Annotated in this window: 39 protein-coding genes, 1 rRNA gene, 1 pseudogene and 1 riboswitch; of the genes and pseudogenes, 21 read left to right on the forward strand and 20 right to left on the reverse strand. The window is 68.7% G+C overall.

Annotation, left to right across the window (positions count from 1 at the left end):
- The 5 genes from groEL to AB0J16_RS58605 all read right to left on the reverse strand — a co-directional run.
- A partial coding sequence (gene groEL, locus AB0J16_RS58585; protein ID WP_358557796.1) for a chaperonin GroEL occupies positions 1–983 on the reverse strand: 983 nt, incomplete at its 3' end.
- Positions 984–1,292: 309 nt separating this feature from the next.
- Entirely contained in the window at positions 1,293–1,493 is a 201-nt protein-coding gene (locus AB0J16_RS58590; RefSeq protein WP_068927743.1) for a cold-shock protein, read from the reverse strand.
- Positions 1,494–1,733: 240 nt separating this feature from the next.
- Entirely contained in the window at positions 1,734–2,009 is a 276-nt protein-coding gene (locus tag AB0J16_RS58595; RefSeq protein ID WP_358557799.1) for a MoaD/ThiS family protein, read from the reverse strand.
- A gap of 23 nt (positions 2,010–2,032) precedes the next feature.
- A complete protein-coding gene (gene thrC / locus AB0J16_RS58600; RefSeq protein WP_358557802.1) occupies positions 2,033–3,265 on the reverse strand; it encodes a threonine synthase in 1,233 nt (410 codons plus the stop codon).
- A gap of 13 nt (positions 3,266–3,278) precedes the next feature.
- A riboswitch (SAM riboswitch) is annotated at positions 3,279–3,419 on the reverse strand.
- 79 nt (positions 3,420–3,498) lie between these two features.
- Positions 3,499–4,053, reverse strand: coding sequence for an RNA polymerase sigma factor (locus tag AB0J16_RS58605; RefSeq protein ID WP_357961758.1), 555 nt, complete (start codon positions 4,051–4,053; stop codon positions 3,499–3,501).
- A 31-nt stretch (positions 4,054–4,084) separates the two neighbouring features.
- Here AB0J16_RS58605 and AB0J16_RS58610 point away from each other — a divergent pair, with 31 nt between their 5' ends.
- Positions 4,085–5,509, forward strand: coding sequence for a trehalose-6-phosphate synthase (locus AB0J16_RS58610; protein ID WP_358557805.1), 1,425 nt, complete (start codon positions 4,085–4,087; stop codon positions 5,507–5,509).
- A 1-nt stretch (position 5,510) separates the two neighbouring features.
- Entirely contained in the window at positions 5,511–6,674 is a 1,164-nt protein-coding gene (locus AB0J16_RS58615; RefSeq protein ID WP_358557808.1) for an MFS transporter, read from the forward strand.
- Between the two features lie 42 nt (positions 6,675–6,716).
- Here AB0J16_RS58615 and AB0J16_RS58620 read toward each other — a convergent pair whose 3' ends face one another.
- The 3 genes from AB0J16_RS58620 to AB0J16_RS58630 all read right to left on the reverse strand — a co-directional run bounded on the left by AB0J16_RS58620 (position 6,717) and on the right by AB0J16_RS58630 (position 8,507).
- Complete coding sequence (locus AB0J16_RS58620) at positions 6,717–7,298, reverse strand: hypothetical protein (RefSeq protein ID WP_358557810.1); 582 nt, start codon at positions 7,296–7,298, stop codon at positions 6,717–6,719.
- A 63-nt stretch (positions 7,299–7,361) separates the two neighbouring features.
- Positions 7,362–8,150 carry a trehalose-phosphatase gene (otsB, locus tag AB0J16_RS58625; protein ID WP_358557813.1) on the reverse strand — a complete coding sequence of 263 codons (789 nt, stop codon included), beginning with the start codon at positions 8,148–8,150 and terminating at the stop codon, positions 7,362–7,364.
- 54 nt (positions 8,151–8,204) lie between these two features.
- Positions 8,205–8,507, reverse strand: coding sequence for a DUF3263 domain-containing protein (locus AB0J16_RS58630; protein WP_358557884.1), 303 nt, complete (start codon positions 8,505–8,507; stop codon positions 8,205–8,207).
- A gap of 117 nt (positions 8,508–8,624) precedes the next feature.
- Here AB0J16_RS58630 and AB0J16_RS58635 point away from each other — a divergent pair, with 117 nt between their 5' ends.
- The 5 genes from AB0J16_RS58635 (at position 8,625) to AB0J16_RS58655 (ending at position 13,375) form a co-directional block, all read left to right on the forward strand.
- Positions 8,625–9,443 (forward strand): SAM-dependent chlorinase/fluorinase, encoded by an 819-nt coding sequence (locus AB0J16_RS58635; protein WP_358557816.1) that lies wholly within the window; start codon positions 8,625–8,627, stop codon positions 9,441–9,443.
- Positions 9,444–9,613: 170 nt separating this feature from the next.
- Positions 9,614–10,279, forward strand: coding sequence for a hypothetical protein (locus AB0J16_RS58640; RefSeq protein ID WP_358557819.1), 666 nt, complete (start codon positions 9,614–9,616; stop codon positions 10,277–10,279).
- Positions 10,276–11,763, forward strand: coding sequence for a S8 family serine peptidase (locus AB0J16_RS58645; RefSeq protein WP_358557821.1), 1,488 nt, complete (start codon positions 10,276–10,278; stop codon positions 11,761–11,763). The genes AB0J16_RS58640 and AB0J16_RS58645 overlap by 4 nt, the downstream gene beginning before the upstream one ends.
- A 26-nt stretch (positions 11,764–11,789) precedes the next feature.
- Positions 11,790–12,194 carry an OB-fold domain-containing protein gene (locus AB0J16_RS58650; RefSeq protein ID WP_358557824.1) on the forward strand — a complete coding sequence of 135 codons (405 nt, stop codon included), beginning with the start codon at positions 11,790–11,792 and terminating at the stop codon, positions 12,192–12,194.
- Positions 12,176–13,375: a lipid-transfer protein gene (locus tag AB0J16_RS58655; protein WP_358557827.1), complete on the forward strand. Its 1,200-nt coding sequence runs from the start codon at positions 12,176–12,178 to the stop codon at positions 13,373–13,375. The genes AB0J16_RS58650 and AB0J16_RS58655 overlap by 19 nt, the downstream gene beginning before the upstream one ends.
- A 128-nt stretch (positions 13,376–13,503) precedes the next feature.
- Here the strand turns inward: AB0J16_RS58655 and AB0J16_RS58660 are convergent, their stop codons facing one another.
- The 5 genes from AB0J16_RS58660 to AB0J16_RS58680 all read right to left on the reverse strand — a co-directional run bounded on the left by AB0J16_RS58660 (position 13,504) and on the right by AB0J16_RS58680 (position 19,193).
- A complete protein-coding gene (locus AB0J16_RS58660; protein WP_358557830.1) occupies positions 13,504–14,520 on the reverse strand; it encodes a dipeptide ABC transporter ATP-binding protein in 1,017 nt (338 codons plus the stop codon).
- Entirely contained in the window at positions 14,504–15,541 is a 1,038-nt protein-coding gene (locus AB0J16_RS58665) for an ABC transporter ATP-binding protein (protein WP_358557833.1), read from the reverse strand. The genes AB0J16_RS58660 and AB0J16_RS58665 overlap by 17 nt, the downstream gene beginning before the upstream one ends.
- Before the next feature lie 13 nt (positions 15,542–15,554).
- On the reverse strand, positions 15,555–16,493 hold the full coding sequence (locus AB0J16_RS58670; RefSeq protein ID WP_358557836.1) for an ABC transporter permease: 939 nt from the start codon (positions 16,491–16,493) through the stop codon (positions 15,555–15,557).
- Positions 16,486–17,430, reverse strand: a complete 945-nt coding sequence (locus AB0J16_RS58675; protein WP_358557839.1) for an ABC transporter permease — start codon at positions 17,428–17,430, stop codon at positions 16,486–16,488. The genes AB0J16_RS58670 and AB0J16_RS58675 overlap by 8 nt, the downstream gene beginning before the upstream one ends.
- Positions 17,431–17,555: 125 nt before the next feature.
- Complete coding sequence (locus tag AB0J16_RS58680) at positions 17,556–19,193, reverse strand: ABC transporter substrate-binding protein (protein ID WP_358557842.1); 1,638 nt, start codon at positions 19,191–19,193, stop codon at positions 17,556–17,558.
- A gap of 484 nt (positions 19,194–19,677) precedes the next feature.
- Here AB0J16_RS58680 and AB0J16_RS58685 point away from each other — a divergent pair, with 484 nt between their 5' ends.
- The 3 genes from AB0J16_RS58685 to AB0J16_RS58695 all read left to right on the forward strand — a co-directional run bounded on the left by AB0J16_RS58685 (position 19,678) and on the right by AB0J16_RS58695 (position 21,872).
- Entirely contained in the window at positions 19,678–20,610 is a 933-nt protein-coding gene (locus tag AB0J16_RS58685; protein ID WP_358557845.1) for an ABC transporter permease, read from the forward strand.
- The gene (locus AB0J16_RS58690; protein ID WP_358557848.1) at positions 20,603–21,499 is read left to right on the forward strand and encodes an ABC transporter ATP-binding protein; all 897 of its coding nucleotides are present in this window, start codon (positions 20,603–20,605) and stop codon (positions 21,497–21,499) included. Before AB0J16_RS58685 ends, AB0J16_RS58690 begins: the two co-directional genes overlap by 8 nt.
- Before the next feature lie 217 nt (positions 21,500–21,716).
- Positions 21,717–21,872, forward strand: coding sequence for a hypothetical protein (locus AB0J16_RS58695; RefSeq protein WP_225302514.1), 156 nt, complete (start codon positions 21,717–21,719; stop codon positions 21,870–21,872).
- Between the two features lie 599 nt (positions 21,873–22,471).
- On the opposite strand, the gene AB0J16_RS58700 is transcribed toward AB0J16_RS58695, so the two are convergent.
- Entirely contained in the window at positions 22,472–23,638 is a 1,167-nt protein-coding gene (locus AB0J16_RS58700) for a hypothetical protein (protein ID WP_358557851.1), read from the reverse strand.
- A 391-nt stretch (positions 23,639–24,029) separates the two neighbouring features.
- A complete protein-coding gene (locus AB0J16_RS58705) occupies positions 24,030–25,352 on the reverse strand; it encodes a lysine 2,3-aminomutase (protein WP_358557853.1) in 1,323 nt (440 codons plus the stop codon).
- 193 nt (positions 25,353–25,545) lie between these two features.
- Here AB0J16_RS58705 and AB0J16_RS58710 point away from each other — a divergent pair, with 193 nt between their 5' ends.
- From AB0J16_RS58710 to AB0J16_RS58730, 5 genes are all read left to right on the forward strand, one after another.
- A complete protein-coding gene (locus tag AB0J16_RS58710; RefSeq protein WP_358557856.1) occupies positions 25,546–26,097 on the forward strand; it encodes a DUF1707 domain-containing protein in 552 nt (183 codons plus the stop codon).
- A gap of 135 nt (positions 26,098–26,232) precedes the next feature.
- Positions 26,233–27,258: a phosphate acyltransferase PlsX gene (plsX, locus tag AB0J16_RS58715; protein WP_358557859.1), complete on the forward strand. Its 1,026-nt coding sequence runs from the start codon at positions 26,233–26,235 to the stop codon at positions 27,256–27,258.
- 31 nt (positions 27,259–27,289) lie between these two features.
- A complete protein-coding gene (locus AB0J16_RS58720) occupies positions 27,290–29,620 on the forward strand; it encodes an HAD-IC family P-type ATPase (protein WP_358557861.1) in 2,331 nt (776 codons plus the stop codon).
- Positions 29,617–31,344 carry an arginine--tRNA ligase gene (gene argS, locus AB0J16_RS58725; protein WP_358557863.1) on the forward strand — a complete coding sequence of 576 codons (1,728 nt, stop codon included), beginning with the start codon at positions 29,617–29,619 and terminating at the stop codon, positions 31,342–31,344. The genes AB0J16_RS58720 and argS overlap by 4 nt, the downstream gene beginning before the upstream one ends.
- A gap of 92 nt (positions 31,345–31,436) precedes the next feature.
- Complete coding sequence (locus tag AB0J16_RS58730; protein ID WP_358557865.1) at positions 31,437–32,780, forward strand: hypothetical protein; 1,344 nt, start codon at positions 31,437–31,439, stop codon at positions 32,778–32,780.
- Here the strand turns inward: AB0J16_RS58730 and AB0J16_RS58735 are convergent.
- Complete coding sequence (locus AB0J16_RS58735; protein ID WP_225302506.1) at positions 32,777–33,157, reverse strand: cell division protein SepF; 381 nt, start codon at positions 33,155–33,157, stop codon at positions 32,777–32,779. The two genes, AB0J16_RS58730 and AB0J16_RS58735, sit on opposite strands and share 4 nt — an antisense overlap.
- A gap of 164 nt (positions 33,158–33,321) precedes the next feature.
- On the opposite strand from AB0J16_RS58735, the gene AB0J16_RS58740 reads away from it, so the two are divergent.
- Positions 33,322–34,086: a PhzF family phenazine biosynthesis protein gene (locus tag AB0J16_RS58740; protein ID WP_358557867.1), complete on the forward strand. Its 765-nt coding sequence runs from the start codon at positions 33,322–33,324 to the stop codon at positions 34,084–34,086.
- A 151-nt stretch (positions 34,087–34,237) separates the two neighbouring features.
- Here AB0J16_RS58740 and AB0J16_RS58745 read toward each other — a convergent pair whose 3' ends face one another.
- Positions 34,238–35,068, reverse strand: a complete 831-nt coding sequence (locus tag AB0J16_RS58745; protein ID WP_358557869.1) for a helix-turn-helix transcriptional regulator — start codon at positions 35,066–35,068, stop codon at positions 34,238–34,240.
- Positions 35,069–35,201: 133 nt separating this feature from the next.
- Here AB0J16_RS58745 and AB0J16_RS58750 point away from each other — a divergent pair, with 133 nt between their 5' ends.
- Positions 35,202–35,945 carry a dienelactone hydrolase family protein gene (locus tag AB0J16_RS58750; protein WP_358557872.1) on the forward strand — a complete coding sequence of 248 codons (744 nt, stop codon included), beginning with the start codon at positions 35,202–35,204 and terminating at the stop codon, positions 35,943–35,945.
- On the forward strand, positions 35,942–36,091 hold the full coding sequence (locus AB0J16_RS58755; protein ID WP_358557874.1) for a hypothetical protein: 150 nt from the start codon (positions 35,942–35,944) through the stop codon (positions 36,089–36,091). Before AB0J16_RS58750 ends, AB0J16_RS58755 begins: the two co-directional genes overlap by 4 nt.
- Before the next feature lie 120 nt (positions 36,092–36,211).
- On the opposite strand, the pseudogene AB0J16_RS58760 reads toward AB0J16_RS58755, so the two are convergent.
- Positions 36,212–36,695 (reverse strand): annotated as a pseudogene (locus AB0J16_RS58760) (nucleoside deaminase).
- Between the two features lie 661 nt (positions 36,696–37,356).
- On the opposite strand from AB0J16_RS58760, the gene AB0J16_RS58765 reads away from it, so the two are divergent.
- Both AB0J16_RS58765 and AB0J16_RS58770 read left to right on the forward strand, forming a co-directional pair.
- Positions 37,357–37,872, forward strand: coding sequence for a DUF3592 domain-containing protein (locus tag AB0J16_RS58765; RefSeq protein ID WP_358557876.1), 516 nt, complete (start codon positions 37,357–37,359; stop codon positions 37,870–37,872).
- A 316-nt stretch (positions 37,873–38,188) separates the two neighbouring features.
- Positions 38,189–38,383: a hypothetical protein gene (locus AB0J16_RS58770; RefSeq protein WP_358557878.1), complete on the forward strand. Its 195-nt coding sequence runs from the start codon at positions 38,189–38,191 to the stop codon at positions 38,381–38,383.
- 381 nt (positions 38,384–38,764) lie between these two features.
- Here AB0J16_RS58770 and AB0J16_RS58775 read toward each other — a convergent pair whose 3' ends face one another.
- A complete protein-coding gene (locus tag AB0J16_RS58775; RefSeq protein ID WP_358557880.1) occupies positions 38,765–39,331 on the reverse strand; it encodes a TetR/AcrR family transcriptional regulator in 567 nt (188 codons plus the stop codon).
- Positions 39,332–39,426: 95 nt separating this feature from the next.
- Between AB0J16_RS58775 and AB0J16_RS58780 the strand changes: the two genes are divergently transcribed.
- Positions 39,427–40,350, forward strand: a complete 924-nt coding sequence (locus AB0J16_RS58780) for an NmrA family NAD(P)-binding protein (protein ID WP_358557882.1) — start codon at positions 39,427–39,429, stop codon at positions 40,348–40,350.
- Positions 40,351–40,847: 497 nt separating this feature from the next.
- Here AB0J16_RS58780 and rrf read toward each other — a convergent pair.
- Positions 40,848–40,939 (reverse strand): 5S ribosomal RNA (rrf, locus tag AB0J16_RS58785); the annotation flags it as partial.

Raw genomic sequence — 40,939 nt, forward strand, 5'->3', positions numbered from 1 at the left:
TCGTCCTTGGTCACCACGACCTTGCGGGCGCGGCCCAGCTGGTCGAGGGTGGCGTTCTCCAGCTTGAGGCCGATCTCCTCGGAGATCACCTGGCCGCCGGCCAGCGTGGCGATGTCGCCCAGCATGGCCTTGCGGCGGTCGCCGAAGCCCGGAGCCTTGACCGCGACCGAGCGGAACAGGCCACGGATCTTGTTGACCACCAGGGTGGCCAGGGCCTCGCCCTCGATGTCCTCGGAGATGATCAGGAGCGGCTTGCCGGACTGCACGACCTTGTCGAGCAGCGGCAGCAGGTCCTTGTTGGCCGAGATCTTCGAGTTGACGATCAGGATGTACGGGTCCTCGAGCACGGCCTCCATGCGCTCGGAGTCCGTCACGAAGTACATCGACGTCATGCCCTTGTCGAAGCGCATGCCCTCGGTGAGCTCAAGCTCCAGGCCGAAGGTGTTGCTCTCCTCGACGGTGATGACGCCTTCCTTGCCGACCTTGTCCATCGCCTCGGCGATGAGCGAGCCGATCTCGGGGTCGGCGGCGGAGATGGAGGCGGTGGAGGCGATCTGCTCCTTGGTCTCCACGTCCTTGGCCAGCTTGGACAGCTCCTCGCTGACCCGCTCGACCGCCGACTCGATGCCCTTCTTCAGCGACATCGGGTTGGCGCCGGCGGCGACGTTGCGCAGGCCCTCGCGCACCAGCGCCTGGGCGAGCACGGTGGCGGTCGTGGTGCCGTCACCCGCGACGTCGTCCGTCTTCTTGGCGACTTCCTTGACCAGCTCGGCGCCGATCTTCTCCCACGGGTCCTCGAGCTCGATCTCCTTGGCGATGGACACACCATCGTTGGTGATCGTGGGAGCGCCCCACTTCTTCTCCAGCACGACGTTGCGGCCCTTGGGACCCAGGGTCACCTTGACCGCGTCGGCCAGCTGGTTCATGCCGCGCTCGAGACCGCGCCGGGCGTCCTCGTCAAACGCGATCATCTTGGCTGCCATAAGGCTAGACCTCCCAGATGCAGGGTGGCTTCAATGGACCGAGCCGACGCCCGCGACGGCATGGGCCTGCATCTCCGTTCGGCAGACCCCATCGTCCCGATCCAGTGTTGGCACTCTCGAACAGAGAGTGCCAACGAACTGTTTAGCACTCTACCCTGCCGAGTGCAAGCTGAGACACCCGCATGCCCAGGTCAGTCAGTACGGCGGGCCCGTCCGGACCCGCCGTAGCCGAGTCGACGAAGGATGAGTGGCGGTTTCGCCCGGACTGCGCTGCCGTGCGACCTGCCGGTACATACCAGCTTCGTGAGTTCAGACCGCTCGCACGGACTCCGCTTGGGGGCCCTTCTGCCCCTGCGTGATCTCGAACTCGACGCGCTGGCCTTGTTCGAGCGAGCGATAGCCATCCATCATGATCGCTGAGTAATGGACAAATACATCCTTGCCACCGTCTACCGCGATGAAGCCGTAGCCCTTGTCCGCGTTGAACCACTTGACGGTGCCCTGCGCCACTTCCGACTCCTCTTACTGGGCTCATAGATCTCGCCCATTCCTACGCGAGACCCTCAATCGCCTGACATATGGGAGAAATCACCAGACGATCGCCCTCGACCATACCTGTGGCACAGCGTTTGGCAACAGAGTCAATCAACAAATTACGCATTTCATCGGCGAGTGAGTCGTTCAACGTTGAATTGTCGGAAAAAACAGAAGGCGCCCCAGATGGGAGCGCCTTCTGAAGTGAGCGGGTGACTACCCTCCGGCGACCGCCGGGATGATGGAGATCTGCACGCCTTCGGGGGCGGGCGTGTCAAGTCCGTCGACAAAACGGACATCCTCTTCGCCAACATAAACGTTGACAAAACGACGAATCTTGCCCGATTCATCCAGAATTCTCGCGCCGATCCCCGGGTAGTCGGAGTCGAGCTTCGCCAGCACGTCACGGAGAGTCGCGCCCTCCCCACTCACTTCCGCGCTACCACCGGTGTAGGTGCGCAGAATGGTGGGAATCCGCACAGAAACGCTCATGATTAACTTGCCTTTCCTGGTTGTCAGACAGCCGCGCGGAACGCGTCGAGCGAGGGCCGGATCACTGCCGTGGGCTGGGCGTCGTCGGCGACGGCGACGAGCGTCTTGAGCCCGTCGCCGGTGTTGAGCACCACGGTCTCGGCCTCCGGGTCGAGCTGCCCGGTCTCGACGAGCTTCTTCAGCACTCCCACGGTGACGCCGCCGGCCGTCTCGGCGAAGATGCCCTCCGTAGAGGCCAGCAGCTTGATGGCGGCGACGATCTCGGGGTCCGTGACGTCCTCCACCGCCCCGCCGGTGCGGCGGGCGATGTCGAGCACGTACGGGCCGTCGGCGGGGTTGCCGATGGCCAGCGACTTGGCGATGGTGTCGGGCTTGACCGGCTGGACCACGTCGTGGCCGGCCTTGTAGGCGGTCGACACGGGAGAGCAACCCTTGGCCTGCGCGGCGAAGATCTTGTAGGGCCGGTCCTCGACCAGGCCGAGCGCGATCAGCTCCTTGAAACCCTTGTCGATCTTGGTGAGCTGGGAGCCGGAGGCCACCGGGATGATGATCTGCTCGGGCAGCCGCCAGCCGAGCTGCTCGGCGATCTCGTAGGCCAGCGTCTTGGAGCCCTCGGCGTAGTAGGGCCGCAGGTTGACGTTGACGAAGCCCCACTTGTCGCCCAGCGGGTCGCCGATGAGCTCGGAGCAGAACCGGTTGACCTCGTCGTAGGAGCCGTCGATCGCGACCAGCTTGCCGCCGAACACCCGGGCCATGGCGATCTTGGCCTGCTCCAGCCCGGCGGGGATGAACACGCAGGCGTCGAGCCCGGCCCTTGCGGCGGCGGCCGTGACCGCGCCCGCGAGGTTGCCGGTGGAGGAGCAGGAAAGGGTGTGGAACCCGAAGTTACGCGCCGCCTCGACGGCGATGGCCACCACCCGGTCCTTGAAGGAGTGGGTGGGGTTGCCCGAGTCGTCCTTGACGTACAGGGACTTGATGCCCAGCGCGCGGCCGAGGTTGCCGGCCTTGACGAGCTTGGTCCAGCCGGGGTTCATGTTCGGCTTGGTGGCGACGTCGACGGGAACGGGGAGAAGCGAGCGGTAGCGCCAGATGTTGGCGGGGCCGGACTCGATGTCCTTCCGGGTGACGTCACCGAAGGAGTAGGCCGCTTCGAGCGGCCCGAAACACTCCAGGCAGGCGAAGCTGGGGCCGAGTTCGTAACGGGTGCCGCACTCGCGGCAAGAAAGGGCTACAGCGGGTCCGAAGTCGTGCGACATGAAGCGAGGCCTTCCCTCATCTTCGCCTGCGGCCACCTTGACCGCAGACCGGAATTGGCACCTGTCCCGGTCGGCCTCGCCCTGTAGCGAGTCTGAATCCGGGAGGGTTGCCGGGGCTTCGCAGGGCCGGTCCCTCCACCCCTCTGGATGAGCAATATTCAGTTGTTTGGCCTGACTCTACCTGGCCAGGCGCGTCAAGCCACCAACCGTCTCACGAAGCGAGACGTACGGTCTCAGCGATAGTCCTCCCCCAGGACGCCCTGCACGTACTTGCGCGCCTGGTGGATGCGCGACTTCGCGGTGCCGAGCGGGATGCCGAGCTGCTCGGCGACCTCGTTGTAGTCGAGCTGCACGATGTCGCGCAGCACGAGGGCCTGGGCCAGGTCGGGCTTGCTGGCCTCCAGCGACTCCATCGCGTCGAGCAGGTCGAGCCGCGACCCGGCGATCACGCTGACCCGCCGCGCGTCGGGCTTCTGCATGGGGAGCTCGTCGGAGGTCTGCTCGGCCGAGCGGCGCTTCAGCGTGCGGTACGTCGTACGGGCGCAGTTGGCCGTCACGATGTGCAGCCAGGTGCTGAACCTGGCCCGCCCCTCGAAGCGCCCGATGTTGCGCGCCACGGCCAGCAGTGTGTCCTGGGAGGCCTCTTCCGCATCCTGGTGGTAGGGCAGGATTCGGGCGCAATGGCGCAGCACGTCGGGTTCGATCCGCCTCAGGAGCTCGCCCAGTGCGCGATGATCTCCGGCAGCGGCGGAGCGGGCGAGTTCCTCGGTTAGGTCATCAAGCGCCATAGCTGGGATCCTATGGTCGGAGGGAGCTTTAATGAACAGCGTCCTGGTCGCCTCTAACAGAGGACCCGTCTCGTTCACCGTCTCCGACGACGGTGTGCTGACGATGAAGCGTGGCGGTGGCGGCCTGGTGTCCGGGCTCTCCGGGGTCCTGAAGGACGACGGCGTGCTGTGGGTCTGCGCTGCTTTGTCCGACGGTGACCGTGGTGCCGTACGCCAGGCGCCCGGCGGTCGGCTCGACCAAGCCGGCTACGACACCGGCGCGCTGCGGATGCTCGACATCCCGCCGGCCACCTTCCACCGCGCCTACAACGCCGTGGCCAATTCCACGCTGTGGTTCGTCAACCACCTGCTCTACGACATTCCCAACGCGCCGCTGTTCGGCACCAGGTTCGAGCGCGAATGGGAGTCCTATCGCGACTACAACGGCGCGTTCGCGCTGGCGCTGGCCGAGGAGGCCGGGCACGAGGCCCGCGTGATGGTCCAGGACTACCACCTCACGTTGACCCCGGCGATGCTCCGCGCCGAACGGCCCGACCTGCGCATCGCGCACTTCAGCCACACGCCGTGGGCGCCGCCCGAATACTTCTCGCTGCTGCCCGACGATGTCGCGCGCGAGGTGCTCGAAGGCATCCTGGGCGCCGACCACGCCGGCTTCCTCACCGAACGCTGGGCGGGGGCGTTCATGGACTGCTGCCGCGCCCTGCTCGGCGCGGAGGTCGACCGGGCCGGCCGTACGGTCACCCACGAGGGCAGGACCACCCGCATCGGCGTGCACGGCCTCGGCGTCGACGGCGAGGCGCTGTGGGCACGGGCCCACGAACCCGACGTCGAGTCCAACATCGCCGCGATCAAGGAGCAGGTCGGCGACCGCCGGCTGATCGTCCGCATCGACCGCACCGAGCTGTCCAAGAACATCGTCCGCGGGCTGGTGGCCTACCGGGAGTTCCTGCTCGCCCACCCGGAATGGCACGGCCGGGTGGTGCATCTGGCGTTCGCCTATCCCAGCCGGCACGACCTGCCCGAATACCGCGAATACACCGCCTCGGTGCAGCGCTGCGCCCAGGAGATCGAGGACGAGTTCGGCACCGAGGACTGGGACCCGCTGATACTCAACGTCAACGACGACTACCCGCGCTCGCTGGCCGCCTACCGGCTGGCCGACGTGCTGCTGGTCAACCCGATCCGCGACGGCATGAACCTGGTGGCCAAGGAGGGCCCGATCCTGTCGCCGCGGGCCGCGCTGGTGCTCTCGCGCGAGGCGGGCGCGGCGGCCGAGCTGGGCCCGCACGCGCTCCTGGTCAACCCCTACGACGTGAGCGGCACGGCCGTCGCGCTGCACGACGCGCTGGTCATGCCCGAGGAGGAGCGCATGAACCGCCGCGACCGGCTGGAGGCGGCGGCCACCGCGCTCCCGCCGCAGAAGTGGTTCGCCGCCCAGCTGGACGCGCTGGCCTAGCATGTCGGCGATCTCAGAGAGCACCCGGCTGACCAGGGACCGGCCGACCTGGCTGATCTACCTGATCCTCGGTACGTTCGCCACCTTCGTCTACGGCCTGAGCGCGGCCCTGCCGCTCCTCCGCCTCCAGCAGCGCACCTCCGGCACGGTCGCCGGCCTGCACGGCACCGCGATGGCCGTGGGCACCATCCTGGCCGGCCTCTCCCTCCCGCTCCTCACCAGGCGCTACGGCAGGCGGACCACCACCTGGATCGGCCTGGCCGGGATGAACGCGGGCGTGCTCCTGATCGTGCTGTTCTCCGCGCTGCCCCTGACGCTGCTCGGCTATGGCGTGGCCGGCGGCTTCGGCTCGATCGCCCTCTACAGCGCCATGGCCGCACTCAGCGAGCACCACGGGCCGGCCGGGCCGGCCGCGCTGAGCGAGGCGAACGCCGTCGGCGTCGTGGCGGGCGTGGCCGCGACCTTCCTGCTCAGCGCGGTCGCGCAGACCACGCTCGGCTGGCGGGCCGCGCTACTCCTCACCCCCGCGCTCACCGCGCTGCTGGTCGTGACGATGGCGCGGGTCTGGCCTCCGGCCACGACCGTGGCGGTCTCGCCCACCGGCGAGCGACCGGCGCCGCCCGGGTGGCGCTTCTTGGTGGCGGGCGGCGTGCTGAGCTGCTGCGTGGCGCTGGAGTTCTCGTTCAACTTGTGGGCCGCCGAACTGTTCGCCGCGCGCACCGGCCTGAGCGCGGCCGCCGCCGCGACCGGGCTGACCGCGTTCCTGGCCGGGCTGGCGGCGGGCCGGTTCGCCGGCGCGTACCTGGCCTTACGCCTGCCACCCGCGCGGCTCTTCCTGGGCGCGCTGGCGGTCACCGCGGTGGGCTGGTTGCTCTTCTGGTTGAGCACCTGGCCCGTCCTGTCCTACGCGGGCCTCGCGCTCAGCGGGCTCGGCGCGTCCCTGCACTTCCCGCTCGCGCTGGCCGCGCTGATCACGCACGCGGGCGACCGGCCCGACCGGGCCGGCGCGGCCGCGCCGATCTGGGCCGGGTCCGCGATGGCCCTCGGCCCGCTCGCGCTCGGCGCGCTCGCCGACGGCTTCGGCACCTGGAACGCGTTCCTGCTGGTTCCCGTCCTCATCGGCCTGGCCGCCGGCGGTGTGCTCATCGCCAGGCCGCGCGCCTGAGCGCGTATCGCCAGGCCGCGTACGTGAGCAGGCCGGGGGCGCTTATCGCCAGGTCGCGTGCTTGAGTACGCCGGGCAGGCCGGGGGTGTTCCATGAGTCGACGACGAGGATGCCGCTCTTGGGCAGGTACCACTCCCGCTGGACGAAGGTGGCCCGCTTCTTGCCCGTCCCGGTGACGCAGGTGCCCTTCCACGCGCGGTAGTACGCCTTGTGACCGGGCCCGACCTGGCGCAGTCCCTTGGCCGCCGCGCCGTTGAACGTCTGGCCCCACTTGCGGTTGAGCGGGCAGGGCTCCACGTCGGTCGCCGAGTAGAAGGGCCGGTCGGGCGTGTACGGGTTGAGCTCGTGACCCACCTTGATGGCCGCGGGCCCGAGCACCCAGAAGCCGCGGCACTCCGGCGTGAAGTACGCCCCCTTGGGCTTGGCGCACTTGCCGGTGACGACATGGATCCAGTCGCCCTTGCCGTACACCTTCCATGAGCTCGGAAGGGACAGCGTCAGCCCTTGGCGCAGCTTGAGCGGATGGTTCGCGGTGCTCGCGGCGCTCGCGGAGGCGGGGACGGCCGGGACGAGGAGGGCGGCGGCCACGGACAGGCCCGCCACGGCGAGGTATCTCTTCGACATCCCGCGACCGTACTGGCGCGCGCTTGCACGCGGGTTGCGTACTTGTCGGCGAGTTAGCGCGAATCAGTGCCCCTTGAAAGCCGACGCGAGCTCCCGCAGCAGGGACACCACGCCGTCGGGGCCGTCCACCACGATGTCGGCCCGCTCGGCCAGCGCGGTCACCTCGGCGGAGCCGCTGCACACATTCACCCCCGGCAACCCTGAGTTCCTGACCGCGTCGAAGGCCGCCAGATCGCCCAGGTCGTCGCCGACGAACATGACCGACCTGGCCGCCCGCTCGGCCAGGAACAGGCCGAGCGCGTGCCCCTTGTCCATGCCCGGCGGGCGTAGTTCGAGCACCAGCCGGCCGGGCTCGACGACCAGCCCGTGCTTCTTCGCCAGCGCGGCCAGCGGCTCGCGCAGGGCCTGCAGCGTGCCCTCGGGGTCGGCGCTGCGCCGGGTGTGCACGGCGACCGCCCGGCCCTTGTCCTCGATCGCCACGCCTTTCACGCCGAGGGAGACGAGCAGCAGTTGCAGCTCGGCCTCGGCCTCGAGCACGCCGGGCGGGGGCGGCGGCGCCGAGACCCGGCCGTCCTCCCAGCGCTCGAACCCGTAATGTCCCAGCACCACCAGGCCGGGCACGTCGGCCAGGCTGGGCGCGTCGGCCAGGCCGGTCCCGAGTTCGAGAGCCGTGGCCACCGGCCGGCCGGTCACGATCGCCACCGCATTGACGTACCTGCCCAGCTCGGCGAGTACGGGCGGCGCTTCCGGATGGATCCTGGCGGAGGCGGGATCGGCCACGATCGGCGCGAGGGTGCCGTCGAAGTCGAGCCCGATCACGGCTCCCGCCGGATCCTTCAGGATCGCTTCCATACCGGGTGATCCCGTTTGTCTGATGTTCTTCACGCGCCTGCCTTACCCAGCAGGTCAGGGACGCATGCCAAACCGTCTGGCGGCGCGCTCGCGCTGGCGCGTGGAACGCAGCCGGCGCAGCCGTTTGACCAGCATCGGATCCTGCTGGAGCGCCTCCGGCCGATCGATCAGCTCACCGAGAAGCTGGTAGTAGCGGGTGGCGGAGAACCCGAAGGTCTCCTTGATGGCCTGCTCCTTCGCACCCGCGTAACGCCGCCATTGGCGTTCGAAGGCGAGGAGTTCGAGATCGCGTTCGGAGAGGGGTCGTCTGGACGGTTCCTGGGCAGCACTGTCACCGCTGACCGGCGCAGTGTCCATGGTGTCCTCCTCGAAAGGGCGCGCGACGATCACATCGTGGGCACGCGGGCCCGTGCCAATCGTAATGTGCGGAGTGCGGGTGTTCACGGCGGATTGAGAGACGTACAGTCACCAAATGTGACCTCAGTCATCACACTTCTCACCGACTACGGACTCGAAGATGGCTATGTGGCCGCCTGTCATGGAGTGATAGCCGGGATCGCCCCCGAGGCCAGGGTGATCGACGTGTGCCACCTGATCCCATCGGGCGATGTACGGCGCGGCGCCGCCATCCTCTCCCAGACCATCCCCTATCTCCCGAAGGGCGTACACATCGGGGCGGTCGACCCCGGCGCGGGCGGAGCCAGGCGGGCGGTCGCCGTGGAGGCGGGCGGGCGGGTGTTCATCGGCCCCGACAACGGGCTCCTGTCGTGGGCCATGCACGCCAGCGGCGGCGCGGAGGCGGCCTACGAGATCAGCAACGCCGACTACTTCCTGCATCCGGTCTCGCCGACCTTCCACGGGCGGGACGTGTTCTCGCCGGTGGCCGGGCGGCTGTGCGGCGGACTCAAACCGGCCGAGCTGGGACCCGAGGTTCCGCTCTCGCGGCTGGTCTCGCTGCCGGAGCCGACCTCGAAGCTGCGCGAGGGGTCCGTGGAGGGTGAGGTGGTCTCGGTCGACCGCTACGGCAACACCCAGCTGTCGATCGCGGCGGGCGATCTGGCGGCGCTGGGCGTGCGGATCGGGGACACGCTCGGGGTCTGGCTGGGGCGCAGGCAGTTGGCGCTGCCGTACCGGGAGACGTTCGCGGCGGTGCCGCCGGGCGAGCTGGTGGCCTTCGCGGACTCGGCCGGGCTGATCGCCATAGCCGTGAACTCCGGCGACGCGGCCCAGCGCCTCGGCCTGCCACCGGGCGCCCACGTGCGGCTCTCGCCCTCGCCCTCGCCCTCGCCCTGACCGAGCTCATGTGCGGCTCTCGCCCTCTCCGCGAGACGAAAGCCGCCAAAAGGAAATTACACCGCGTATCGGCCTGTTTACCGAAGCGTCAGATTGGACCGTCGATCGCGTGTCAGAATGCACGGGCATCGGGCGACCCCTCCCCTGCCCGCGAGGTGCACGTGTTCCCTTTGTCTGTTGTGCTGCTCTCACTGCTGTCCGCGGCCCTGCCGTCGTCTGAGCCACCCGTGCCGGAGCGCTGGCACGCGTGGCCGGTGGCCAGGGTGTTCCCGAGCTCCGTGCCCGGCACCAGCCCCTCCGGGGCCCGCGTGACCTATGTCCTGGCCGGCGTCGCCCCGGAGTCGCCGTGCCGGGTCGCCTTCCAACCCGGGGTCGCGCGGCTGCTGCGCGGGTGCGTCACGGCCTTACGCGCCACGTACGCGGACAGCACGCAGACGTTCGTGGCGACGGTCGGCATCGCCGTACTGACCGGCCCTGACGCCCTCCGGCCCCTTGACCGCCTGACGGACGACCTCCCACTGACCCTCGCGGGCTACCTGCCGGCCGGATCGCCAGAGACCGGCACCGGCCCTCTGCCCGATGGGCGGCCAGGGACCGGCGCGGGGCGGCTGCCGACCGTGCGGCCGGTGGCCTTTCCCGGTGGGCCGGCCGAGCGGTTCGGCGAGTCGCAGTACGTCACCGGCGCGCTGATCTCCTCGAACGACGCCTACGTCGTGGCGACGGCCGCCGGGTACGCGGACGGCCGGCCGTACCAGCCGGGCGAGCTCGTCGCCAGACGCCTCGGTGACACCGCCCGCCGGCTGGCCACGGCCCTGTACGGAAGTCTGACCAGATGATCAGGCCGTTGGCCGGACCCCTGGCGGTGGGCCTGCTGGTGGCCGGGCCCCTGGCGGCGGGGGTCCTGGTGGCCGGGGCGGGACCGAGCGCCTCCGATGACGTGGGCTCAGCGGCGCGCGCCGGACAGTGGCAGCTGGCCACCTTGCGCCTGCCCGAGGCGTGGAAGCTGAGCCAGGGCGCCGGCGTGCTGGTCGCCGTCCTGGACACCGGCGTGAACGCCCGCCACCCCGACCTGGCCGGCGCGGTGGTCGCCGGGCCCGACCTGACCGGCGACACCGGCGAACCGGCCCTGTGGGGCCACCACGGCACCGCCATGGCCAGCCTCATCGCCGGCCACGGCCACAGCCACACTGCCCCGCCAGTGAACAGCCTGACAGCGAACGGCGGGACACCAGACGGCCCGACCGTAACCCACGGGACGACAGGCCGCAGGACCGCAGACGCCCCCGCAACACGTAGGGCCGCAACAGGCACCCCCGCGGTGGGCGGCCCCAGAGCAGAAGCCCCCGCGGCAGGCGACCCCGCAGCAAGCGGGACAGCGACCGATCTCGCGGCGACCGGGACAGCAAGCGATCCCGCAGCGAGCGGGACAGCGGTCGGCCAAGTGGCGACCGGGACCGCGGGCGGCGGTTACGCGGACAGCGGGATCATCGGGGTCGCCCCCGCCGCCCGCGTCCTGTCCGTCAGGGTCACCCTGGAGAACGGCGACCCGCTCCGCCAGAAGCAGCACGCCGGCGGCCGCGACGCCCTGGCCAAAGGCATCCGCTACGCGGTCGACCACGGCGCCGACGTCATCAGCATGTCGCTCGGCGGCGGCAGCGGCTCCTGGGAGGGCTCGGCCGCCGAGGAGGAGGCCGTCCAGTACGCCATCAGCCACGGCGCCGTCCTGGTGGCCTCGTCCGGCAACGACGGCGACACGACCAACAAGAAGAACTTCCCCGCCGCCTACCCCGGCGTGATCGCGGTGGGCGCGGTCGACCGGCGGCTGGAGGTGGCGCCGTTCTCCAATCGCCAGGACTACCTCTCGGTGGTCGCGCCGGGGACCGGCATCGTGACCGCCGACGGCGCCGACTCGTACGTGGTGGGCGACGGGACGAGTTCGGCCGCGGCCATGGTGGCGGGCATCGCCGCGCTGATCAAGGCGATGTACCCCGATCTTTCGCCGTACCACGTGCGGACGGCCATCGAGCAGGGCACCAGGCGGCGGCCCGCCGACGGCTACAACCGCTCGTACGGGCACGGGGTGGCCAACGCGCTGCTCGCCCTGCGCGTGGCCGACCGCCTGGCCAGGCCCGCCACCGCGTCCGCCGGGGCCGGTGTGGGGACCGGCGGCTACTTCGGCGACGGCCCGGTCTCCCGGCCGCCGGCGTCCCGGGCGCCGTCGTCACGGCTGCCGGTGGTGCTCGGCATGGTGCTGCTGACGGCGGTCATGTCGGCCCGGGTGCTCGTCCGGCACCGGTGGCGCGGGAGGGATGTAACCTAGCAAGCGCTTGTGTGATACTCCTCCCTATGAGCCTTGCGATCGACGGCTGGTTCGTCATCGAGGACGACGGCACCCACCTGATCGGCACCCGGTGCGCGGCGTGCGGCACGGTCTGCTTCCCGCCGCAGCGCGGGTTCTGCCGCAACCCGCGCTGCGACGGGGAGTCCATGGAGGAGACCAGGCTGCCGAGACGCGGCCGCGTCTGGTCGTACACGAGCGCCGCCTACCCGCCGCCCGAGCCGTTCGTGGCCGCCGAGCCGTACACGCCCGTGACACTGGCGGCGGTGGAGTTGACCGGCGCGGGCATCGTGGTGCTGGGGCAGGTCAAGGACCTGACGGCGGACGAACTGGAGGTCGGCATGGAGGTCGAGCTCACCCACGGCCCGCTGGCTGACGGACCTCTGGTGTGGATGTGGGGGCGCGCGTCGTGAGCGTCGTGGTGCTCGGTACGGGCATGCACCCGTGGGGCAAGCAGGGCAGGCCGTTCGCGGAGTACGGCGTGGCGGCGGCCCGGGAGGCGCTGCGGGACGCCGGGATCGCCTGGACCGACGTCCAGTTCCTGGTGGGCGCCGACACGATCAGGAACGGCTATCCGGGGTTCGTCGCCGGATCCACCTACGCCCAGGCCCTCGGCTGGTCAGGCGCGCGCATCGCCTCGTGCTACGCGGCGTGCGCGTCGGGGGCGCAGGCGATCGACATCGCGCGCACGCGGATCATGGCGGGGCTCTGCGACGTGGCGCTGGTGGTGGGGGCGGACGCCACGCCCAAGGGCTTCTTCAAACCGGTCGGCGGCGACCGCCCGGACGACCCTGACTGGCTGCGGTTCCGACTGCTCGGCGCCACTAATCCCGCATATTTCGGCCTTTATGCGCGTAGAAGGCTGGCCCTGTACGGCGAGACCACCGACGACTTCGCCGCCGTCAAGGTCAAGAACTCCCTGGCCGGCTCGCTGAACCCGATGGCCCGCTACCGCAAGGTCGTCACAGCCGAGGAGGTCCTGGCCTCGCCCATGGTGGCCGACCCCCTGCGCCTCATGGACATCTGCGCGACCTCGGACGGCGGCGCCGCGTTGGTGCTGGCCTCGCCCGAGTACGCCCGCCGGCTGGGCGTGGCAGACCCGGTGCGCATCGCCGCCGTCTCGACGGTGACCCCCACGTTCCCCAACACGGTCCTGGAGCTGCCGAACTTCGCGACCGACTCCTCCGCCGCCGTACCCCCTCCCGAACGCCCCTTCAGGGCCGCCATCGCGCACGCCGCCTACGAGGAGGCGGGCGTCGGGCCGGGCGACGTCTCGTTCGCCGAGGTGTACGACCTGTCCACGGCCCTCGAACTGGACTGGATCGAGGACGTGGGACTCTGCCCACCCGGCGAGGCCGGCAAGCTGCTGCGGGCGGGCGACACCGCGCTCGGCGGGCGCGTACCGGTGAACCCGTCGGGCGGGCTCGCCTCGTTCGGCGAGGCCATCCCCGCCCAGGCCATCGCCCAGGTCTGCGAGCTGACCCGGCAGCTGCGCGGCCGGGCGGGCGGGCGCCAGGTCGAGGGCGCCAGGGTCGGCCTGGCCGCCAACCAGGGCCTGTTCGGTCACGGCTCGGCCGTCATAGCCACCCGCTGACCGGCTCGGCCGTCATAGTGACGCTCACCGTACAACCGCCAAGACTGCCCCACAACCGCCAAGGCCCTCCGCGGGAAGCTCCCGCGGAGGGCCTTGGCGTCGCTGATCAGTCGCTGATCAGCCGGTGATCAGCCGACGTGGACCACGTCGTGCGTCTCGGCGAAGTGACAGGCACTCTCATGCGCCGTCCCCTGCCGGATCTGCAGCAGCGGCTCCTCCTCCGCGCAGATCTCCTGCGCCTTCCAGCAGCGGGTGCGGAAGCGGCAGCCCGACGGCGGGTTGGCGGGCGACGGCGGGTCGCCCTGCAGGATGATCCGCTCACGCTGCTCGCGGCCCTCGGGGTCGGGGACCGGCACGGCCGACAGCAGCGCCTGCGTGTACGGGTGGGCGGGCTTGTCGTAGATCTCGGTGTCCTTGCCGAGCTCGACCACCTTGCCCAGGTACATCACCGCGACCCGGTCGGAGATGTGGCGCACCACCGACAGGTCGTGGGCGATGAAGATGTACGCCAGGTCGAACTCGTTCTGCAGCCGCTCCAGCAGGTTGATGACCTGGGCCTGGATCGACACGTCGAGCGCGGAGACCGGCTCGTCGCAGACGATGATCTCCGGCTGGAGCGCCAGCCCGCGGGCGATGCCGATGCGCTGACGCTGCCCGCCCGAGAACTGGTGCGGGTAGCGGTTGATGTGGTCGGGGTTGAGCCCCACGACCTCCAGCAGCTCCTGCACCTTGCGGCGGCGGTCGCCCTTGGGGGCGACCTCGGTGTGGATGTCGAACGGCTCACCGATGATGTCGCCGACGGTCATCCGGGGATTCAGGGAGGTGTACGGATCCTGCATCACCATCTGGATGTTGCGCCGCATCCGCTTGAGCTCGGCGCCCTTGGCCTTGGCGATGTCCCGGCCGTTGATCGTCACCGAGCCGGAAGTCGGCCGCTCCAGCGCCATGAGCACCTTGGCCAGCGTGGACTTGCCGCAGCCCGACTCGCCCACGATGCCCAGCGTCTCGCCCCTGTTGAGGTCGAACGAGACGCCGTCGACGGCCTTGATCGCGCCGATCTGCTTCTTGAACAGGATGCCCTGGGTCAGCGGGAAGTGCTTGACCAGGTCCCGGACCTCGAGAATCCGCTCACCCTTGGTCGCCATCGAGGACCTCCCTCCAGTAGTGACAGGCGCTGCTGCGCGAGCCGCTGATCTCGTAGAGCGGGGGGTTGTCCGTCACGCAGTTGTCCTGGCGATACGGGCATCGCGGATGAAAGGCGCAGCCGGTCGGCATGTCGAGCAGGTTGGGCGGCAGGCCCTTGATCGCGTACAGCTCCTGGCCCTTGAGGTCGACCCGGGGGATCGACTCCAGCAGCCCCTTGGTGTAGGGGTGGGCCGGGCTCTTGTAGATGTCGTGCACGCTGGCGTTCTCGACGATCCGCCCGCCGTACATGACGGCGATCTTGTCTGCGACGTCGGCCACGACGCCGAGGTCGTGCGTGATGAGGATCATGCCCATGTTGCTCTCGCGCTGGAGTTCGGCGAGCAGCTCCATGATCTGGGCCTGAACCGTCACGTCGAGCGCGGTGGTCGGCTCGTCCGCGATCAGCACCTCGGGGTCCAGCGCGATCGACATGGCGATCATGATGCGCTGGCGCATGCCCCCGGAGAACTGGTGCGGATAGTCATGGACGCGCTGCCTGGCGGCCGGGATGCGCACCTTGTCCATCAGCTCGACCGCCTTGTTGTAGGCGTCGCGCTTGGACATGCCACGGTGCACCCGGAACATCTCGCTGATCTGCCAGCCCACGGTGAACACCGGGTTGAGCGCGGACAGCGCGTCCTGGAACACCATCGAGATCCGCTGGCCACGCACCTGGGTGCGCGCCTCGTCCGAGAGCTTCAGCAGGTCGGTGCCGCGAAAGCGGATCTCACCCTTGGGGATGCGCGCCGGCGGCATGTCCAGGATGCCCATGATCGCCTGGGCGGTCACGGACTTGCCCGAACCCGACTCTCCCAGCACGGCGAGAGTCTCACCGGGGCTGAGCGAGTAGCTCACCCCGTTGACCGCACGCACGACGCCCGCGCGGGTGGCGAACTCCACGTGCAGATTCTCCACGGCGAGCAGCGGCTCGTCGCCCAGCCCTCCCTCGGCGGGCAACACGTCCGTTGATGCCTTTCTCACTTGAACCCCCTTCCTACCTGAGCTTCGGGTCGAGAGCGTCGCGTACGGCGTCGCCCAGCATGATGAACGCGAGCACCGTGATGCTCAGGAACACCGCGGGGAAGACGAGCGGCAGCGGCGCTTCCAGGAACCGGTTGCGAGCGTCGGCGATCATCAGACCCCAGGAGATGTCCGGGGACTGGACCCCGACTCCCAGGAATGACAGTGCCGCCTCGGCCGAGATGAACCCGCCGAGGTTGATCGTCGCGATGACGATCACCGGGGCGACCGCGTTCGGCAGCAGGTGCCCGAACATGACCCGGCTCTGGCTCGCGCCCAGGGCCCGGGCCGCGACCACGAAGTCCTGGTTCCTGGCGGTGATGACGGCGGCCCGCATGATGCGGAACGTCATCGGCCAGGCCAGCACCGCCAGCGCGATGACCACGATCCAGATGCCCAGGTTCGCGTCCCTGAAGGTGGCCGAGATGAGCAGCGCGCCGAGGATCCACGGAATCGCGAAGAAGACCTCCGTGACCCGGGACGTGACCGTGTCGACGGCTCCGCCGCGGGCACCCGCGAGGAGACCGAGCAGACCGCCGACGATCGCCGTGATGATGGTGGTGCTCACGCCGATCACGATCGAGTTGCGCGCACCGAAGATCGTCCTGGCGTACACGTCACAGCCGAGGTTGTCCTTGCCGAAGATGTGGCCCGCGCTCGGCCCCTGCCTGGCCGTGGCCAGCTCACAGGTCTTGGCGTCGAAGGGGTTGATCGAGGTGAACAGCGACGGCCAGAACGACATGACCAGCAGGATCGCGATGAGGACGCAGGAGAAGATGAACATCGGCCGACGTCGCAGGTCGTAGAAGGCGTCGCCCCAGAGACTCGCGGGCTTCGTCTCCTTCTTGAGCTTGTCCGGAGGGGTCGGCGCGGTAACGGTCTGGACAGGTCCGACCTGTGGGTCATTACTCATAGCGGATCCTCGGGTCGAGCACGGCGTACAACAGGTCCACGACCAGGTTCGCCACGATGTAGACCAGCACCAGGATTGTCACGATACCTACGACGATAGGTTGCTCTCGTAGATATACGCCTTGATAGATCTGGAGGCCGATACCCGGGATGTTGAAGATCGTCTCGGTGATCACCGCACCGCCCATGAGCGTGCCGAGGTCGGCGCCCAGATAGGTGACCAGGGGGATCAGCGCGTTACGCAACCCGTGCCGGCCGATGACTCTTCGTCTGGAGAGTCCCTTCGCGGTCGCTGTTCGGATGTAGTCGGATCTCAGAGTCTCCACCAGGCTTGTTCTGGTCAGCCGGGTGAGATAGGCGATCGACGTACCCGCCAGCACGAATCCGGGGAGCAAATACGATTTCAGCCCCGCGTTGATTCCCGCGATCGGGAAGATCTCCGTGCCCACGGTCTGCTTCAGCCAGACGCCCAGCCACAGCTGCAGCACGAAGCCGGTCACCAGCGGGGGGACAGAGATGAGCAGCAGCGTCGCGGCCAGGATCATGGTGTCGATGGCCTGGCCGCGGCGCAGCGCCGCCCACAGGCCGAGCAGGACACCGATGATCGCTTCCATGACGAGGGCGACGAGCGCCAGGTTCAGCGTGACCTGGAACTTGCCTGCCATCAACTGGGTGATGGGCACACCGGCGAAGGTCTTGCCGAAGTCGCCGTGCAGGAAGATGTTGCTGATGTAGTACCCGTACTGCACCAGCACCGGATCGTTGAGGTGATACTGATCCCGCAGGATCATCACGATGTTGGGGTCTTGTCTCTTCTCGCCGGCCAGCGCCGCGATGGGGTCGCCAGGGAGCGCGAAGACGATGACGAAGATGAAGAGGGTGGCGCCCAGCAGGACTGGTATCGCCTGGATCAGGCGCCGGATCACATAACGGCCCATTCAAGCCTCCCGTACATGCCAAGAAGGCAGTCGCCGGGACCTGGGGTTCTCACGGCCCCCAATGACTGCCTTCGTGGCGGGCTCTCGAGGGGCGGGCGGCTAGGCGCCCGCCCCCGCGAACAGCGTCAGGCCTTCTCGACGTCGGCCCACTCAACCTGGTTGAGCAGGTTGATCTTGACGTTCTTGACCTTGGTCGAGTATCCCGAGTTGTTACGGTAGAAGTACACAGGGATGTACGGAAGGTCCTTGATGAGGATGTCGTCCGCCTGCTGGTAGAACTTCAGGCCCTCCTCCGGAGTCGCCGCCTGGTCGCCCTTGGCGGCCGTCTCGTCGAACGCCTTGTTGGAGTAGCCCGCGTAGTTCGAACCGGTCTTGATGGCGCCGGTCGAGAAGATCGGCGTCAGGTAGTTCTCGGCGGACGGGTAGTCGATCGCCCAGCCCATCCGGAACAGGCCCTTGTATTCCTTCTTGTCGAGGGCGTCAAGGATGCTCGCGAACTTCTCGAACGGCTTGACCGTCACCTCGACGCCGAGATTGGCGCGGAGGTTGTTGGCCACGGCCTCGATCCACTCCTTGTGCCCACCGTCGGCGTTGTAGCCGAGCTCCAGCTTCGCCGGGCCCTTGGCCGCGGCGTACTGCTCCTTGGCCTTGGTGGGGTTGTACTGGCAGGCCTGGCAGGCGCCCTGGCGGTAGCCGTCGATGGCCGGGTTGATGAAGTCGTCGGCCGGCGAACGGGTGCCGCTGAAGACCGTCTCGGCGATGGTCTTCCGGTCGATGGCCATCGAGACGGCCTCACGAACCTTGACGTCCTTGTACTCGTCGCTGTACTTCAGCGGGAAGCCGATGTACCCGACGCCGGCGTCAGGCTGGTCCTGGTAGCGGTCGCCGAGCGCCGTCTTGGCGCTGGAGATCGCCGAGGCGGGCAGCGAGTCGTGGATGTCGACGTTGTCGGCCTGCAGGTCGTTGTAGGCCGTCTCAGAGCTGTTGTAGAGCTTGAACTGCAGCTTGGTCCAGCCAGCCGGCTTCTTGGCCGGGTACTTGTCGTACACCGACAGGTCGATGGACTGGTCGGTGCCCTTCTTGTAGGGCTTGTCGAGCTTGAACAGGCCCTGGCCGATCGGCTTCTCGCCGTACTCCGCCGTCACCTTGCCGTCGGCGCCGAAGGCGGCCTTGGGCAGCGGGTAGAACGCGGTGTAGCCCAGCATGGTCTTGAACTGGGAGAACGGCGCGGTGAGCGTGACCTGCAGCGTCGAGTCGTCGACCGCCTTGAGGCCCTTCATCTCCTTGGTGGTGACCTGCTTGCCCTCGCCAGGGTTGAGGTCGGCGTAACCCTCGACGCGGCCGAAGAAGTAGCCGGCGCCCTGAGCGTTGTCCTGGTTGGCCGCGTAGTTCCACGCGTCGACGTAGTTCTGCGCGACGACAGGCTGGCCGTCCTGCCACGTGTAAGGCTTGAGCTTGATCGTCCACACCTTGTTGTCGGTGCTCTCGATCGACTCAGCCGCCGCCAGGACGACCTGCTTGTTCTCGTCGTAGTTGACGAGCGGCTCGAACACCGCAGCGAGGACTTCAGCGCCCTCGGACTCCGTGGTGTTCGACGGGACCAGCAGGTTCTGCGGCTCACCCAGTTCCATGCGGACCGGCGTGTCGCCGCCTCCGCTCGACGCGGTGTTGCCGGTCGTGGATCCGCCGCCGCCACACGCGGCGACCGCGAGGGCTAGCAGCGCGGTACCGGCGACGATCTGTGCGCCCTTAGTAACACGCATGGTAAAAAGATTCCTCCCTCAAACAGGTGGGCGTAAGCGCTGAGCTGCGATGATCGTGAGCAGCCTGACGGGGGTTCCTTGTCGTCCCCCGGGTTTGGCTGACCTGGTCAAACCAGCCGACGCCCTGCCAGTCGATCGCGACTATCCCTTACTACTTGCCACCAGGGAGTCTCTGGCGCGTTGCAGTTCGGTCACACGTGCGCTTATCCAACGTCACAGTCATTTCTCGCATAGAGCACTAAAGCCACCGAAGAACCTCTAAAGCGGACACTACGGGACGTGAACAGCTGATGAAAAATACCCCCTTGGTGCCACTGGTCGCGCCCTAGCCGCCATCCCGCGTGTCGCTGAGCTACGGTTGAGCGAGTCTTGGCATGCCCTGGTACCAGCCTTGGAACCGGTCAACGCGGGACACCGTCCAACAGTCTGTCGCGAACCGTCGCGGCAGACACCTCAACGAGCCGGATCCAATAGAGTCCTTGCCATGAGCCAGCCGGAATCCGCTGTAGCGGACGCCCAGGCGGGCGGCCGAAGCGGGGAGCCGCTGGCCAAGCTCGCCCAGAGATATGGGCTTCGCCGTGCCATCGCGCGGCCGAGGTTCCCTGTCTACGTGCGCCAGCTGTGGGAGCGCCGACACTTCATCCTGACGTACGCGACCTCGCGCAACGTCTCGAAGTACTCCAGCTCGGCTCTGGGCCAGCTATGGCAGGTCCTGACCCCGCTGCTGAACGCCGCCATCTACTTCCTGATGTTCGGCCTGATCCTCGGCGGCAGCAAGAACATCGACAACTACCCGGCCTTCCTGCTGACCGGGATGTTCGTCTTCACCTACACGCAGCGCACGGTGACCGCCGGGGCCAAGTCGATCTCGGGCAACCTCTCGCTGATCCGGGCGCTCCACTTCCCCAGGGCCTCTCTGCCGCTCGCCTACACGATCCAAGAGCTCCAGCAACTCGCCATCTCCATGGGCGTGCTCCTGGTGCTCGTGGTGGTCACCGGCGAATGGCCCACGTGGTTCTGGTTGATGATCCCGGTCGTGCTGCTGCTGCAGACGCTGTTCAACATCGGCGCCGGCCTGGTGATCGCCCGGCTCGGCTCCTCCATGCGCGACCTCAACCAGCTGCTGCCGTTCATCACCCGCACCTGGCTCTACGCCTCGGGCGTCTTCTTCTCGATCCAGGACAAGGTCGTCCACGCCGCGGAGCTGCCCCAATGGGTGGCCAACGTGATGTATCTCAATCCCGCGGCCTCCTACATCGAGTGGATGCGCGACATCCTCATCAAGACCTACCATCCGGAGAATGGGCACAACCCCCCGATGATGGTGGTGCTGTCTTGCGTATTCTGGGCAGTGTTCGCACTCGGCTTCGGCTTTTGGTACTTCTGGCGAGCTGAGGAGAGGTACGGGCGTGGCTGAACTGACCAAGGAGCTGTCACAGGTGAAGGGCCAGGAGCCCGCCGTCCCCGGCGAGGTCGTCCCCAAGGCGGACGCCCCCAACAAGGACGTCAGGGTGCACCCCAACCCGGCCCCCGCCGGCAAGCGGCCTCTGGACGTCCCCACGGGCACGCCCACGGTCATCGTCGACGATCTCCACATCGTCTACCGGGTCTACGGCGCGGCCAGCGACAACGAGAAGGGCAACGCGGTCAACGCCCTCACGCGGCTGGTCAAGCGCCAGGGCCGGCCGCAGATGAAGGAGGTGCACGCCGTCAAGGGCGTGTCCTTCGTCTCCTACCACGGTGACGCGATCGGCGTCGTCGGCCGCAACGGCTCGGGCAAGTCCACGCTGCTGCGCGCCATCGCCGGCCTCCTGCCGCCGCACTCGGGCGCCGTCTACACCGACGGCCAGCCGTCGCTGCTCGGCGTCAACGCGGCGCTCATGCGCGAGCTCACGGGCGAGCGCAACATCGTGCTCGGCTGCTACGCCATGGGCATGACGCCGAGCGAGGTCCGGGAGAAATACCAGGAGATCGTCGACTTCTCCGGCATCGATGAGTTCGTCCAGCTGCCGATGTCCACCTACTCCTCCGGCATGGGCGCCCGGCTGCGCTTCGCCATCTCCTCGGCCAAGACCCACGACGTGCTGCTGATCGACGAGGCCCTGGCCACCGGCGACCGTGAGTTCCGCAAGAAGAGCGAGGAACGCATCAAGCAGATCCGCGAGTCTGCGGGCACGGTCTTCCTCGTGGCCCACGACCTCAGGGTCATCGAGGAGACCTGCAACCGGGTCATCTGGCTGCACAAGGGCAAGATCAAGATGGACGGCGACCCCAAGGAAGTCCTCGCCGCCTACAACAAGGGCTGATCCCTTAGGGCCGATCCCCTTGGGCCGATCCTCGCCCCTCAACCAGGGCTGACCCCCGCCGCTCCCGCGGACGCCTCCGTCAGGCGTCCGCGGTTCTGTCATGCCCGCCGTCATGCCCGCGCGACTCGCGGGGCAAATAACTGACACCGTGGCCGGTGTTCCGATATCATTCGAACGTTGTTTCGATACGAGGACGCCGATGGAGTGGGAGCGCGCGATGGGAGAGCTAGCGGCCGCGATCGACCATCTGGCCGTCGAGGACGTGGCAGACGTTCCCCGGGCCCAACTGACCGAGCAACTCATCGACCTCCACTGGCAGATGGCCAGGCTGCAGGCCCAGATAGCCCGCCGCACCGGCGTCCGCCTGCTGTAGAAATGACGATGCCGCCGGCCCCGGGGATCCGGGACCGGCGGCGGGCCGCGACTCACGCGGCGCCACAGCCCTGCAGTGTGGCGGTGCGCGGGCGCGGCCCATGCCCGGGCGCGTCCGCCCGGGCCGGCCAGAAGACCACCCGCTCTCGCGGGCGGCTCGTGACGTATGCGCGACGGTCGTGTCGAACACCCCGGCACCGTTGGGGCTCGCCGACCGGCCACGCCGGTTCTGTGGCGGTGCGTCCCACGTTTCAGGGGACGCACCGACCCTCGATCATGTTTCCCGCCGGACGCGCCGTCTCGTGGCCGTCACGGCCCGTTCCCGAGCGCACGCACCTATGACACTCGCGAACCGCCACTACGGCTCGAACGGCCGACATCCGGAAGGCGCCTCGGCCAGATCGCCATCAGACCACGATCAGCCTCGGCCAGATCGCGATCGGCCTGGGTGAGATCGCGATCACGCCGCGATCGGCCTGGGCGAGATCGCGATCACGCCGCGATCAGGCTGGGTGAGCTCGCGATCAGCACCTCTGCCAGGTCGCCATCACACCGTGACCAGGCTGGGTCAGATCGCCACCACACCGCGACCACCCTGGGTCAGATCGCCATCACGCCGCGATCGGCCGTGCGGGAGAAGCCCGAGACAGCGTCCGCCGTCGCCTCAGTGGTGCCCGCGAGCGGGGCCACCGAGCCGCTGAGGCTCCCGGCGGCCTTCTTCCCGTAGGTCGAGACCGCGTGGGACGCGTCCTCGACGAGCGGGGCGATCTCGTCGACGGACGCGACCGGCTCCGCCAGGCGCGCGGCACCGGGCACCTCGCCCACGCCCGCCTGCTCGCCCGTACGCCGATCCGCGCGCGGGTCCCTGCGCGGGTCCGTGCGCGGGTCCTCAAACTGGTTCTCGAGCTGGTGCTTCAGCCGGTCCTCAAACCGGTTCTCGAGCCGGTCCCTGCGCCTACCCGCACGTGCGTCCGCACGTCCGTCCGGGTGGTCGCCCGCCTGGGCTTCCGCGTGAGCGCCTGTATGGGTGCTCGCATGCGCATGCGCCTCCGAGCCCCAGCCTCTACGCCCATGCGCACGCGGGTCCGCGCCCCAGCCCCAACGCCCGTCCCTTCGCCCGTCCGCGCGCCCATCCATGGGTTCGTCCGCGCGCCCGTCCATGCGCCCGCCCCTGGGCCCATCTACGCGCCCATCCATGGGTCCGCTTTTAGGGCCGTTCATAGGTCCGCTCTTGGGGCCGTTCATGGGCCCGTTCATCGGGCCGCCCTTGGGGCCGTTCATAGGCCCGCCCTTGGGCCCGTTCATGGGCCCGTTCATGGGTCCACCCCTGGGGCCGTCCAGGGGGCCGTTCATGCGCCCATCCATAGGCCCGCCCCTGGGCCCGTCCATGCGGCCGCCCCTGGGCGCATCCGCGTGCCGCCCCGTGCGCTTGCTCGGCGGCGGACTCATCAGGCGGCCGCCGAAGTACGGCGAGACCTCCTCGGTGGCGGCGCTCCGCTGGGGAACGGCCCGAAGAGCGACCCCCTCAGTCCGCTCGGAGGCGGCTCGCGGGCCGGACACCTCAGTGTCGAGAACCCCACCGACCTTGGCCCCGGCGGACAAGCCGTTCAGGCCGTTCACACCGCCCAGAGGCTGGATCGGGTCACCGCCCCCCGGCAGGCTCCCGACCGCGGAGTATCGGGCCTCAGCTTGGGCGGCCGACGCGAACGACGCCGCGGCCAGCGCCAATCCCGCGACGGCGACCGCCGTCTTGATAATACGTTTCATGATTTGCCTTCCCGGCTCGTGATCGAGCGCTCTCGAATAAAGCTGAGATGCGTCTCGATAACCCCCGAATGCCGTGGCGTACACGCTATGGGCACCACACGAAGCGCGCCGTCCCGGCTGAGCTACTGACGCAGTTGTATCACCGCGGCCGACCGAACGCAGGCCACGGAAACTCCACGTCACACGGGCTTCAGCGACCCGGGGACGATCATGGGAGGGGTGTCGAGTCGGGAGACAAATCGGGAAATAGCCGGGGTGTATGTCCGATATTCCGTTGACGTCACCCGCGTTCAGAAGAGGCGCCCCGACGGCCCGTCGACAACGGTCGGGAAAACAATTGCCACGGGCCGGGGGCTCAATCTTTCCGCTTGCGGGGCACGCGCTTGACCGCTCAGGCCGGCACGAGCATGTCTTCCACGGAGACCTCGAACGGGAAGCGATCGGCGAAGGCCGGACGCAGGTCCGTCAGCCACACCGCTGTCGGGTCGTACTCGGCGAAGAACGGCCGGCCGACCAGAGAGGGGTCGCGGGCCTGGATCAAGTGGAGCACGAACACCCGCCGACCGGCGATCTCGGTCACACCGTCGACGCACACCTTTCCGGGGGTGGCCGACATGGAAGGCCCCCGGACGGTCCGGCAGAGCCCTGAGACCTTGGAGTAGGCCTCCCTGAAGACCTCGTACGCGCGGGCGAGCGGAACCGCGAAGTAGTCCTGCGGGCCGGTGTCGCGCTCAACGAACATGTAGTACGGGATCATCCCCATGCTGTGCTGCCGCCGCCACATGCCCGACCAGATGGCGGGATCGTCGTTGATCGACCGGATCAGCGGCGCCTGGGTCCTGATCGTCGCCCCGCTGCCGAGGATCCGCTTGACCGCGGACTCGACCAGCGGCGACTCCAGCTCGCGCGGGTGCGTGAAGTGGGCCATGAACGCCAGGTTCTTGCCCCCGGCCACGACCTGCTCGAACAGTTCGAGCGTGGCGTCGGCGTCGGGGTCGGACACGAACCGCTGCGGCCAGTAGGCCAGCGCCTTGGTGCCGATCCGGATCGACTCCAGCTGCTCCAGGCCGATCAGCGGCTCGATGTATCGCCTGATCACCGGCTCACCCATGATCATGGCGTCGCCGCCGGTGATCAGCACGCTGGTGACCTGGGGGTTGTGGCGGATGTAGGAGACCATCTGGTCGATGTCGTCGGAGGCGAACTTCAGGTCCGCGTCGCCGACGAACTGCGCCCATCGGAAGCAGTAGGTGCAGTAGGCATGACAGGTCTGCCCCTGCTTGGGGAAGATGAGCACGGTCTCGGGGTACTTGTGCTGCAGCCCCGGCACCGGCTCCGCGCCGATCCGGGGGACGTTGAGCTCTTTCTGCCCGGCGGGGTGCGGGTTGAGCTGCGCGCGCACCCGGTTGGCCTCGGCTTGGATCTCGACGTTGGGCGCCTCGGCCTTGAGCAGGTCGGCCAGCCTCGCGACGTCCGCGGCCGGAAGCATGTCCTCCTGGGGAAAGACGAGACGGTATATGGGATCGTCGGGCGCTGCCGACCAATCGATGAGCTCGTCCACAACGTAGGCGTTCGTCCGGAAGGGCAGCACGGTGGCGACGGCGCGTACCTTCAGCCGCTGCTCATCGTCGAGCCCCGCACGTCGCAGGAGCTCGTCGAGGTGCTTGGACGTGTACGCCCTGAAGCGGCGCGTGCCCGCCTGGTTCAAGATCACTAAGCCTTTCCCATCTTTTTTGTTCGATCCGCTGTAAACCTCTGGCGCCTGTCATGCGTCTACGGTTCTTATACCCGGACGCTATGCACGGCGTCCCCGGTTCCATTGGTCTCCAAGTTTTCGCTGAGGTTTGACCACTCGCGACATATCGCGATAGGGAATAGACTGGCAAATTGTGACCTCTGATCCCGTTATGCGCGCCTCCGACGCCGATCGCGACCGCGTGGCCGCTGTGCTCGGTGAGGCCCTCGCCACCGGAAGGCTCACCAGCCTCGAACACGCGGACCGCCTCGACGCTGCCTACACGGCCAAGACCGTCGGAGAGTTGGTCCCCATCACCTCTGACCTGCCCGATGTGTCGGCGCCAAACATGGTGGCCCTCGGTATTGAGCAGCAGACGATCGACTCGACGTTCAGCAAGGTGATCAGGAAGGGCCGCTGGGTCGCCTCCCGCCACACCAAGTTGTCGGCGACGTTCGGCGCGCTGATCATCGACCTGACGGACGCCGTGCTGCCCGGCCGGGAGATCACCATCGAGGCCGACGCCCGCTTCAGCAAGCTGATCGTGCTCGTGCCCGACAACGCCCAGGTGGTCGACGAGGGCGGCTCCATGTTCGGCAAGCGCCACGTGAGCGGCGGCACGCGCGAGGACGGCCCGCTCATCCGGGTCACGGGCCGGTCGATGTTCTCCAAGGTCATCGTCTCGCGCGAGGTCTCCGACTGGAACCTGAACAGCGTCGGCTGACCCGGCCACCCGCCGATCGGCCCGGCGGACACCCTGCCTACGATGCGGACGGGGGCGAAACGGGGGGCCGACCGCGGCGCGACCGCGTTCCGGCCGCACCACAGGAACGCTCCGCGAGCCGTACGAGGTGACCTTTTGTCCGACACCAGGCCGATCGCGCTCGACGCCATGGGCGGCGACCACGCGCCGCACGAGATCGTGGCGGGGGCCGTGCACGCCGTGCGCGAGCGCGGGCTGGCGGTGGTGCTCGTCGGCTCGCCCAAGGTGCTCTACGAGGCGCTCGCCGACCACGACGCGACCAAGGAGATCCCCATCGTGCGGGCCGAGGAGGCCCTGGCGATGGACGAGGGCGCGCTGGCCAGCCTGCGCCGCCCCCGCTCCAGCATCGCGATCGCCTGCCATCTCGTACGGCGGGGCGACGCGTCGGCGGTGGTGTCCGCGGGCTCGACCGCCGGGATCGTGACCACGGGCCGGCTCAGGCTCAAGGCCCAGCAGGGGGTGCTCCGGCCGGCCATCGCCGTCGCGCTGCCCACGCTGCCGAAACCCACGCTGCTCCTCGACGCGGGCGCGAACGCCGAGGTCAAGCCGGAGATGCTTGTGCAGTTCGGGCATCTGGGGTCCGTCTACGCCGAGCTGGCGTACGAGATCTCCATGCCCAAGGTCGGCCTGCTCACGATCGGCAGTGAGGCCGAGAAGGGCAACAAGATCGTCAAGCGGGCCCACGAGCTGCTGCAAGGCTCCCCCGGCCTCAACTTCATCGGCAACATCGAGGGCCACGACCTGCTGACCGGCATCGCCGACGTGATCACCACCGACGGCTTCACCGGCAACGTCGCGCTGAAGACCATGGAAGGCGCGGTCCGCTACGCGTTCGGCGAGCTCCGGCGGACCATCGACGACAGCAGGGCGGCCAGGCTGGGGGCGTTCCTGCAGCGGTCACGCCTGCGCGAGCTGCGCAGCCGCCTGGACGCCGAGGCCCATGGTGGTGCCGTACTCCTCGGGCTGAACGGGACCGTGGTGATCGCGCACGGCTCGTCCAGAGCGGCCGGCATCAGCGCCGCCTGCCGGCTCGCCGCCGACCTGTCGGCGCAGGGCGTCGTGGCGCGCATCGGCGACAGAATCGCGGCCGCACACCGCCCGCATCGCCTGAGAACCCCATAGTCTGTGGCGGATCCACAAATCTGGGGGTTGTGTGGACGGCTTAACTTCAGCACAGGTCTCGGGGGCGAAGACCAACCATGTGCCGCGCCGGTCGAGCAGGTCGCTCGGCGCGATCATCAGGGCGAATGTCTTCACCCTGTTCAACCTGGTCATCGGCGTGCTCTGGGCGCTGGTACTGATCTTCGGCGCGTGGCAGGACGGACTGTTCGGGCTGGTCATCGTGGCCAACGCGCTGATCGGCATCGTGCAGGAGTTCCGGGCCAAGCGCACGCTCGACAAGCTCGCGGTGATCAACGAGGCGCCGGTCACGGTCCGCAGGGACGGCCGCGACCAGGAGATCCCGCCTCACCAGGTGGTGCTCGGCGACCTGATCCTGCTCGGGCCCGGCGATCGTCTGCTGGTGGACGGCGAGGTCGTCGAGTCCGACGGACTGGAGATCGACGAATCGCTCCTGACCGGCGAGGCCGATCCGGTGCACAAGCTGCCGGGCGACGAGGTGCAGTCGGGCAGCTTCGCCGTCGCGGGCTCGGGCGCGTTCGTCGCGACCAAGGTCGGCACCGACGCCTACGCCGTACGGCTGGCCGAGGAGGCGAGCCGGTTTCACCTCGCGCGCTCGGAGCTGCGTGACGGCGTCACGAACTTCATCAAGTACATCACCTGGCTCGTCATCCCGATCGGCACGCTGCTGATCTACAGCCAGCTGCGCAACTCGGCCGACTTCGGCACCGCCATCACCGGCGCGGTCGCCGGCATCGTCACCATGATCCCCGAGGGTCTGGTGCTGATGACCTCGATCGCCTTCGCGGTCGGCGTCGTACGGCTCGGCCGCCGCAGCTGCCTGGTCCAGGAGCTGCCCGCGATCGAGGGCCTGGCCCGGGTCGACGTGCTCTGCCTCGACAAGACCGGCACGCTCACCGCGGGCGGCATGGACCTCGGCGAGGTACTCCCCCTGAGCGACGGGCCGATCCACGACGCGCTCGCCGCCCTGGCCAACGTGGACCACCGGCCCAATGCCACGGCCAAGGCCATCCAGTCCCGCTACCCCGCGGCGGCCGACGGGTGGACGGCCGTCGATGTCGTGCCGTTCTCCTCGGCGCGCAAGTGGAGCGGCGCCGACTTCGGCCCCCACGGGGTGTGGCTGCTCGGCGCCCCCGACGTCCTGCTCGACGCCACCGCCGACGGCTACGAGCGGGCCGCCGAGCTGGCCTCGACCGGCGCCCGCGTGCTGGCGCTGTGCCGTACGGACAGCTTGGACAGCTTGGCGTCCGCAAGCGTGGCGTCGGCCGCCGGGACCGAGAAGGCCGCCGCCGGAACGGCGGAGGCCGTCGCGCTCGTCACGCTCAAGCAGCGCATCAGGCCCGACGCGCACGAGACCCTGCAGTACTTCGCCAAGCAGGGCGTCACGGTCAAGGTAATCTCCGGCGACAATCCTGACGCCGTCGCCGCGATCGCCACCGGCCTGGAGATTCCGGACGGCCATCGCGCGATCGACGCGCGTACCCTGCCGGCGGACGACCCGGCCAAGCTGGCCGAACTGCTGGACACCCACACCGTGTTCGGCCGCGTCACCCCGCAGCAGAAGCGCGCCTTCGTCGGCGCGCTCCAGTCGCGCGGCCACACCGTGGCGATGACCGGCGACGGCGTCAACGACGTGCTCGCGCTGAAGGACGCCGACCTGGGCATCGCGATGGGCGCGGGCAGTCCGGCCACCAAGGCCGTCGCCCAGGTGGTGCTGCTGGACGACAAGTTCTCCTCACTGCCGCACGTGGTGGGCGAGGGCCGCCGCGTGCTGGCCAACATCGAGCGGGTCTCGAACCTGTTCCTCACCAAGACGTTCTACGCGATCGCCCTGTCGCTGCTCACGGGGGTGCTCGGGCTGATGTTCCCGTTCGCGCCGCGCCATTCCACGCTGGTGAACGCGCTGACCATCGGCATCCCGGCGTTCGTCCTGGCGCTCGCGCCGACACTCGAACGCGCCAAGGCCGGGTTCGTGCCCCGGGTGCTGCGCTTCGCCATACCCGCCGGGCTGCTCTGCGCGGGCGCGGTGTTCCTGGCGTTCTGGGCCGCGCACAGCGGCACCTCCACCCTGATCGACGATCGTACGTCGGCGACGATCGCGCTCTTCCTCACCACCTGGTGGGTGCTCATCCTGATCACCAAGCCGCTCACCCTGGGGCGGATCGCCATGATCGGCGCCATGGCCGGGCTGTTCGCGTTGGCCCTCGCGATCCCCTTCATCCGCCATTTCTTCGCCCTCGAACCCGGCGATCTGAGCAACGATCTGACCGCCGTCGGCATCTCCGTGGTGGCTGCCGCGGGCATCAGCGTGGCGGTCAAGGTCGCCGGTACCCTTAGACCATGACCGACCCGCAGACAGTGCTCACCGAGCGCGTCCAGCAGGCGCTGGCGCACGCGTTCGGCTCCGAGTACGCCGACGCAGATCCGCTGATCCGGCCCTCCCAGTTCGCCGACTTCCAGGCGAACGTCGCGATGAGCCTGGCCAAGCGACTGCGACGCGCGCCGCGGGAGGTCGCCGAGGCCATCGCCGCGGAGCTGTCCGACTTCCCCGGCACGGTCGAGGTCAGCGGTCCCGGCTTTCTCAACATCGCGCTCGACGACTCGTGGATCGAGTCCGAGGCCACCACGATGCTCGACGACCCGCGCGCGGGCGTCGGCTTCGCCACGCCGCCGCAGACGGTGGTGGTCGACTACTCCGCGCCCAACGCGGCCAAGGAGATGCACGTCGGCCACCTGCGCACCACGATCGTGGGCGACTCGCTGGCCCGCATGCACGAGCACCTCGGCAACACCGTCATCAGACAGAACCACCTCGGCGACTGGGGCACGCCCTTCGGCATGCTCATCGAGCATCTGCTCGACATCGGCGAGGAGGCCGCCGTCGCGCAGCTCGAAGCCGGCATGGGCACCGAGTATTACCAGGCGGCCAGGAGCCAGTTCGACGGCGGCGAGGAGTTCAAGGTCCGCTCGCGCAAGCGGGTGACCATGCTCCAGTCGGGCGACCCGGAGACCCTGCGGCTCTGGCACGTCTTCATGGACGCCACGATCCGCTACTTCAACAAGGTCTACGGCATGCTCGGCGTCACACTCACCGACGCCGACATCGCCGGCGAGAGCATGTACAACCCGATGCTCGAGAAGACCTGCGACGACCTGGAGGCCGCCGGGGTCGCCGTGCTGAGCGAGGGCGCGCTCTGCGTCTTCCCGCCCGGCTTCACCGGCTCCGACGACAAGCCGCTGCCCCTGATCGTCAGGAAGAGCGACGGCGGCTACGGCTACGCCTCCACCGACATGGCGGCGATCCGCTACCGGGTCGACGACCTCAAGTCCGACCGCATGCTCTACGTGGTGGGCGCCGACCAGGCGCTGCACTTCCGCATGGTGTTCGCGGCGGCCAAGCTGGCCGGCTGGCTGCCCGAGACGGTCTCGGCCGAGCACGTCCAGATCGGCATGATGCTGGGCAAGGACGGGCGCCGGTTCAAGACCCGGTCCGGCGAGTCGATCAAGCTGATGGACCTGCTGCAGGAGGCGGTCGACCGGGCCGCGGCGGCCATCGCCGACCGCGGCTACGACGAGACCGCGCGGGCCGAGATCGCGCACGCCGTGGGCATGGGCGCCGTGAAGTACGCCGACCTGTCGGTCAGTCACGACAGCGAATACGTCTTCGACTACGACCGCATGCTCGGCTTCAACGGCAACACCGGCCCCTACATGCAGTACGCGACGGCTCGGATCCGCTCCATCTTCCGCAGAGCGGGCGTGGCACCGGCCGACGCGACCGGCGACATCGTGCTCGGCGAGCCCGCCGAGCGTGCCCTGGCCCTCCGCCTGCTGGGCTTCGGCGCACTGGTGGAGCAGGTCGCGGGCCTGTCGGAGCCGCACCGGCTCTGCGCCTTCCTGTTCGAGACCGCCAGCCTCTTCAGCACCTTCTACGAGGAGTGCCCGGTGGCCAAGGACGGGGTCGACGCCGAGACGAAGGCGCACCGGCTCGCTCTCTGCGCGCTGACCCTGCGGGTCCTGGAGACGGGGCTCGATCTGCTCGGCGTCCCGGTGCCCGAGCGCATGTAGCACGTGCGGGCGCGCCTCCACCTGGACGGCGCGCCCCCCGGCTAGGCTTTACGCGGTCATGAACTGAGGCCACTATGGGGGAGTTCTCTGCCTTGAGCACGGACCTGACTGCCGACCCCCAAGCAGCAACCGAGCTGCACCGATATGCCGAGGCGCTGCTGTCTCACCTGGCCGCCAACGGCGCCGCGCCCCCGGCCCCGCCCGACTTTCCCGACAAACCTGGCTACTGGCTGCCACCCGCCGTCGAAGCGCTGGTGGCGATCCTCGCCGGTGACGACCCGCTGGCACCGCTGAGCAAGGCGGCCGGGCGCGACCAGCAGCAGACCGCGCTCTTCCTGGCGCTCGCCCTGGCCGTCGCTGGTCACGGCAGCCGCATCCACGCCTCCTGGCTCGGCACCGCATTCGGCGACCTGTCGCTCGACCAGCCGGTCACCCACGGTCAGCGGGCGCTCTGGCTGGCCGCGGCCAGGGGCGCGTACGGCCCCGCCGGGAAGATCTTCGTGCTCCGCAAGCTCGACGCGGTGGCCGTACCCGAGCACGCGGACGCGGCGCAGTGGACCCAGGCGCTCCTCCCCGGCGAGCCGTCGGTGGTCGTGCCCCCTTCGCTGCTCGACTTCCCGGAGATGGCAGAGATCCCCGAACTCGCCACGCCCGTCCAGGCCGCCGCGCGGCTCGCCCGGCTGCGTGCCCGATGCGCGGAGATCACCTCGGCGAAGCAGGCCGAGCACGACTCCTCCACCCCGCTCACCAACAGCTCCGGCAGCCCCGCCGCCGCGTGGGAGGAGGACGAGCCGCTGGCCGTACTCCGCTCGCTCATCGGACTCGGCGGCCCCGCGGGACCGATGGCCGCGTTGAGCTCGCACCTCCTCGACGACCTGCGCCCCGGCGCCGATCCGCATCTGGCGGCGCTCGCCCTGCACGTGGCGGGCCCGATCCTGCGCGGCGTCGCGGAGGAGCTCGAATCCGACAGCCGGCTCGCGCCGCCCGACACGGTGACCGTGTCACTGCTCGGCCATGACATCGAGCTGCACCCCGAGGGGCCAGACGATGCCTCGCTCGCGGCGGCCGAACGCGAGATCGTGGACCAGGGCACGATGCGGCGACGGCCGCCATGGGCGGCCGTCGCGCTGATCGTGGCGGGGGTCGGTCTGCTCCTCGGAGCGCTGCTGGCAGACGGGCTGGGGGTGCCCGTACTCGCCGCACCGGGGGTGGCACTGCTTGGCCTGGCGGGCTGGCAACTCTGGCGGCGCCGCAAGGCCGTTGAATCGGACGCCCGCTACGTGGCCGCGCAGATCGCCGAGCTCAAGGAGCTGGCCGACGGCGCGGTGTGGGCGCTGCACGGATACGCGCGTGAGGCGGTCACGCGAGCGGAACAGGCCGCGGACGACTCGGCCGAGCTCACCCGGCTGATCCGTCGCGGCCCGCGCGCGGCCTAGGAGCTCTCGATCTCCACGTGGGCCGGCGCGAGCAGGAACACGCGGTCGGCGATGCGCTCGATCCGACCCTCACAGCCATAGGCGAGGCCGGCCGCGAAGTCGACCATCCTGGTCGCCTCCGGCATCGGCATGCCCGTCACGTCCATGATCACCGTCTGGCCATCACGGAAGTGCTGCCCGATCATCGGCGCGTCGTTGTACTTGAGCGGCTGAACCATCACGATTCGTGACGAGTCGGCGGTCGAACGCCAGCGCCTCGCCGCCCGCTCCGTCGCCGGCATGTACTCCTCTTCGTACTGCTCGTCGTCGTAGCCGTCGTCGTAGTGGTCGATCCCGCCCAGGCCAAGGTAGCTCACCACCTTGCGCACTGCCCCCATCGGCTTGTCCTTTCCTCAGGAACTCACCTCAATCGGCACGTCCCACCATTGGACGTTAACCGACGACGAGAAGTTCGCCGTGCGACACGCCCACAACTAATTCCATTTTGTACGGCTAGCGGCCAGGTATCACCTGGATATCTCTCCCCCGATAGCCTCGATACATGCGCGTGTTCACTGTAGATGCCTTCACCGACACTTCTTTCCGGGGCAATCCGGCCGCGGTGTGCCTGCTGGACTCGCCCTCTCCCGAGTCATGGATGCAGGCAGTCGCCACGGAGATGAACCTGTCGGAGACCGCCTTCCTGCTCGGCGATTCGCTACGCTGGTTCACCCCCGCGGTCGAGGTCTCCCTCTGCGGCCACGCCACGCTGGCCACCGCACATGTGCTCTATTCCACAGGTGCGGCCGGCGGTCAGCTCGAATTCAGTACGGCGAGCGGAACTCTCACCGTGAATCGCATGGCCAACGGCATGATCACGATGGATTTCCCGGCGAAGGAAGTGTCACCGGCGGCCGTTCCCGACGGGTTGGAAAATGTACTCGGAGCTGCACCGGTGCAGGTCGGGAGGAGCAATCTCGACCTGGTGGTGGAGCTGGAATCGGAGGCGGCGATACGTTCACTCGCACCCGACATCGCGGCACTGGCCACCATCGAGGCCCGTGGCGTGATCGTCACGGCGCGGGGCTCATCGACCGACTTCGTCTCCCGCTTCTTCGCCCCGAACGTGGGGGTGCCGGAGGACCCGGTGACGGGCTCGGCACACTGCGCGCTGGCCCCTTATTGGGGGCAGCGGCTGGGACGGGACACCATGGTGGGCGCGCAACTGTCGGCCAGGGGCGGGCTGGTGCACGTGCGGTTGGACGGGGACCGCGTACACCTGGCCGGGCGAGCGGTCACGGTGCTGTCTGGGGAACTGCACGTCTGACGGGATGAGCGGACCCTGGATGTTGGACGGGGGAACTGTACTTTGACCGGACCGCACGTGCGGTGCGATGGGACGACCGTCGTCCAGGGCTGGCGGAGGAACGGGTCTGAGGCCGCCGCCTACGTCCGGAAGCGCCAATTAGTCGTACGCCTTAGTCGTACGTCGGCGAGAGCGCCCAGCTCGCGAGCAGTTGCACCGCCGCCTCGGTGGCGCTGCCCGCGACCGGCACGAGCACGATCAGCCGCTGCCGGGAGTCCCCGGCAGGGACGAAGTGCTCATAGGTGAAGCTCACGGTGCCCAGGGCGGGGTGCCGGAAGCTTTTCACCCCATGTGTGCGCATGCTGACGTCACCGCCACCCCATAGCGCGCGAAACGTCGCACTCTTCTCACGCAGCTCGCGGATCAGCCCGGCCAGCTCGGTGTCCTCCCGATACCTCCCGAACGTGACCCGCAACTGCCCGGCGGTCTCGGCGGCGACCTGGTCCCAGTCCACGTACAGGTTCTTGCCGTCTGGGGTCAGGAAAAGCCTCCGGGCCAGGTTGGGACGGCCCTCGTCGAACCTGAACAGGCGCGCGGCCACGGCGTTGGCCACCAGGACGTCGAACCGGTCGTTGATCACCATGGCGGGCGTGCGGATCAGATCCAGCATGCCGACCAGTTCCGGCCGGGCGACGTCGGCGGCGGGCGCCGCGCGCCGCCGCTCCCGTACGGGACCGGCCAGGGTACGCAGGTGCGCGCGCTCCACGTCGTCGAGGCGCAGGGCGGCGCCGATGGCGTCGAGAACCTCGGGTGACGGATGCGCGGCTCGCCCCTGCTCCAGCCGCTGGTAGTACTCGGCGCTGATCCCGGCGAGCTGCGCGACCTCCTCGCGGCGCAGCCCCGCCACCCGGCGCCGCCCCAGCCCCCTGATCCCGACGCTCTCCGGCGTGACCCGCTCCCTACGTGATCGCAGGAAACCCGCCAGCTCCTGTCGTTCTCCCACGAAACCCAGTATGTCGGCTTCCTCCACCGCGAAGGGTGGCCCTGCCAGTACCCGGATCCACGGGGCCTGGGACACCCGCCGAAGCCCCTGGCAGGCTTCCACCCCATCAGACCGGGAGAAGGAGAACCCCACGATGTGCCACGACCTCGACAGTAAGCCCCCGGCCGCTCCCGCCGTCACCGGAGGGGTGGCCGAGCACGGGCCGCTGGAACTCGCCGTCGCCGACGGCAACCGCTTCCTGGTCTACCGGGCGGCCGCGGAAGTCCCCAACGGCAACAACGTGCTGCTGATGCCCGATGTGCGGGGTTTCCACCCGTTCTACGCGCGCCTGGCCCAGCGGTTCGCCGAGGCCGGCTTCCACACCCTGGTGATGGACTACTACGGCCGCAGCGCCGGCATCGCTCCCCGGGACGAAGCGTTCGACGGGTACGCCCACATGGCCCTGCTCGAACCGCAACACGTCGAACTCGACGCCTCCACCGCCGCGGAGACGATCCGCGGCTGGCACCCCGGCCCGTTGTTCAGTGTCGGTTTCTGCCTCGGCGGCGGCTACTCCTGGCGGCTGGCCTCGGCCGGGCTCGGCCTGGCCGGAGCCGTCGGCTTCTACGGGCCGCCACGTTTCGTCGGCGACCGCGCGGGCCAGCCGTCCGCACCCCTGCTCATGCTGCTCGCGGGAGACGACGTGGCCACTAGTCCGGAGGAGTACGCGACGCTGACCGGCGAGTTCGACCGGGCTGGCAAGCCGTACGAGAAGCACGTGTACGACGGCGCCCCGCACTCGTTCTTCGACGACTCCTACGAGCAGTGGCAGGACGCCTGCACCGACGCCTGGCACCGCATCCTCGCCTTCACCTCCTACCACGGCGTCGCGCTGTGAACGAGCGCTACGAACGCGGCCTCGCGCGGCAGGCAGAGCTCGGCCCCGGCGCAATCCGTACGCGGGCGTACGACGCGCTCGCGGACACCTGGCCGGGCGAGCGGTCACGGGTGCTGACGGGGGGAGCTGCACGTCTGACGGGATGAGTGGGCTGTTGGCAGGGACCCGCACGCTTGACGGGACCTGCAATTTGACGGGACCGACTTGCCGAGCCCGTATCGCGGGTATCCGGGGACCGCTGTGACGACGTCCGTACCGGGCGGACCTCAGCCAGAGGCACTGTGACGACGTCGGTGCAGCTCCCGCACCTGGGCCGCAAGCTCCGACACCGGCCCCTCCACCACAGCACCCGGAACGACCTGCTGGATCGGCAGTGTCCGCACCGGCGGCGCGGGAACGCCCAACTCGGCGAGCCACCCGGCAAGCTGCTCCGACGAACTCGCGTACACGATGCGCCCCAACCCGACCCACCCGTGCGCGGCCGCACACATCGGGCAGTGCTCTCCAGAGGTGTAAACGGTCGCGGCCGCCCTTTCCTCAACCGTCATATGCGCTGCGGCCCACCGAGCCAGCTCGAACTCCGGATGCCGGGTATTGTCGCCTGCGGCCACCAAGGCTGCGATCCTCAGCGAGCACGATCCCATCAGCGGACACGAGCACGGACCCGAACGGCTCATCTCCCACCTCCAGTGCCTCGGTCGCCAACTCCACACATCGCCGCAGGTGCCGCAGATCGTTTTCGGTCGTCACAGCGCCTCTCCCGGAATTCTGATCTTCAAGTTCCATGCTAGGGCTTCGGGATGTGACCCCTCTCAGCGCATCAGTGTCAGCTCACGAGGCCAGGGCGGCGGCCGCCTACCTGGCGGGGCTGCGCACGTCGTCGCGGGCGTTCAACACCGAGAAGACCTGCGCCCGCCTTGTACTTGTCGCACTGCCTGGGTCACGGCGCGGCTATCACCACAACCGCTGCCCGAGGCCGGCGGAGAAAACGAGCTTGAGGCCCGCCTACGTCCGGAAGCGCCCCTAAGTCGTATGCCGGCGAGAGCGCCCGGCTCGCCAGCAGCCGCACCCTCCCGCCTCAGTGGCGCGACCTCCTCGCGGCGCAGTCCCGCCACTCGGCGCCGCCCCAGCTCCTTGATCCCGACGCTCTTCGGCTGGCGTGACCCGCTCCCTACGGGACCGCAGGAAGCCCGCAAGCTCGTGTCGTTTCCCACAACCTAGTGGCGCAGCAGATCGGGTTTGCCCTGTTCGCGCGCTACGCCGACGGGATCTCGTCTCGGTCGGCATGATCACTTGACGCTCCTCAGGTGGCTGAGCGGGTTCGCGTACGGAGTCCACCACTCCACCGACGACGGGAACCCATGGTCCGCCGAAACGTTCTAACGTGCAGACCGACCCGAGGAGATCTGCGTTGAACGACCTGTTCCAGTACCTCCCATTGCTGTTCGTGGCATTTGGATTGGTGCTCATTCTGGTTTCGATCAGAGGGATCATCAACGGCAGGCGATTCGTACAGCAGGCGCAGCGAGTGCAAGGCGTGGTCAGCGACGTCCGGACCAGGTTCACGGGACGAGGCGAGCACTTGCGAGCAAACCAGTGGCCGGTCCTGACCTTCACGACCCTGGAGGGACGAGAGATCACCACCGAGGCGGCGACCACCTCCAACCTCGGCACCGGCGACGAGACCGAGGTGCTCTACGACCCGCAGGACCCGACCACGGCCATGCCCGCGGAGAACACCGGCGGCAGCTACGGCGGCATAGTCGCCGGGCTCATCGCGATCGTGATCGGTGTGGTCTTCTTCTTCGGCGTCTGGGACGGCTTCGGCTTCTGGGGCGGCGGTAGTACGAGTGGGTGCGAGCTCCAGCGCCCCGATGGCTCCGTCGAGAGCGTCGCCTGCCCGCCCGGCCTTGGGATCGGCGGATGACCGGCCTCCAGGCGGTGGGCGGCTAGTGCCGTGCCAGGCCACGTTTGTCCTCTTGATGATCCTGCGTAGGCGCTCGTTTTGGGTGCGGCGGTTGCGCCAGGCGATGTAACGGCGGAGCATGCTGCCCTGCTCACGGTGGGAAGCGTGGTCGGTGCCGTTGAGAGTGAACTCGTGCAGCGCGGTGAACTGGGCTTCAATCCGGTTCAGCTCCCCGGGCGGCCGCGCGGGCAGGCGTCGGACTTCTTGGTGCCCGGTTGAAGGAGCCTGAGCGACGGCTGCCAACGTGGGACCTGCTTCCGCCCATTGCCAGGCCAGCGTGTCGGTCGTCGATGGGATATTGAGCATCTCCGTCGTCGACGACGGGCCGGGGCAGCGACGCCTGCCGGGTGAGGTGGGCCGACACGGACTCGCGGGTATGCGTGAACGGGCCACGCTGTACGGCGGCACCTTCGAGGCCGGACCTCTGCCGGGGAACGGGTTCGGCGTGTACGCATCATGGGAGATCGCTTGACTGCCCCAGCTCACGCCGGCCATCAGAGATCCCGACGCACAGCTCCACTGACCGTCCCGGTTATCTAGGGCGCCGAGAAGGCGTCAGGCATGTGAGGCAAGTGGGCTCCCGAGGAACATGCCGGACAGGTTATCTGGGGTTGTCAGGCATGTTGGTCACCTGTGGAACCCCTTCTCTTGACAACGATCTCCCTCAGTGCCCGGTCGTACGCGTCGTACGTCAGCGTCGCCGCAGTCACGTTGGCCTCTGGCAGCCATCGGGTACCATGCCGTGGGCCAGCGTGGGAGGCCATCGGCCACTCGAGTTCGCCCGCCGCCGCTTCGCCGCCTGACGGCTCGTATCAAGCAGGCAGGACGAGGGACGGTCTTTCGAGCAGGCTTCTCAGCCCTGCGGGCTCAGGCCCGCCACGGCCAGCCGGAACAGCCGGTCCGCACGGGCCGCCGGGTCAGGGTGGTGCTCCGTCGCGAGGACGACGCCCACGATCAGCGCGATCAGGTCGGCGACGGTGACGCCCTCCGCCACCGCCCCGTCCTGCACGGCGCGCTGCAGCAGAGGGTTCCCCGCCTCTGTCATCATCGCCGAGCAGGTGTTCTCGTGTACGGGGTCGGGCTCGGCCCCGTCGTAGGCCAGCGCCGCCGCCAGCCCTCGGGCCGCGACGCAGTAGGCGACGACGTCACTGAGCCATTCCAGGAGCGCGTCACGGCTGTCACCCTTGCCTGTTAGCTCGCGGGCGCGGGTGGCCAGGGCCTCGATGCGCTGATGGGAGACCGCCTCCAGCAGCGCCCGGCGGGTCGGGAAGTGGCGGCGTACGGTGGCCGAGCCGACCCCCGCGATGCGCGCGATCTGTTCCAGGGAGGCGCCGGCCCCGTACGCGGCGACCTCCTCCTCGGCCACGGCGAGGATGCGCGCGTAGTTGCGCCGGGCGTCCGCGCGCTGGCGGTCGGGCATGGGCGTCATCTCCAGGGTTGCTAAATGGCGGGACCCGCCATATCGTATCGCACAGAAAACGGCGGCCCCCGCCGTTTATAGCGTTGAGGAGCACCATGTCTGCAGATTCCGCACCCGTCCTGGTCACCGGCGCCACCGGCAGGCAGGGCGGCGCCACCGCCCGAGCCCTGCTCGCTGCAGGCGTTCCCGTACGCGCCCTGGTGCGTTACCCCGACACCGAGCGAGCCAAGGCCGTCGAGGCACTAGGCGCCGATCTGGTCACCGGTGATCTCCACGATCGCGATTCGGTGGTGCGGGCCGCCAAGGGTGTCCGCGCCGTCTTCTCTGTTCAGATGCCCGCCCTGGCCGCCAAAGGTTTCGATTTCGACGGAGAGGTGGCCCAGGCCGTCAACCTCATCGAAGGCGCGCAGGCTGCGGGAGTGCCGCAGTTCGTACACACGTCCACCAGTGGCGCCGGTCAGCACACCGAGGCTCCTGGCTGGATCGCAGGCCGCTGGGGCTCCTTGGACGCCAGCCTGGGAGCCAAGAGCACGATCCAGGACCGGGTTCGCGCGGCTGGCTTCTCCCGCTGGACGATCCTCAAGCCGGGCTTCTTCATGGAGAACTTCCTGCCGTCCATGGCTTTCCTGTTCCCGCGGGGCGTTGAAGGCGGTCTGGTGAGCGTCGTGAAGCCGGACACACGGCTCTCCCTCGCCGCGGTGGACGACATCGGCAGGGCAGCCGCCGCAGCCATCGCCGAGCCGGAGCGGTTCCACGGGGTCGAGCTGGAGCTGGCAAGTGACTACCTGTCGATGACGGAGATCGCCGAGGTCCTCTCCCGCGCGCTGGGCACGCACCTGTCCGCGCCGGACATGACCGAGGAGCAGGCACTCGCCGCCGGAATGCCGGCGATGGGCGCCTCACACGAGTGGATGAACATAGCCGGCCAGCCGGCCCGCCCGCAGTACGCCAGGGAGCTCGGCCTTTCGCTCACCAGCTTCGAGGAATGGGCTCAGCAGCACCTGCGGGCCGCGGCTTGATACAGAGGGGGCGGCCGGCTGCGATGGTCATCCCAGACCTGGTCCTCATCTCTGCCCGGGCCATCGTCTTGCTGATCTCAGCCCCCTCTCTCTGTCAAGATGGCCCGCTACGCCTGGCTGCTGCGCACCTACCAGCCTTACGTACCTGACACGCCTTTAAGCAGCTGACCAGCTATTTCGCTTGGCAACCCAAGATAAACCGAGCTCACACCGATGACCAGAAATCCCAGCGCACAGCTCCACTGCCGCCCTGGCGGCTCGGTGGTATCCCATCCAGTGGTGGACAACAATCGGTGTGTGTTTCCTACGGGGGCGCACAGGGCTTAGCGGATGGGAAACTACACCGCTCCGCGGGACGTCATTCTGCCCTTCCGCACGCCCGAACCCCCGAAACGACCCGGAACGCAAAAGAAGGGCCCACGCGCCACGCGCAGGGCCCCGAAACGCGAAAAGGGCCCCACGCGTCATGCGTGGAGCCCTTTCTGCAACCAAAAATTGTCCGGCGGTGACCTACTCTCCCACACCCTCCCGAGTGCAGTACCATCGGCGCTGGGAAGCTTAACTTCCGGGTTCGGAATGTAACCGGGTG

Origin of the sequence: Nonomuraea sp. NPDC049750, assembly GCF_040659625.1 — a bacterium.
GTDB lineage: Bacteria > Actinomycetota > Actinomycetes > Streptosporangiales > Streptosporangiaceae > Nonomuraea.

Coding starts and splice junctions, on each gene's coding strand:
- AB0J16_RS58670 (WP_358557836.1), bottom strand. CDS start 16,493: ATGAGTAATGACCCACAGGTCGGACCTGTCCAGACCGTTACCGCGCCG.
- AB0J16_RS58685 (WP_358557845.1), top strand. CDS start 19,678: ATGAGCCAGCCGGAATCCGCTGTAGCGGACGCCCAGGCGGGCGGCCGA.
- AB0J16_RS58740 (WP_358557867.1), top strand. CDS start 33,322: ATGCGCGTGTTCACTGTAGATGCCTTCACCGACACTTCTTTCCGGGGC.
- AB0J16_RS58620 (WP_358557810.1), bottom strand. CDS start 7,298: ATGTCGAAGAGATACCTCGCCGTGGCGGGCCTGTCCGTGGCCGCCGCC.
- AB0J16_RS58775 (WP_358557880.1), bottom strand. CDS start 39,331: ATGCCCGACCGCCAGCGCGCGGACGCCCGGCGCAACTACGCGCGCATC.
- AB0J16_RS58610 (WP_358557805.1), top strand. CDS start 4,085: ATGAACAGCGTCCTGGTCGCCTCTAACAGAGGACCCGTCTCGTTCACC.
- AB0J16_RS58710 (WP_358557856.1), top strand. CDS start 25,546: ATGCGCGCCTCCGACGCCGATCGCGACCGCGTGGCCGCTGTGCTCGGT.
- AB0J16_RS58700 (WP_358557851.1), bottom strand. CDS start 23,638: ATGAAACGTATTATCAAGACGGCGGTCGCCGTCGCGGGATTGGCGCTG.
- AB0J16_RS58595 (WP_358557799.1), bottom strand. CDS start 2,009: ATGAGCGTTTCTGTGCGGATTCCCACCATTCTGCGCACCTACACCGGT.
- AB0J16_RS58605 (WP_357961758.1), bottom strand. CDS start 4,053: ATGGCGCTTGATGACCTAACCGAGGAACTCGCCCGCTCCGCCGCTGCC.
- AB0J16_RS58660 (WP_358557830.1), bottom strand. CDS start 14,520: ATGGCGACCAAGGGTGAGCGGATTCTCGAGGTCCGGGACCTGGTCAAG.
- otsB (WP_358557813.1), bottom strand. CDS start 8,150: ATGGAAGCGATCCTGAAGGATCCGGCGGGAGCCGTGATCGGGCTCGAC.
- argS (WP_358557863.1), top strand. CDS start 29,617: ATGACCGACCCGCAGACAGTGCTCACCGAGCGCGTCCAGCAGGCGCTG.
- AB0J16_RS58750 (WP_358557872.1), top strand. CDS start 35,202: ATGTGCCACGACCTCGACAGTAAGCCCCCGGCCGCTCCCGCCGTCACC.
- AB0J16_RS58695 (WP_225302514.1), top strand. CDS start 21,717: ATGGGAGAGCTAGCGGCCGCGATCGACCATCTGGCCGTCGAGGACGTG.
- AB0J16_RS58615 (WP_358557808.1), top strand. CDS start 5,511: ATGTCGGCGATCTCAGAGAGCACCCGGCTGACCAGGGACCGGCCGACC.
- AB0J16_RS58650 (WP_358557824.1), top strand. CDS start 11,790: ATGAGCCTTGCGATCGACGGCTGGTTCGTCATCGAGGACGACGGCACC.
- AB0J16_RS58675 (WP_358557839.1), bottom strand. CDS start 17,430: ATGGGCCGTTATGTGATCCGGCGCCTGATCCAGGCGATACCAGTCCTG.
- thrC (WP_358557802.1), bottom strand. CDS start 3,265: ATGTCGCACGACTTCGGACCCGCTGTAGCCCTTTCTTGCCGCGAGTGC.
- AB0J16_RS58630 (WP_358557884.1), bottom strand. CDS start 8,507: ATGGACACTGCGCCGGTCAGCGGTGACAGTGCTGCCCAGGAACCGTCC.
- AB0J16_RS58780 (WP_358557882.1), top strand. CDS start 39,427: ATGTCTGCAGATTCCGCACCCGTCCTGGTCACCGGCGCCACCGGCAGG.
- AB0J16_RS58680 (WP_358557842.1), bottom strand. CDS start 19,193: ATGCGTGTTACTAAGGGCGCACAGATCGTCGCCGGTACCGCGCTGCTA.
- AB0J16_RS58645 (WP_358557821.1), top strand. CDS start 10,276: ATGATCAGGCCGTTGGCCGGACCCCTGGCGGTGGGCCTGCTGGTGGCC.
- AB0J16_RS58735 (WP_225302506.1), bottom strand. CDS start 33,157: ATGGGGGCAGTGCGCAAGGTGGTGAGCTACCTTGGCCTGGGCGGGATC.